The sequence below is a fragment of the Pseudomonas sp. MYb118 genome (assembly GCF_040947875.1).
In the GTDB taxonomy this organism is placed as follows: domain Bacteria; phylum Pseudomonadota; class Gammaproteobacteria; order Pseudomonadales; family Pseudomonadaceae; genus Aquipseudomonas.
The window spans coordinates 2,904,459-2,961,390 of the sequence record NZ_JBFRXN010000002.1 but is presented as its reverse complement, the minus strand read 5'-3'; the positions used below and the strand labels follow the sequence as shown (position 1 = coordinate 2,961,390).

Annotated in this window: 52 protein-coding genes (2 of these 52 only partly in view); 18 read left to right on the top strand and 34 right to left on the bottom strand. The window is 61.5% G+C overall.

From position 1 onward, the window contains the following. Window positions 1-1,039, bottom strand: the 5' portion of a protein-coding gene (locus ABVN20_RS19305) for an efflux RND transporter periplasmic adaptor subunit (RefSeq protein WP_368557290.1). Its footprint begins 62 nt before the window's first position; 1,039 of the gene's 1,101 nt are visible here — the first part of the coding sequence; it begins with the start codon at window positions 1,037-1,039; its stop codon lies off the left edge, out of view. Window positions 1,040-1,133: 94 nt separating this feature from the next. Here ABVN20_RS19305 and ABVN20_RS19300 point away from each other — a divergent pair, with 94 nt between their 5' ends. Then, window positions 1,134-1,778: a TetR/AcrR family transcriptional regulator gene (locus ABVN20_RS19300; protein WP_368557289.1), complete on the top strand. Its 645-nt coding sequence runs from the start codon at window positions 1,134-1,136 to the stop codon at window positions 1,776-1,778. 78 nt (window positions 1,779-1,856) lie between these two features. Here the strand turns inward: ABVN20_RS19300 and ABVN20_RS19295 are convergent, their stop codons facing one another. After that, entirely contained in the window at window positions 1,857-2,636 is a 780-nt protein-coding gene (locus ABVN20_RS19295) for a class I SAM-dependent methyltransferase (protein ID WP_368557729.1), read from the bottom strand. Window positions 2,637-2,732: 96 nt separating this feature from the next. On the opposite strand from ABVN20_RS19295, the gene ABVN20_RS19290 reads away from it, so the two are divergent. Further along, window positions 2,733-3,353, top strand: coding sequence for an energy transducer TonB (locus ABVN20_RS19290; RefSeq protein ID WP_368557288.1), 621 nt, complete (start codon window positions 2,733-2,735; stop codon window positions 3,351-3,353). Window positions 3,354-3,356: 3 nt separating this feature from the next. On the opposite strand, the gene ABVN20_RS19285 is transcribed toward ABVN20_RS19290, so the two are convergent. The 7 genes from ABVN20_RS19285 to ppc all read right to left on the bottom strand — a co-directional run bounded on the left by ABVN20_RS19285 (window position 3,357) and on the right by ppc (window position 10,672). Further along, on the bottom strand, window positions 3,357-4,052 hold the full coding sequence (locus ABVN20_RS19285; protein WP_368557287.1) for an extensin family protein: 696 nt from the start codon (window positions 4,050-4,052) through the stop codon (window positions 3,357-3,359). Window positions 4,053-4,054: 2 nt separating this feature from the next. Then, window positions 4,055-4,876 carry an oxaloacetate decarboxylase gene (locus ABVN20_RS19280; RefSeq protein WP_368557286.1) on the bottom strand — a complete coding sequence of 274 codons (822 nt, stop codon included), beginning with the start codon at window positions 4,874-4,876 and terminating at the stop codon, window positions 4,055-4,057. 33 nt (window positions 4,877-4,909) lie between these two features. Continuing rightward, a complete protein-coding gene (locus ABVN20_RS19275; protein ID WP_368557285.1) occupies window positions 4,910-5,770 on the bottom strand; it encodes a DUF72 domain-containing protein in 861 nt (286 codons plus the stop codon). Next, window positions 5,770-6,075: a hypothetical protein gene (locus ABVN20_RS19270; protein ID WP_368557284.1), complete on the bottom strand. Its 306-nt coding sequence runs from the start codon at window positions 6,073-6,075 to the stop codon at window positions 5,770-5,772. The genes ABVN20_RS19275 and ABVN20_RS19270 overlap by 1 nt, the downstream gene beginning before the upstream one ends. A gap of 260 nt (window positions 6,076-6,335) precedes the next feature. Beyond that, window positions 6,336-7,010 (bottom strand): tRNA (adenosine(37)-N6)-threonylcarbamoyltransferase complex dimerization subunit type 1 TsaB, encoded by a 675-nt coding sequence (tsaB, locus tag ABVN20_RS19265; RefSeq protein ID WP_368557283.1) that lies wholly within the window; start codon window positions 7,008-7,010, stop codon window positions 6,336-6,338. 95 nt (window positions 7,011-7,105) lie between these two features. Further along, the gene (gene adk / locus ABVN20_RS19260) at window positions 7,106-7,753 is read right to left on the bottom strand and encodes an adenylate kinase (RefSeq protein ID WP_368557282.1); all 648 of its coding nucleotides are present in this window, start codon (window positions 7,751-7,753) and stop codon (window positions 7,106-7,108) included. 288 nt (window positions 7,754-8,041) lie between these two features. Then, window positions 8,042-10,672 (bottom strand): phosphoenolpyruvate carboxylase, encoded by a 2,631-nt coding sequence (gene ppc / locus ABVN20_RS19255; protein ID WP_368557281.1) that lies wholly within the window; start codon window positions 10,670-10,672, stop codon window positions 8,042-8,044. A gap of 213 nt (window positions 10,673-10,885) precedes the next feature. On the opposite strand from ppc, the gene ABVN20_RS19250 reads away from it, so the two are divergent. The 3 genes from ABVN20_RS19250 to ABVN20_RS19240 all read left to right on the top strand — a co-directional run bounded on the left by ABVN20_RS19250 (window position 10,886) and on the right by ABVN20_RS19240 (window position 12,823). Then, window positions 10,886-11,230, top strand: a complete 345-nt coding sequence (locus ABVN20_RS19250; protein ID WP_368557280.1) for a pilin assembly protein — start codon at window positions 10,886-10,888, stop codon at window positions 11,228-11,230. A 338-nt stretch (window positions 11,231-11,568) separates the two neighbouring features. After that, window positions 11,569-11,982 carry a DUF4398 domain-containing protein gene (locus ABVN20_RS19245; RefSeq protein WP_368557279.1) on the top strand — a complete coding sequence of 138 codons (414 nt, stop codon included), beginning with the start codon at window positions 11,569-11,571 and terminating at the stop codon, window positions 11,980-11,982. A 46-nt stretch (window positions 11,983-12,028) separates the two neighbouring features. Next, window positions 12,029-12,823: an OmpA family protein gene (locus tag ABVN20_RS19240; RefSeq protein WP_368557278.1), complete on the top strand. Its 795-nt coding sequence runs from the start codon at window positions 12,029-12,031 to the stop codon at window positions 12,821-12,823. Between the two features lie 138 nt (window positions 12,824-12,961). Here the strand turns inward: ABVN20_RS19240 and ABVN20_RS19235 are convergent, their stop codons facing one another. The 15 genes from ABVN20_RS19235 to ABVN20_RS19165 form a co-directional block, all read right to left on the bottom strand. After that, window positions 12,962-13,291, bottom strand: a complete 330-nt coding sequence (locus ABVN20_RS19235) for a hypothetical protein (protein ID WP_368557277.1) — start codon at window positions 13,289-13,291, stop codon at window positions 12,962-12,964. After that, entirely contained in the window at window positions 13,288-14,202 is a 915-nt protein-coding gene (locus ABVN20_RS19230) for an alpha/beta hydrolase (protein WP_368557276.1), read from the bottom strand. The genes ABVN20_RS19235 and ABVN20_RS19230 overlap by 4 nt, the downstream gene beginning before the upstream one ends. A gap of 163 nt (window positions 14,203-14,365) precedes the next feature. Further along, window positions 14,366-15,643: a flavohemoglobin expression-modulating QEGLA motif protein gene (locus ABVN20_RS19225; protein WP_368557275.1), complete on the bottom strand. Its 1,278-nt coding sequence runs from the start codon at window positions 15,641-15,643 to the stop codon at window positions 14,366-14,368. Window positions 15,644-15,678: 35 nt separating this feature from the next. Next, window positions 15,679-16,233, bottom strand: coding sequence for a hypothetical protein (locus tag ABVN20_RS19220; RefSeq protein WP_368557274.1), 555 nt, complete (start codon window positions 16,231-16,233; stop codon window positions 15,679-15,681). A 143-nt stretch (window positions 16,234-16,376) separates the two neighbouring features. Continuing rightward, window positions 16,377-17,081, bottom strand: coding sequence for a TetR/AcrR family transcriptional regulator (locus ABVN20_RS19215; RefSeq protein WP_368557273.1), 705 nt, complete (start codon window positions 17,079-17,081; stop codon window positions 16,377-16,379). Between the two features lie 113 nt (window positions 17,082-17,194). Continuing rightward, entirely contained in the window at window positions 17,195-18,697 is a 1,503-nt protein-coding gene (gene lysS, locus ABVN20_RS19210; protein WP_368557272.1) for a lysine--tRNA ligase, read from the bottom strand. 109 nt (window positions 18,698-18,806) lie between these two features. After that, window positions 18,807-19,902, bottom strand: a protein-coding gene (gene prfB / locus ABVN20_RS19205; RefSeq protein ID WP_368557271.1) for a peptide chain release factor 2 whose coding sequence is annotated in 2 segments (ribosomal slippage) — window positions 18,807-19,829 and window positions 19,831-19,902 — 1,095 coding nt in all. Because the reading frame shifts where the segments join, the coding sequence is not laid out codon by codon here. A 211-nt stretch (window positions 19,903-20,113) separates the two neighbouring features. Next, the gene (locus tag ABVN20_RS19200) at window positions 20,114-21,118 is read right to left on the bottom strand and encodes a diguanylate cyclase (RefSeq protein WP_368557270.1); all 1,005 of its coding nucleotides are present in this window, start codon (window positions 21,116-21,118) and stop codon (window positions 20,114-20,116) included. A 45-nt stretch (window positions 21,119-21,163) separates the two neighbouring features. After that, window positions 21,164-22,174, bottom strand: a complete 1,011-nt coding sequence (locus ABVN20_RS19195) for a chemotaxis response regulator protein-glutamate methylesterase (RefSeq protein WP_368557269.1) — start codon at window positions 22,172-22,174, stop codon at window positions 21,164-21,166. Beyond that, window positions 22,171-24,465 carry a hybrid sensor histidine kinase/response regulator gene (locus ABVN20_RS19190; protein ID WP_368557268.1) on the bottom strand — a complete coding sequence of 765 codons (2,295 nt, stop codon included), beginning with the start codon at window positions 24,463-24,465 and terminating at the stop codon, window positions 22,171-22,173. The genes ABVN20_RS19195 and ABVN20_RS19190 overlap by 4 nt, the downstream gene beginning before the upstream one ends. Further along, complete coding sequence (locus ABVN20_RS19185) at window positions 24,462-25,145, bottom strand: chemotaxis protein CheW (RefSeq protein WP_368557267.1); 684 nt, start codon at window positions 25,143-25,145, stop codon at window positions 24,462-24,464. The genes ABVN20_RS19190 and ABVN20_RS19185 overlap by 4 nt, the downstream gene beginning before the upstream one ends. Next, window positions 25,142-26,410, bottom strand: coding sequence for a CheR family methyltransferase (locus ABVN20_RS19180; protein ID WP_368557266.1), 1,269 nt, complete (start codon window positions 26,408-26,410; stop codon window positions 25,142-25,144). Before ABVN20_RS19180 ends, ABVN20_RS19185 begins: the two co-directional genes overlap by 4 nt. After that, window positions 26,407-26,943, bottom strand: coding sequence for a chemotaxis protein CheW (locus ABVN20_RS19175; protein WP_368557265.1), 537 nt, complete (start codon window positions 26,941-26,943; stop codon window positions 26,407-26,409). The genes ABVN20_RS19180 and ABVN20_RS19175 overlap by 4 nt, the downstream gene beginning before the upstream one ends. Then, entirely contained in the window at window positions 26,943-28,565 is a 1,623-nt protein-coding gene (locus ABVN20_RS19170) for a methyl-accepting chemotaxis protein (protein ID WP_368557264.1), read from the bottom strand. The genes ABVN20_RS19175 and ABVN20_RS19170 overlap by 1 nt, the downstream gene beginning before the upstream one ends. Before the next feature lie 113 nt (window positions 28,566-28,678). Further along, window positions 28,679-29,362: a tellurite resistance TerB family protein gene (locus ABVN20_RS19165; protein ID WP_368557263.1), complete on the bottom strand. Its 684-nt coding sequence runs from the start codon at window positions 29,360-29,362 to the stop codon at window positions 28,679-28,681. A 1,518-nt stretch (window positions 29,363-30,880) separates the two neighbouring features. Here ABVN20_RS19165 and ABVN20_RS19160 point away from each other — a divergent pair. From ABVN20_RS19160 to ABVN20_RS19125, 8 genes are all read left to right on the top strand, one after another. Further along, window positions 30,881-31,795, top strand: a complete 915-nt coding sequence (locus ABVN20_RS19160; RefSeq protein ID WP_368557262.1) for a LysR family transcriptional regulator — start codon at window positions 30,881-30,883, stop codon at window positions 31,793-31,795. A 102-nt stretch (window positions 31,796-31,897) separates the two neighbouring features. Continuing rightward, on the top strand, window positions 31,898-33,385 hold the full coding sequence (locus ABVN20_RS19155) for a gamma-aminobutyraldehyde dehydrogenase (RefSeq protein WP_368557261.1): 1,488 nt from the start codon (window positions 31,898-31,900) through the stop codon (window positions 33,383-33,385). Window positions 33,386-33,476: 91 nt separating this feature from the next. Continuing rightward, window positions 33,477-34,628: a putative ABC transporter substrate-binding protein YdcS gene (ydcS, locus tag ABVN20_RS19150; RefSeq protein WP_368557260.1), complete on the top strand. Its 1,152-nt coding sequence runs from the start codon at window positions 33,477-33,479 to the stop codon at window positions 34,626-34,628. A gap of 105 nt (window positions 34,629-34,733) precedes the next feature. Beyond that, the gene (locus tag ABVN20_RS19145; protein WP_368557259.1) at window positions 34,734-35,768 is read left to right on the top strand and encodes an ABC transporter ATP-binding protein; all 1,035 of its coding nucleotides are present in this window, start codon (window positions 34,734-34,736) and stop codon (window positions 35,766-35,768) included. Between the two features lies 1 nt (window position 35,769). Next, window positions 35,770-36,717: an ABC transporter permease gene (locus ABVN20_RS19140; RefSeq protein ID WP_368557258.1), complete on the top strand. Its 948-nt coding sequence runs from the start codon at window positions 35,770-35,772 to the stop codon at window positions 36,715-36,717. Then, window positions 36,707-37,516: an ABC transporter permease gene (locus tag ABVN20_RS19135; protein ID WP_368557257.1), complete on the top strand. Its 810-nt coding sequence runs from the start codon at window positions 36,707-36,709 to the stop codon at window positions 37,514-37,516. Before ABVN20_RS19140 ends, ABVN20_RS19135 begins: the two co-directional genes overlap by 11 nt. Window positions 37,517-37,646: 130 nt before the next feature. Continuing rightward, window positions 37,647-39,071, top strand: coding sequence for a gamma-aminobutyraldehyde dehydrogenase (locus ABVN20_RS19130; RefSeq protein WP_368557256.1), 1,425 nt, complete (start codon window positions 37,647-37,649; stop codon window positions 39,069-39,071). 225 nt (window positions 39,072-39,296) lie between these two features. Further along, window positions 39,297-40,781: an APC family permease gene (locus tag ABVN20_RS19125; RefSeq protein ID WP_368557255.1), complete on the top strand. Its 1,485-nt coding sequence runs from the start codon at window positions 39,297-39,299 to the stop codon at window positions 40,779-40,781. 55 nt (window positions 40,782-40,836) lie between these two features. Here ABVN20_RS19125 and ABVN20_RS19120 read toward each other — a convergent pair whose 3' ends face one another. Then, window positions 40,837-41,238: a type II toxin-antitoxin system VapC family toxin gene (locus ABVN20_RS19120; RefSeq protein WP_368557254.1), complete on the bottom strand. Its 402-nt coding sequence runs from the start codon at window positions 41,236-41,238 to the stop codon at window positions 40,837-40,839. Further along, complete coding sequence (locus ABVN20_RS19115; RefSeq protein ID WP_368557253.1) at window positions 41,238-41,483, bottom strand: AbrB/MazE/SpoVT family DNA-binding domain-containing protein; 246 nt, start codon at window positions 41,481-41,483, stop codon at window positions 41,238-41,240. The genes ABVN20_RS19120 and ABVN20_RS19115 overlap by 1 nt, the downstream gene beginning before the upstream one ends. Before the next feature lie 459 nt (window positions 41,484-41,942). Between ABVN20_RS19115 and ABVN20_RS19110 the strand changes: the two genes are divergently transcribed. Further along, the gene (locus ABVN20_RS19110) at window positions 41,943-42,146 is read left to right on the top strand and encodes a hypothetical protein (protein ID WP_368557252.1); all 204 of its coding nucleotides are present in this window, start codon (window positions 41,943-41,945) and stop codon (window positions 42,144-42,146) included. A gap of 9 nt (window positions 42,147-42,155) precedes the next feature. On the opposite strand, the gene ABVN20_RS19105 is transcribed toward ABVN20_RS19110, so the two are convergent. Further along, window positions 42,156-42,341: a hypothetical protein gene (locus tag ABVN20_RS19105; protein ID WP_017340256.1), complete on the bottom strand. Its 186-nt coding sequence runs from the start codon at window positions 42,339-42,341 to the stop codon at window positions 42,156-42,158. A 415-nt stretch (window positions 42,342-42,756) separates the two neighbouring features. Here ABVN20_RS19105 and ABVN20_RS19100 point away from each other — a divergent pair, with 415 nt between their 5' ends. Together ABVN20_RS19100 and ABVN20_RS19095 are read left to right on the top strand one after the other, a co-directional pair. Further along, window positions 42,757-44,382 (top strand): glucan biosynthesis protein D, encoded by a 1,626-nt coding sequence (locus tag ABVN20_RS19100; protein WP_368557251.1) that lies wholly within the window; start codon window positions 42,757-42,759, stop codon window positions 44,380-44,382. Between the two features lie 239 nt (window positions 44,383-44,621). Beyond that, entirely contained in the window at window positions 44,622-47,738 is a 3,117-nt protein-coding gene (locus ABVN20_RS19095; protein WP_368557728.1) for a transglycosylase domain-containing protein, read from the top strand. A gap of 3 nt (window positions 47,739-47,741) precedes the next feature. Here the strand turns inward: ABVN20_RS19095 and ABVN20_RS19090 are convergent, their stop codons facing one another. The 6 genes from ABVN20_RS19090 to ABVN20_RS19065 form a co-directional block, all read right to left on the bottom strand. Next, on the bottom strand, window positions 47,742-48,995 hold the full coding sequence (locus ABVN20_RS19090) for a hypothetical protein (RefSeq protein ID WP_368557250.1): 1,254 nt from the start codon (window positions 48,993-48,995) through the stop codon (window positions 47,742-47,744). A 54-nt stretch (window positions 48,996-49,049) separates the two neighbouring features. Next, window positions 49,050-50,297 carry a hypothetical protein gene (locus ABVN20_RS19085; protein WP_368557249.1) on the bottom strand — a complete coding sequence of 416 codons (1,248 nt, stop codon included), beginning with the start codon at window positions 50,295-50,297 and terminating at the stop codon, window positions 49,050-49,052. A gap of 50 nt (window positions 50,298-50,347) precedes the next feature. Beyond that, window positions 50,348-50,836 (bottom strand): CS1 type fimbrial major subunit, encoded by a 489-nt coding sequence (locus ABVN20_RS19080; protein ID WP_368557248.1) that lies wholly within the window; start codon window positions 50,834-50,836, stop codon window positions 50,348-50,350. Between the two features lie 4 nt (window positions 50,837-50,840). Then, entirely contained in the window at window positions 50,841-51,581 is a 741-nt protein-coding gene (locus ABVN20_RS19075; RefSeq protein ID WP_368557247.1) for a molecular chaperone, read from the bottom strand. Window positions 51,582-51,630: 49 nt separating this feature from the next. Continuing rightward, a complete protein-coding gene (locus ABVN20_RS19070) occupies window positions 51,631-54,153 on the bottom strand; it encodes a TcfC E-set like domain-containing protein (RefSeq protein ID WP_368557246.1) in 2,523 nt (840 codons plus the stop codon). Window positions 54,154-54,270: 117 nt separating this feature from the next. Further along, entirely contained in the window at window positions 54,271-54,774 is a 504-nt protein-coding gene (locus ABVN20_RS19065) for a CS1 type fimbrial major subunit (RefSeq protein WP_368557245.1), read from the bottom strand. 350 nt (window positions 54,775-55,124) lie between these two features. Here ABVN20_RS19065 and ABVN20_RS19060 point away from each other — a divergent pair, with 350 nt between their 5' ends. Together ABVN20_RS19060 and ABVN20_RS19055 are read left to right on the top strand one after the other, a co-directional pair. Further along, entirely contained in the window at window positions 55,125-55,694 is a 570-nt protein-coding gene (locus tag ABVN20_RS19060; RefSeq protein WP_368557244.1) for a PadR family transcriptional regulator, read from the top strand. Further along, entirely contained in the window at window positions 55,691-56,473 is a 783-nt protein-coding gene (locus ABVN20_RS19055; protein WP_368557243.1) for a siderophore-interacting protein, read from the top strand. Before ABVN20_RS19060 ends, ABVN20_RS19055 begins: the two co-directional genes overlap by 4 nt. 133 nt (window positions 56,474-56,606) lie before the next feature. Here the strand turns inward: ABVN20_RS19055 and ABVN20_RS19050 are convergent, their stop codons facing one another. Continuing rightward, window positions 56,607-56,932, bottom strand: the 3' portion of a protein-coding gene (locus tag ABVN20_RS19050) for a Pr6Pr family membrane protein (protein ID WP_368557242.1). 307 nt of this gene lie beyond the right edge of the window; 326 of the gene's 633 nt are visible here — the last part of the coding sequence; its start codon lies off the right edge, out of view — the gene reads right to left on this strand; it ends in the stop codon at window positions 56,607-56,609.

Sequence of the window (56,932 nt, the reverse complement as noted above, 5' to 3'; positions counted from 1 at the left end):
CGTCGTGCAGCACATGGACGCCGGCCGCCACCACCCAATCACTGGCGCTCAAGCCCTCGAGCACCGGCACGCTTTTCTCGCCAAAGGCACCGACCCGGACCGCGACTTTTTTCAAGGTGTTGTTGGCGCCCAGCACCCACACGTAGGTGGCACCATTTTCGGCAGTGAGTGCCGACAACGGCACCGACAGCGCGACCACATCGGCGGTCTGGATGAACACCCGGGCACTCTGGCCAAGCTCCGCCGGGACCTTGCCGGCGGTAAAGGCGATACGCGCGGCGAAGGTTCGGGACTTCGGATCGGCCGCCGGTGACAGTTCACGGATGCGGCCGCTGAAACGTTGATCGGGCTGGGTCCAGAGTTCCACTGCCACCGGTTGGCCGACTTTGTAGCGTCCGAAATTCTGTTCCGGCAGGCTGATCAGCACTTCGCGTTCGCCATCGGTGGCGAGGGTGAATACCGTCTGGCCGGCGGCGACCACCTGGCCGACTTCCACCGAACGTTTGGCCACCACGCCATCCTGGGGCGCACGCAGCACTGCGTAACTGGCCTGGTTATTGGAGACGTTGAACTCGGCCTTGATCTGCTTGAGCCGCGCTTCGCCGGAACGGTAGAGGTTCTCGGCGTTGTCGTATTGCGAGCGGCTGACCAACTGGCGGTCCATGAGGGTTTTGTAACGATCGCGCTCGGCCCGCACCATGTTCAGGTTGGCTTCCGCTGCCGCCACTTGGGCACGGGTCGCTTCCAGTTGCAGGCGAACGTCCTGGGGATCGAGTTCCGCCAGCGGTTGATCGGCCTTGACCCGCTGCCCTTCCTCGACCAGTCGTCGGCTGACTTTGCCGCCAATGCGGAAGGCCAACTCCGGCTCGTAGCGTGCGCGAACTTCACCGGGATAACTCTCCAGCGCCTGCGCCGAAGGCTCTGGCTGAACCACCATGGCCGGCCTGACGGTGACCTGCGGCGCCTCTTCATGCCCACACGCCGACAATAAAAACGCCAGGCTGACTGGCAATGCGAGGGACGCGGCATAGCGGAACATGGTGATTGACCTTTCGCTAATGGTGCTTGGAATAATTATACTGGCCAGTATGTTATTAATAGCAAACTCACCAGTCCAGTAATAAAAGCGAATAATGTCGAACAATCCCTCAGCATCCAATGGTCCGGGCCGCCCCAAGGATCTGGCCAAGCGCCAGGCCATCCTCGATGCGGCGAAAACCCTGTTTCTGAGCAATGGATATGCGAACACCAGCATGGACGCTGTCGCCGCCGAAGCGGGCGTGTCGAAATTGACCGTCTACAGCCATTTCAACGACAAGGAGACGCTGTTCTCTGCCGCCGTGGTGGCCAAGTGCGAAGAGCAATTGCCGCCGCTGTTTTTCGAGTTGCCGGACGGCATCGCCGTGGATTCGGTGCTGTTGAACATCGCCCGCGGCTTTCATCACCTGATCAACAGCAACGAGTCGGTGAACCTGCACCGCCTGATGATGACGCTGGGCAGCCAGGACCCGAAGCTCTCGCAGATCTTCTTCGAGGCCGGCCCCGAGCGCATGCTGCTGGGCATGGAGCGCCTGCTGGGCAAGGTGGATCAGAGCGGCGCGCTGAGTATCGACAAACCGCGCAATGCGGCCGAGCACTTCTTTTGCCTGCTCAAGGGCGCGGGGAATTTTCGCCTGCTGTATGGCTGCGGCGAGCCGCTGACCGGGGAGGCGGCAGAGGCGCATGTGCGCGAGGTGGTGGGGTTGTTTATGCGGGCTTATCGGCCGGTGGCGACCTGAAGATCAATCGCGAGCAGGCTCGCTCCCACACCGATCTCCTGTGGGAGCGAGCCTGCTCGCGATGGCAGCACCTCGGTCTCAAGCCTTGAGGGCCTTCCTGGGATAAATGTCATAGCGACTGGATTTACCATCCAGCGCATGGCTCGGTTTCGGCCCGGCAATGCACGGCGCCTTGCGCGGGCGCTTGACCACCACCCGGTGGCTGGCCAGGGCCAATGCCGCTTCGAGCAAGGCCGGGGCATCGGGGTCATCGCCCACCAGCGGGCGGAACAGGCGCATTTCCTTTTTCACCAACGCGGTTTTCTCACGGTGGGGGAACATCGGGTCGAGGTAGATCACCTGCGGCGGCTCGCCTTCCCAGTTGCGCATGAGGTCGATCGAGTTGCCCTTGAGCAGATTCATGCGCGCCACGATGGGCGCCACGTCGAAATCCTCTGCCGCGCGTGCCAGGCCATCTTCCAGCAAGGCACCGATCAACGGCTGGCGCTCGATCAGGCTCATTTCACAGCCCAGGCTCGCCAGCACGAACGCGTCCTTGCCCAGCCCGGCCGTCGCATCCAGCACCCGCGGACGCACGCCCTGGGCGATGCCCACCGCCTTGGCGATCATCTGCCCGGTGCCGCCGCCGAACAAACGACGATGGGCCGCGCCACCCTCGACGAAATCCACGCGGACCGGCCCCGGCGCATCCGCCCCCAGTTGTTGCAACTGCAACCCCTGCTCGCCGACTTGCAAGGCAAATTCACCGTCGTTCACCTGCAAGGGCAGGCCCAGGCGCTCGGCCCATTGCGCCGCCTGTGGCTCGAATGCCGTGTCCAGGGCTTCGACATGGATGCGGCACGCCGCCGGTTGTTCAATCATGGGAAAACACGCTCAAAAAATTAATGATCGGCAAAATCGGCCGATAACAACACTAACGAGCATTTTGCCAGAGCCGGGCCTCTTCAGAAAAAAATGTCAAACATCCAACCCACATCGATAGGTTACATCTCGCCCTACGGCGATTTTGGCCTGCGAAATTCCCAGGCACTGAGCGGCGTCAGTCACCTGTGGCAAGATTTTTTTGCCCAGGCCCTGGCCGAGCAGTCGGGCGATGTGGTGCCGGCGTCCCTGGATTTCCCACCGGTCGATCTGGAAAGCCCTGAAGAACCCACGATTGGCAGCGAGCTGCTGGCGCACATCATTTCCCAGCGTGAATGCGACGTGAAGGAAACCGAGGTCAAGCCACCCGAGCCGCTGTTCCTGCCGATTGCCGAGTTCGAAATGGACCTGGCCGACAAACCGTTCCCACCGTTCCCGGCGGACGAAATCGTCGCTCAGCAAAAGCAACAGGACTTCGAAAGCGGCTGGGTGCGCCCCATCGTGCTGACCAACGGCCAGGCTCTGCCGGAGCCAGGCGCCGCGCCGCAACCGCGTCCGCTGCACCTGCCGATTGCCGAGTTCGAACTGGACCTGCTCGATAAGCCGTTCCCGCCGTACCCACCTGAAGAGCTGGCGGAGCAACAGAAAAACTTCGATTTCGACATTGGCTGGGCACGCCCGATCGTCCTGCAGAACCTGCGCATCGCCGCCTAAACCTCAGCGACACACCCACCACGGCCCGACATCCAGATGAAAGTGATTGCGATGGGCGGCGTTGTAGTCGGGGCTCAGCACCACACTGAACAGATCACAGGCGCCATCGCGGACCTCACGTAGAAAACGTGCGTCCCGATTGTCCCTGGGCCAATCCTTGAGCACGTTGATCGCCCGGCCATCGGCCAGGCGAAAACCGGCGATATCCAGCGCATTGGCCGAGGCATGTTGACTGAGCCGGCCGTTCTCGCGCCCGTAGACATTACGACAGGCAAAACTGCCAAGGTGATCGACCCGTGTCACCGCTTGCCCGTAGACCGACTGCGCCACGGGTTGCAAGGCGTGGCGCTCGAACAGGGCAAACGACACGGCCAGCCGGCAACTGGCGAGAAAGCTGCTGCTCAGCGCCACATTGCCGCCCTGCACGCGCCAGGCATCGGCCAGCGGGCATTTGGCGTCCGGGCTGTCGGCCTGAGGCGTGACGCGCAGGCCGGAAGTGCCCAGCGCCTGCTCGCACAACTGCGGGTCGTCACGCAAACGCATCAGCTTGTAGCGGGTCAGCAGGTTCGGTGCAGCCCTGACGTCCAGCGGCGCCCACGGATTCCACTGTGGTGGCAGCGCGATCCAGCCCCGCCAGACACCCACCGCCGCCGCGCCGACCATCAGTGTCAGCAGCAACAGCACCCGCAGGATGCGCATCGTCAGCCTTTGAACAGTTGATTGGCCTGCACGTAGGGCATGGACCGCGAGGTGAAGGTGAACGTACCCGAGGTCTTGATCTCTTCTGCGGCTCGATAGAATTCACCCAGCGCCGCCAAGGCCAGTGCCGAACCCACGCTGACACGCCGCACGCCCATTTCACTGAGTTGCCCGACCGTCAGTTTCAGCCCACCGGACATCAACACATTCACCGGTTTCGGCGCCACCGCGCGCACCACCGCCAAGACTTCATCGGCGTTGCGCAGGCCCGGCGCATACAACACATCCGCACCGGCTTCAGAGAAGGCCTGCAAGCGGCGAATGGTGTCATCGAGATCGGGATTGCCGTGCAGGTAATTTTCCGCGCGGGCGGTCAACATGAACGCAAAGGGCAGACTGCGAGCCGCCGCCACTGCCGCTTCGATCCGGGCGACCGCGTGGTCGAAACAATAGATCGGCGTGCCTTCACGGCCGGTGGCGTCTTCGATCGAACCACCGACAGCGCCGGCGGCGGCCGCCTGCAAAATGCTCTGCGCACATTCGCCCGGATCGTCGGCAAAACCATTCTCCAGGTCGACGGCCACCGGCAGATCGGTCGCGGCGACGATTGCCCGGACGTTCTCCAGCGTTTCTTGCAGCGTCAGCCCGCCATCGGGACGCGCCCGGGAAAAGGCATAGCCGGCACTGGTGGTCGCCAGCGCTTCAAAACCGAGGCTGGCGAGCATTTTCGCCGATCCTGCGTCCCACGGATTGGGAATGACAAAGGCCTCGTTGCGTTCGTGCAACGCTTTGAACGCCTGGGCTCGAAGGGTTTGCGCATCCATTGGCAGGCTCCTGGAAAGGGGGACGAACCCGCCTCAGAGCAAGCCAAGTTGTTCGGCGGCGGGTTCTCTGTATAGCTCAGGCAGCGGCGGCAGGCCAGGCAAACGCAGCATCAGTTGTGCGTGAAAACGTTGCGCCAGCCTGGCGGCGAGCACGTTGTCCGAGGTGTGCAGGAAGATATACGGCGTGCGCCCCTCTTCGATCCACAGGGCAATTTTCTCGACCCAGGGCACCAGGAACGGGTCGTTGGCCTGCAACTGCGGATGACCGATGAAGCGCACCTGCGGCCACTGGGTGAAGGCCGCCGGGCGCGGCGGTACTCGGGGTTTCTTCGACTGCGCGTGCAGCACCGCGGGATCGGTCGAAGTGCAACTGAACAGGGCGCGCGGGTCGAGGCAGATCCGCTCGACGCCGCGGTCCAGCAGCAGTCGGTTGAGGCGGCGTTCGGCATCGCCCTTGGCGAAGAACTCGTCGTGACGCACTTCGATGGCCAGCGGCCGGTCCACCGCGTCGATAAACGCCGCCAGTTCCGGCAGGCGCTGTGGCGTGAAGCTTTTCGACAGTTGCAGCCACAGCGGTGACACCCGCTCGCCCAAAGGGCTGAGCAGTTGCAGGAATGTTTCAGTGGCGGTCAACTGATCGCGCAGGTCACCACCGTGGCTGATGTCGCCGGGGAACTTGGCCGTGAAGCGAAAATGTCCGGGCATGGTCTCGGCCCAACGCTGCACGGTACTGGCAGCCGGACTCGCGTAGAAGGTCGTGTTGCCTTCCACGGCATTGAAGACTTGCGAATAGAGATCGAGAAACTCTGCGGGTTTGGAATCCTGGGGATAGAGGTAATCGCGCCAGGCGTTTTCACTCCAGGACGGGCAGCCTATGAAGTAAGGCAGCCGCATCAGATGTACAGGTCGAGACCCAACACATCCGCATCCCAATCGACGAAACCTGCGGTGCTGAGGTAGCTGGCCAGGGCCATCGCCACGCTTTTGCTCATGGCGCGGTGGTAGATCATGTCCTGCTGACGGGCCGGCAGATTGCTCAGGCGTTGCGCGGAGGCCTTGGCAGCGCGAGCGGCCAATTGCTCCTCGGAGGGAATCTCCAGTTCGCCTTCGATCTCGACGGATTCACCCTCGACCAAACGCCCTTTGCGAGGCTTGCGCTTGATGGGGTACGAAGGAGTGGAGAGGCCGTCTATGCGCATAATGTCATGCTCGGTATCAATGATGGCAGTCTAGTGGCACTTGCTGTGCTTCGCAAACTGCTGAGTGATAACTAGAACACAGAAACGACAAAAGGTTTAAAACTAAGGTTATAAAACGACGATTGGCGGGGATTGCCATTAGATTGCTATCGCGGGCAAGCCCGCTCCTACAGGGTCAGCGTCGTGAGCGAATTCTGTGCACGCCGCAAAACCTGTAGGAACGAGCTTGCTCGCGATAGGGGGCCCACGGTCTGGCAGAATTACCGCGCCTTCGGCGTCGCCACCTTGTCCCGCAGATAAACCGGCTGCGCCTCATCCGCCACGATTGATTCCCCGCGCGCCCAGGCGAATCGCGCCAGGGTCAGCAAGTCTTCGGCGTGGGGCAACATGCCGGCGTCCTGGCCGATCAGGTTCACGCCGATGCGCTCGCCATAACCCCAACCGGTGCCGGCACCAAACCAGTCACCTGTGGCATCGGCCGGCAGCGCCGCCACTTCCGGCGGCAATACCGCTTCGGCGCCGAACAGGCGCATCTCCCCCGCCGTCTCGCGGTAGCAACCCCAATACACCTCGTCCATGCGTGCATCGATGGCCGCAGCGACCTGGCTGACGCCGTGTTCGCGATAGGCACGCTGCGCCAGCACTGCCAGGTTCGACACCGGCAGCACCGGGCGATCAAGGGCGAACGCCAGCCCCTGCACCACACCGATGGCAATCCGCACGCCGGTGAAGGCGCCCGGCCCACGGCCGAACGCAATGGCGTCCACCGCCTGCAAGGTGGTGCCGGCGTCTGCGAGCAGTTGCTGGATCATCGGCAAAAGCTTCTGTGCATGCAGGCGCGGGATCACCTCGTAATGGCTTGTCACTTTGCCGTCGTGCAGCAAGGCAACGGAGCAAGCTTCAGTCGCGGTGTCCAGGGCCAGCAAGGTGCTCATTGATGTATCCGTAAAAGAGAGTCAGAAAAAAGTGCGCCAGTATAAACAACTACGGCCCGCAAGCGGGCCGTGGATGATGCAACCGGTCAGACTTTTCAGCTCAGGGCTGCAAGCACCTTGGCGGTGATCGCTTCGACCGAACCGACGCCTTCGATGTGGCTGTACTTCGGCTTGCCATTGGCAGCGGAGAGGTTCTGGTAGAACGCCACCAGCGGCTTGGTCTGCGAATGGTAGACCGACAGGCGATGACGCACGGTTTCTTCAGTGTCGTCCTTGCGCTGTACCAGCTCTTCACCGGTCACGTCGTCCTTGCCAGCCACTTTCGGCGGGTTGTAGACGATGTGGTAAACGCGGCCGCTGGCCTCGTGTACACGGCGACCGGCAATACGCTGGACGATCTCTTCGTCTTCGACGGCGATTTCAACGACCGCGTCCAGCTCGACACCGGCCGTTACCAGGGCTTCTGCCTGTGGAATGGTGCGCGGGAAGCCGTCGAACAGGAAACCCTTGGCGCAGTCGGCCTGGGCGATACGGTCCTTGACCAGTGCAATGATCAGGTCGTCAGAGACCAGGCCGCCGGCGTCCATGATGCTCTTGGCCTTGATGCCAAGCTCGGTGCCAGCCTTGACCGCCGCACGCAGCATGTCGCCGGTGGAGATTTGCGGAATGCCGAATTTTTCGGTGATGAACTTAGCCTGAGTACCTTTACCGGCCCCGGGAGCTCCCAGCAGAATGACGCGCATCGATGTGCTCCTCAATTTTTTTATGTAGAAACGACAGATTCGCCTCGTGGGGCCAATCTCAAAAAAAGGGTCGTGACCGCCCAAACGGCCAAAGGCTGATCAAGATACACAGCAGGCTGCGACCACACAAGCCGCCAAAAGTCGGAGAAACCGCCGCTTCCTGCGTCCTTTTGGCGCGGTTCCCCAAGTCGCAACCCCATCATTAACTGTCGCCTGGCCGCATTTTTCCGCCAGCCCGACAGCGGCATCCGACGCCTGCGCCGGATGCCTGCCCCCACGGCAAAGACTTTAGCCGGTATTGCGCAAACCGGCGGCAATCCCCGCCACAGACACCAGCAGCGCCTGCTCCACCGGGCTGTCCTGCGCCACTTCCTGGCGTCGCGAACGCGCCAGCAGTTCGGCCTGTAATAGATGAAGGGGATCGAGGTAGGTGTTACGCAAGCGGATGAATTCCAGGGTGTCTGGGCTATGTGCCAGTAGCTGCGACTGACCGGTCAATCCAAGAACCACCGAGCACGCCTGCGACAATAGGTCGCGTAAGTGCGCACCCAATGGCAACAGGTCCGGTTCGACCAGTCGTTCGTCATAGGAGCGGGCAATGTCGGCGTCAGCCTTGGCCAGCACCATCTCGAGCATGTCGATGCGGGTACGGAAGAACGGCCACTGCTCGCGCATCTGCCCCAGCAGTTCGCCTTCGCCACGCGCCAGTGCGTTGCTCAACGCCGCTTCCCAACCGAGCCAGGCCGGCAGCATCAGGCGGGTCTGGGTCCAGCCGAAGATCCACGGAATCGCCCGCAGGCTTTCGATCCCGCCGGCACGACGCTTGGCCGGACGACTGCCGAGCGGCAGGCGCCCCAGTTCCTGTTCCGGAGTGGACTGACGGAAGTACTCGACGAACTGCGGATTTTCCCGCACCACGGCGCGGTAAGCACTGACACCATCGGCGGCCAATTCATCCATCAGGTGACGCCAGGCCGGCTCCGGCGGTGGCGGCGGCAACAGAGTCGCCTCGAGCACCGCGGCGAGGTACAGGTTGAGATTCTGTTCGGCGATGTCCGGCAGGCCGAATTTGAATCGAATCATTTCACCCTGCTCGGTGGTACGGAAACGCCCGGCCACCGAACCCGGTGGCTGCGACAGAATGGCCGCGTGAGCCGGGCCACCGCCACGGCCCACGGTGCCGCCGCGGCCGTGGAACAGCAGCAGCTCCACTTGTTGTTCGCGGCAGATGTCGACCAGACGCTCCTGCGCCCGATACTGCGCCCAGGCCGCGGCAGTGGTGCCTGCGTCCTTGGCCGAATCGGAATAGCCGATCATCACTTCCTGCGGCCCTTGCAGGCGGGCGCGATACCCCGGCAGCAGCAACAGCTTTTCGATCACCGGGCCGGCATTGTCGAGGTCGGCGAGGGTCTCGAACAGCGGCACCACGCGCATCGGCCGCAGTACGCCGGCCTCCTTGAGCAGCAATTGCACGGCCAGCACATCGGAAGCCGCGCCGGCCATGGAGATCACGTAGGAACCCAGCGAAGCCCCCGGTGCGGCAGCGACTTCCCGGCAGGTGGCGAGCACTTCGGCGGTGTCGGCCGACGGTTTGAAATGCGCTGGCAGCAAGGGCCGACGATTACTCAACTCGCGCATCAGGAAGGCAATGCGCTCTTCCTCGCTCCAGTCCTCATACCGACCCAGGCCCAGGTAGTCGGTGATTTCGGTCATCGCCGCCGAATGTCGCGACGAGTCCTGGCGCACATCCAGGCGCACCAGGAACAAGCCGAAGGTTACCGCCCGCCGCAGGCAATCGAGCAACGGGCCATCGGCGATCACGCCCATGCCGCACTCGTGCAGCGACTGGTAGCAGAGCTCCAGCGGTTCGAGCAGGTCGCGGTTGTTCTGCAGCACGTCGGCGGGTGCCGGCGTCTCGCTGCTCAAGGCGGCATGCGCCCAGTTGCGGGTAGCGCGCAGGCGCTCGCGCAACTGTTTGAGCACCGCACGATACGGTTCGGCGCTGTCGCCGGCCTTGGCCCTGAGTGCGTCGCTGGCCTGTTGCATCGACAGTTCGGCGGCGAGGTGGTCGATGTCGCGCACGTAGAGATCAGCCGCCATCCAGCGCGCCAGCAGCAACACTTCGCGGGTCACGGCGGCGGTGACGTTGGGGTTGCCGTCCCGGTCGCCGCCCATCCACGAGGCGAAGCGGATCGGCGCGGCTTCCAACGGCAGGCGCAGGCCGGTGGCGTCTTGCAGGGCTTGGTCGGCCTTGCGCAGGTAGTTCGGGATGGCGTGCCACAACGAATGCTCGATCACCGCGAAGCCCCATTTGGCTTCGTCCACCGGTGTCGGGCGGGTGCGGCGGATTTCTTCGGTGTGCCAGGCTTCGGCGATCAGGCGCTGCAACCTGGCCTGAATCTGCGCGCGCTCGGCGCTGGTCAGGTCGCGGTGGTCCTGGGCGGCAAGCTGCGCGGCGATGGCGTCGTATTTCTGGATCAGCGTGCGGCGCGCCACTTCGGTCGGGTGCGCGGTGAGGACCAGTTCGATTTCCAGTCGTCCCAGCTGGCGGGCCAGGGATTCGGTGCTGTGGCCCTTGGCAAGCAAACTCGCCAGCAGCTCGGGCAACACCCGTGCTTCGAAGGGCGCCGGTTGCGACTCTTCGCGGCGATGAATCAGCTGATATTGCTCAGCGATGTTGGCCAGGTTGAGGAACTGGTTGAACGCCCGCGCGACCGGCAGCAATTCGTCTTCGCTCAACTGGTTGAGGCTGGCACTCAATTGCTCGTCCATCGAGCCGCGACGGTCAGCCTTGGCGTCTTTGCGGATCTGCTCGATCTTGTCGAGAAACCCGTCCCCGTACTGTTCACGAATGGTATTGCCCAACAGTTCACCCAGCAGGTGAACGTCCTCGCGCAAGCGTGCATCAATATCAGTCATCAGCCGTTCTCCAGCGAAAGATCCAGGGGTCTTGGAATGAGCTGCCATTTGCACCAAGAGTGCCGCCGCAAAGCGCTTCTTACAAGCAGACGACGAAGGGTCATTAAACTCATGGCGCAGAAGCTAGTCTGAAGAGTAAGCCGTACGACGGCTTATACCGGTCACGACCGGACACTTACCGACCTGCTTTTGCAGGCGTGCAATGAGGTAATTATGAGAATCCGTGAGCTTGCCCAGCATTGGGAAGAAACCGGTAAAGGCAACCTGACCGACACCGGTTACTCGATTCACCTGGATGTCGAAGCCGCCGCACGGTTGGCGGCGATCGTCGACATGTATCCCAAACGGCATCCCGAAGAATTGCTCGGCGAACTGATCGGCGCCGCCCTCGAGGAACTGGAAAAGAGCTTTCCTTACGTCAAGGGTTCGACCGTGGTCGCCACTGACGAAGAAGGCGATCCGCTGTATGAGGACGTTGGTCCGACGCCACGTTTTCTCGCCCTTTCACGTCGCCATCTGCATGACCTGGCGTCGGGTGGTGACAAGCAGAAGCATTGATTTTTTCAACTCTCCCGGACCTGTAGGAGCAGCCGGTCGACGCTCGATTGCTCGCGATAGCGGTAGATCAGCGACAAATGAATAGGCTGACCCACCGCATCGCGAGCAAGCTCGCTCCTACAGGGGTCTGCATACCCCGCCACACCGCCAAAGTTCCCGTTTTCAAGCCTTGTCCGTTCGGTCAAAGTTTTTTTGGGCAACAGGCCATCTTCTCTGAACTTTTAAAAAATGCCTTCGGTCACACCCAGTAACCACACCTGGGATGTCCGTTTTTGAAACACGCTGTGATCACGGCTCCGTTCCCAGGATGGATTTTCAGTTGTTCAGGAGTTTTTCCAATGGAGTTGAAGACCATGAAGATCAGCACTGCCAAGTCCTCATCGAACCACCTGCGCAGCCTCAAACTGGCTGCCCTGGCCCTCGGCGGCAGCCTGGTTCTGGCCGGTTGCGCCGGTAACCCGCCCACCGAGCAATATGCCGTGACCGAGTCAGCCGTGAACAATGCGGTCAGCGCCGGCGGCACCGAGTTCGCCGCGGTGGAAATGAAAGCCGCCCAGGACAAGCTCAAACAAGCCGAAATCGCCATGCACGACAAGAAGTACGACCAGGCCCGGATGCTCGCCGAGCAAGCCGAATGGGATGCTCGTGTCGCCGAACGCAAGGCCCAGGCCGTCAAGGCTGAACAGGCGGTGAAGGACTCTCAGAAAGGGGTTCAGGAACTGCGTCAGGAAAGCCAGCGCACCGTGCAGTAAGCGCCGCCGCGACGTATTTCTTACTCGACTTAAAAGGACGAAACCCATGCGCAATCAATTGATGATCCCTGCCCTGCTGGCCGCCAGCGTTGCCCTCGCCGCGTGCTCCACGCCGCCCAATGCCAACCTGGAACAGGCCCGCACCAACTACAGCGGCCTGCAAGCCGATCCACAGGCGAGCAAAGTCGCGGCACTGGAAACCAAGGACGCCAGCGATTACCTGGACAAGGCCGACAAGGCTTATCTGGACAAGGAAGACGAGCACAAGGTTGATCAGTTGGCCTACCTGACCAATCAGCGTGTTGAAGTGGCGAAGCAGACCATCGCCCTGCGCACCGCTGAAGCCAATCTGAAAAACGCCGCGGCCCAACGCGCCCAGGCGCGCCTGGATGCCCGCGACCAGCAGATCAAACAGCTGCAGGACAGCCTCAACGCCAAGCAGACCGATCGCGGCACGCTGGTGACGTTCGGTGATGTGCTGTTCGCCACCGACCGCGCCGACCTCAAGTCCAGCGGCCTGGTGAACATCAACAAGCTGGCGCAGTACCTTCAGGAAAACCCTGATCGCAAGGTGATCGTCGAAGGCTACACCGACAGCACCGGTACGGCGTCGCATAACCAGTCGCTGTCCGAGCGTCGTGCCGGTTCCGTGCGCACCGCGCTGGTGAAAATGGGCGTTGACCCGGCGCGCATCGTCGCCCAGGGCTACGGCAAGGAATACCCGGTGGCGGAGAACTCCTCGGCTTCCGGCCGGGCGATGAATCGTCGGGTGGAAGTGACCATCTCCAACGATAACCAGCCGGTGATGCCGCGTTCGGCCGTGAGTGCCAACACTCAGTAATACGCCGTAACGCAAAAACCCTGTGGGAGCGAGCCTGCTCGCGATAGCGGTCGGACAGTCAACTAATCGGTTGAACGTTCTGGCCCTATCGCGAGCAGGCTCGCTCCCACAGTGGTATGGGGTTGGTCCGAACTCGAATTACGGCTCCAGCTTCTGCGGCGTTTCCTGGCCCATGCAGCGCACGGCCTGTTTCTTGTTGTTGACCAGTACGCCGGTCAGGCCTTTCTGTTCGGTGTCGAACATCACCAGCACGCCATCAATGCACTGCGCCACTTGCGCGGCCGGTTGCAGCGAAATCTTGTAGTCCTCGCCCGGCACTGTCTTGAGCATGGTGAAGTCGTTGAGCAGCAACGCATCCTCCGGCTTGGCGAAGTGCAGGTAGCCGTACCACCACAGCGCCCCGACGGTGCCGAGGATGGTGCAGATACCGGTGATGATCAGCGGGATGGCGTTACGTTCTTCACTCATTGCGGGCTCTCTGGTGGTTCATCTTTTGAATGTTCGGGGGCCGGGTAGTTGGGGATTTCCCCCAGGCGGCGCAGACCGTCGAAGTGCTGCGGGTCGTCCAGGTAACGCAGCATGACCTTGCGCCATACCGGATCGGCGAAGGTCTGCACGTGCCCACCACGGGTCAGTTGCAGCACGCGCGGCGGCGGCGCAGCTTGATACAGTCGGATGCCGTTGGAAAGGGGCACGATCGGATCGTCGATGCTGTGGTAGATCAGCTTGGGCACGCCATCGAGCTGCGCCATGGAGTGAATGGCGCTGTCGCCGTCGGGCACCAGCCACGACAATGGCACCTGGAACGTCCAGGTCAGCCATGAATGGCTCAAGGCAAACTGGCCGACACTGCGGTAACTGGCCGGCACGCCGTCGAGGACAAACGCCTTGAGCTGCTTTTGCCGCTCGGGGTGCTGGACCAGGTAATGCACGGCCATCGACCCGCCCAGGCTCTGGCCAAGCAGGACCAGTGGCTTGCCCTGGACTTCCGGCGTCTGGTCGAGCCATTTGAACGCGGCGTCGATGTCCTGATAAATCGCCGGCAGACTGGGCTCACCTTCAGATAATCCATAACCGCGATAGTCGATCAGCAGCACCTGATAACCCTCCTCCGGCAACCAGTAGCTGCCACCCAGGTGCATCGGCAGGTTGCCGCCGTTGCCATGCAGGTGCAACACCGTGCCCTTGACCTCGACTCCTTTTTTCGCCGGCAACCACCAGCCATGCAGCCTGACGCCATCGGCGGTGGTCAGGGTGACGTCGCGGTATTCCAGATGGGCTTTTTCCGGGGTGAACAACTGGCCGGGCTCGGGGTAGAACAGCAGCGAGCTGCAACCGCCGAGGGTCAGGAGAAGGCAGAGGATGCCGAGGATTCTCATCCGTTGAAACCTCGCAAATTTTGGCTGGAAGACGATCCATTGTGGGAGCGAGCCTGCTCGCGATGGCGGAGTATCAGGCACACGGATGTCGAATGTTAAGCAGCTATCGCGAGCAGGCTCGCTCCCACAGGTTCAAATCACACAGGTTGAGACATCACCGGGTTTACAGGATGTTGGAGTAATCCGCCTCGATCCGGTCCAGGCTCAGGTGGTTGAGGAAGTTGGAGAAGCACATCCACGCCGACAACGCGTTCATGTCGCGGAACTGTTCCGGCAGGTATTTGGGCGGCACCACCAGGCCTTCATCGACCAGTTGGCGCAAGGTGCGCATGTCTTCCAGGGTGGTCTTGCCGCAGAACAGCAGCGGCACCTGTTCGAGCTTGCCCTTGCGCACGGCCAACTGAATATAGTTGTAAACCATGATGAAGCCCTTGAGGTAGGACAAGTCTTTGGTGAATGGCAGGCCCGTCGGCACCGAGCCACGGAACACCCGGCTGGCATTGCCGTAGCTTTCCGCCATTTCGAAGCCCTGTTCACGGAAGAACTCGAACACCTGCAGGAAGTCCGCGCCCTCCTCGACCATGTGAATGGCGCGGGTGCGGTTGGTCAGCTTGCGCAGGCGGCTCGGGTAGGAGGCGAAGGTGATGATTTCCATGAGGATCGCCAGGCCTTCCTGGGTCACCGTCGACGAGGGCGGGCCCTTGGACAGGAACGTGCAGATCGGCTGGTTCAGCCCGTTGAGCGTGGTGCCCACGTGCACCAGCCCTTCGTGAACTTCCAGGGCGCGCACGTCACGCTCGTTGAACATGGCGTCGGTGCGGATCTTGATGTAGTCGGCGCCCGCCGCCGCGTCCGCGACAATGCCGTCGGACTCGAACACCCGAATGGTTTCCTCGGCCTCGCCGAACACGCGGCTCAAGCGCGTTTGCAGCAGGTCCACGGCGTCCTTGGCGGTGAGGATTTTCGGTTCGTCCTTGAGATCGCCACGGCCGTCGATGTTGTTCAGGTAATCGGAAAGCATCAGGCCCAGGTCAGACAGCGTCGGGTCACCGGCGTGGAACGCATCGGACGCCGCGCCGTACAGTTCCTGGGAAATCAGGCCGAAGTCCTCGGTGCCGCGCGCTTCGAGCATGCGCACCACCATGCGGTATTCCTTGCACATGCGGCGCATGATCTGGCCCACCGGGTTGAACTGCCCCAGTTGCCGGGTGATGTCGCGCTCGATGTTCTGGAACTCCAGCTTCACTTTGCTGGAATCGAAAGACAGCGGCCGGTTGAGGTAGTAATCGCGGTCCACCGCCGGCATTTCCTTGCCCTTGGCCTTGAGGAAACCCTTGCGGATGTTCTCGTCCCACTTCACCGCATCGAGGACGCGAATCGGCGTCTGTGCCAGGACTATGCGATCGGACAAAACGCGGATCGTCTGCTGGTAATCGTCCACCCGAAACTCCTGTAGAAAACCGTTCTGTACTGGGTTTATTTGGCTTTGGCCTGACGCTGGTAGCGCACTGCCTCGACGAACACATCGGTATTGGCCGGATCGTCGAGGTAGGCGAAGACCTGTTGCATGCCGCTGTCGATCAACACGCCGTCGCCATCGTCGGTCTGGAATCCTTCGCCGCTGAGGGCTTTCTGCCCCAGGGCCTGCTTGATCTGCTCGAGGTCGAGGTTGTAGACCACCAGTTCATGTTTGTCGGTAATTTCGAAACCGGCAATGGTGAAGTGCCCGCCGAACTGCGCCGGCACCTTCGCCGACAGATACCAGCGGCTGCCGTGACGCGAAACCGTGAAGGGATAGGCTTCGCGCTCCTTGGGCCGGGCCTGGAAGTAGCTCACCGCCTGATAGCGATTGTCGCCGATGCGCGTCAGTTCCAGGCTCATCGGCTCACCCCAGGCGTTGGTGCTGGTCCATTTGCCGAGCAATCCCTTGGGCGCGGGGTCGTTCGCCGGCAATGGCTCCTTGAAGGTCACCAGGCAACCGCTGAGCAACAGCACCGACAAGGCAATCACGACCACACGCCAGGCTTTCATTCGATACTCCATTGTGGAATGTATGCCTCTCTCCTCTCCCCTGTAGGAGCGAGCTTGCTCGCGATGCGTTTTTTCAGCCACACATCAATCGCCTGACACACCGCCTCGCGAGCAAGCTCGCTCCTACACCTACAGGGTAGGAGTTAAACCGAAGCCAGCACCAAATGCATATAACGCGTGAGTATGCCGAGCATTTCGGTTTCGGCATCCGGCTCGGCTTCGTTGAGCAGGCCCTGATATTCCATCCGTCCGATAATCGCCGTCAACACTTTGGCATCCTGCAGCGGTTCACGCGAGCCCAATACCTGGAACAACTGACACGAGCCCTGCAACAGAATCTGCTGATGGGAACGCACAAGCTCTGCCAGACGCGGGTTGAGCAGCGCCTCCTGGCGGAACGCCTGCTCGGCCATCAGGTGCTCGCGGCGGTTGATCAACTGGCGATGAACATAGTCGGCCATCAATCGCGCAATGTCGTCCGCCAACTGCGAGCGCGACTCCGGGCTGCCGTCGCCGCTGATCACCATCTCGCGCAACAAACCTTCGTTGTTCACCCACAGCTTGGCCATGAATGCCGCGCTGCGCTCTACATATTGGGCGAAGGTATCGGTGAGCAGGTCATCAATGTCCTTGAAATAGTAAGTGGTGGCCGACAGCGGCACACCGGCCTCGGCGGCGACCGCACGGTGACGCACGGCCCGCACACCCTCGCGCACGACAATGCGCATGGCCGCATCGAGAATGTCCTGGCGCCGCTGCTCGCTGCCCTGGCGGCTGGCCTTGCGCCCCTGATACTGGACACTTTCAGCGACCGCCGTGGCGATATCCGCTGCACCTTCTTGAGCCATTGCGCCATTCACAACCTGGATTCCTCTCTACTGCAAAAGTAACCATTTGATACGTTTGTACCAGACAGGCAATAAAAAGCCGCCCAATTCAGGCGGCTTTTTAGTTGAAACATTTACGCTTGTGGCCGCATGTGCGGGAACAGGATCACGTCGCGGATCGACGGGGAGTTGGTCAGCAGCATCACCAGGCGGTCGATGCCGATGCCCTCACCGGCCGTTGGCGGCATGCCGTACTCCAGCGCGCGAACGAAGTCGGCGTCGTAGTGCATGGCTTCGTCGTCGCCGGCGTCCTTGTCGGCCACCTGCGCCATGAAACGCTCGGCCTGGTCTTCCGCGTCGTTCAACTCGGAGTAGGCGTTGGCGATTTCACGACCACCGATGAACAGCTCGAAACGGTCGGTGACGTTCGGGTTGTCGTCGTTGCGACGGGCCAGCGGCGACACTTCGAACGGGTACTGGGTAATGAAGTGCGGCTGCTCCAGCTTGTGCTCGACCAGCTCTTCGAAAATCATCACCTGCAACTTGCCCAGGCCTTCGAAGCCCAGCACCTTGGCGCCGGCTTTCTTGGCAATGGCACGGGCCTTGTCGATGTCGTTCAGGTCATCGGCGGTCAGCTCAGGGTTGTACTTGAGGATCGAGTCGAACACCGACAGGCGTGCGAACGGCTCGCCGAAGTGGAACACCTTGTCGCCGTACGGCACGTCGGTGCTGCCCAGCACCAGCTGCGCCAGCTCGCGGAACAGTTCTTCGGTCAGGTCCATGTTGTCTTCGTAGTCGGCGTAGGCCTGGTAGAACTCCAACATGGTGAATTCAGGGTTGTGACGAGTCGAAACGCCTTCGTTACGGAAGTTGCGGTTGATCTCGAACACTTTCTCGAAGCCGCCAACCACCAGGCGCTTGAGGTACAGCTCAGGCGCGATACGCAGGAACATTTCCATGTCCAGCGCGTTGTGGTGGGTTTCGAACGGCTTGGCCGCCGCGCCGCCCGGGATGGTCTGCAGCATCGGCGTCTCGACTTCGAGGAAGTCGCGCTTCATCAGGAAGCTGCGGATGTGGGCAATGACTTGCGAACGCACGCGGAAGGTCTGGCGCACGTCTTCGTTGACGATCAGGTCAACGTAACGCTGGCGGTAGCGCTGTTCGGTGTCGGTCAGGCCGTGGTGCTTGTCCGGCAGTGGGCGCAGGGACTTGGTCAGCAGGCGCACGCTGGTCATTTCCACGTACAGGTCGCCCTTGCCGGAACGGGCCAGGGTGCCTTCGGCGGCAATGATGTCGCCCATGTCCCAGGTTTTCACCGCGGCCAGGGTTTCTTCGGACAGGGTCTTGCGGTTGACGTAGACCTGGATGCGACCGGTCATGTCCTGGATCACCATGAACGAGCCACGGTTGAGCATGATGCGACCGGCAACCTTGACCGGGATTGCAGCCTCTGCCAGCTCTTCCTTGGTCTTGTCCGCGTACTGTTTCTGCAAGGCATCGCAGTAGTTTTCGCGGCGGAAGTCGTTCGGGAAGGCGTTGCCCTTGGCGCGCTCGGCAGCCAGCTTTTCCTTGCGCAGGGCGATCAGGGAGTTTTCTTCCTGTTGCAGGGCTTGCGGGTCGAGTTCTAGGTCGCTCATGTCTTTAAAAATTCCATCACAGGTTCGTTGTCCCCGGCCTTCGGCGCGGGGATCGCGGGCAAGCCCGCTCCTACATAAGGAGCGGGGTGTCAGCCGATCTTGTCTTGCTTTACAGCCCGGACTTCAGGCTGGCTTCCAGGTATTCGTCGATGTCGCCGTCGAGCACCTTGTCGCAGTCGCTGCGTTCGATGTTAGTGCGCAGATCCTTGATCCGCGAGGCATCGAGAACGTAGGAGCGGATCTGGTGACCCCAGCCGATATCCGACTTGCTGTCTTCCAGGGCCTGGGAGGCCGCGTTGCGTTTCTGCATTTCCTGCTCGTACAACCGGGCCCGCAGCATTTTCATGGCGGTGTCCTTGTTGGCGTGCTGGGAACGTTCGTTCTGGCAGCTGACCACGGTGTTGGTCGGTACGTGGGTGATACGTACGGCCGAGTCGGTGGTGTTTACGTGCTGACCACCGGCACCGGAGGAACGGTAGGTGTCGATGCGCAGGTCCGCCGGGTTGATCTCGATTTCCACCTTGTCGTCGATCTCTGGCGAGACGAATACCGCGGAGAACGAGGTGTGGCGACGGTTGCCGGAGTCGAACGGGCTCTTGCGCACCAGGCGGTGCACGCCGATCTCGGTGCGCAGCCAGCCGAAGGCGTACTCGCCCTTGATGTGCACGGTGGCACCCTTGATCCCGGCGACTTCACCGGCCGACAGTTCCATGATGGTGGCGTCGAAGCCGCGTTTGTCGGCCCAGCGCAGGTACATGCGCAGCAGGATGTTGGCCCAGTCCTGGGCTTCGGTGCCGCCGGAACCGGCCTGGATGTCCAGGTAGGCGTTGTTCGGGTCCATCTCGCCGCTGAACATGCGACGGAATTCCAGCTTGGCCAGGTTCTCTTCCAGGCGGGCCAGTTCGGCGATCACGTCATCGACGGCGCCTTCGTCGTTTTCTTCGACGGCCATGTCCAGCAGGTCGCGGCAATCGGCCAGGCCACCGGACAATTCGTCCAGGGTCTCGACGATCTGCGCCAGCGCAGAACGCTCACGGCCCAGTTCCTGGGCGTATTCAGGCTTGTTCCAGACACTCGGATCTTCAAGCTCGCGGTTGACCTCGGTCAGACGCTCATGCTTTTGATCGTAGTCAAAGATACCCCCGAATGGTTTCGGAGCGCTCGGACAAGTCCTTGATAGTGTTCAGGATCGGGTTGATTTCCATGGCGGGCAGCACTCGTAGGCGAACTTTTGAAAGCCGGCGAGTATAACGCCAAACGACTGCCAGCGGCAGTCCGCTTGGTCGAAAACGCCCTCCCCTGTAGGAGCGAGCTTGCTCGCGATGAACGTCAACGATGACGCGGGCGGTCTGACACACCGCGGCGTTCTGGCGTTCATCGCGAGCAAGCTCGCTCCTACACCTACAGGTCAGGGGTTCAGGCGATGCCTACCTGGTTGCGGCCATTGTGCTTGGCCTGGTACAGCCCCTTGTCGGCCGCCGAGATCAGTTGCCGGCAATCGCTGCCAGGCTGCGGGGTCATGGTCGACAGGCCGACGCTGATGGTCAGGCTGGAGCCTTCGGTGGGTGCGATGTGCGGGATTTTCAGCGCGGCCACGGTCTGGCGCAGTTTTTCCGCCACCAGGCGGGCACCGCCCGGCGAAGTGTTGGGCAGCACCAGGGCAAATTCTTCGCCGCCGTAGCGGGCCGGCAGGTCCGACGGTCGGGCGCTGGCGTCGCGGATGGCGTTGGCGACCTTGCGCAGCGCTTCATCACCTTCCAGATGGCCGAAGCTGTCGTTGTAGGTCTTGAAGTAGTCCACGTCGATCATCAGCAGCGACAACTGGCTCTGGTCACGCAATGAGCGGCGCCATTCCAGTTCCAGGTATTCATCGAAGTGACGGCGGTTCGACAGGCCGGTCAGGCCGTCGGAGTTCATCAGGCGTTGCAGCACCAGGTTGGTGTCGAGCAACTGCTGCTGGCTGACCCGCAAGGCACGGTAGGCGGCATCGCGCTGCAACAGGGTCAGGTAAGAACGCGAGTGATAGCGGATGCGCGCCACCAGTTCGATGTTGTCCGGCAGCTTGACCAGGTAATCATTGGCGCCGGCGGCAAATGCCGCACTTTTGACCAGCGGATCTTCCTTGGTCGAGAGCACGATGATCGGAATGTCCTTGGTCGCCGGGTGATTGCGGTATTCACGCACCAGGCTCAAGCCATCCAGGCCGGGCATGACCAGATCCTGGAGAATCACCGTCGGCTTGATGCGCACCGCCTGGGCGATCGCCTGATGCGGGTCGGCGCAGAAGTGGAAGTCGATGTTCTCTTCATTCGACAACCCGCGACGCACGGCTTCGCCGATCATGGCCTGATCGTCCACCAGCAGGACCATCGCCGCCTTATCTTCGTCGACCTTGATGTCTTCGATCTGTAACTCATTCATGTGTGGTCACCTGATCATCCGGATCATCATTGCAGCGAAACGTAGTCATTTGGCGAAAATCTCCAGCAATCTTGGCGCTATCTTGTCCAGCGCGCGAATCTCTGTGGCGGCGTCGATGGCCGCTGCCGCTTTCGGCATGCCATACACTGCGCTGCTTTGTTGGTCCTGAGCGATGGTCAGGTAACCCTGTTGACGCATGAGTTTAAGCCCCTGCGCGCCGTCTCGCCCCATGCCGGTCAATAAAACCCCGACGGCATCGCCATTCCAGTAACTGGCCACGCTTTCGAAAAACACGTCGATCGAGGGCCGATAGATTTCGTTGACCGGTTCGGCGGTATACGCCAGCGTGCCGTTCTTCAGCAAGCGAATATGGTGATTGGTGCCCGCCAGCAGTACCGCGCCGGGCTGGGGCGGTTCGCCCTCGCGAGCCAGGCGCACGTTCAGGCCGCTGGCGCTGCTGAGCCATTCGGCCATGCCGGCGGCGAAGACCTGATCCACGTGCTGCACCAGCACGATGGCGACCGGAAAATCCCTTGGCAGCCCCTTGAGCAGCACTTCCAGCGCCGCCGGCCCGCCCGCGGACGAGCCAATGGCAATCAGGCGCTGGCGCGAAGCGCTGCCACGCAGCGGGCTGGGGGCCTGGCGCTCGCGGTTTGCGCGGTCGCCGATCAGCCAGCCGATGTTCATGATCTTGCGCAGCAGGGGTGCGGCCGCTTCATGGGGGTTGCCCGCACCGAGCGCGGGGGTGTCCACCACATCCAGGGCGCCATGACCCATGGCCTCGAACACCCGGTGTACGTTCTGCTGGCGGTCGACGGTCACGATAACGATGGCGCACGGCGACTCGGCCATGATCCGCCGCGTCGCCTCGACACCGTCCATGACCGGCATGATCAGATCCATCAGGATCAGGTCCGGGGTATTTTCGGCACAGCGCTGCACGGCCTCGGCGCCGTTGGCCGCCACCCACACCACCTCATGCGTCGGATCGAAAGCCAACGCGCGACGCAATGCCTCGACCGCCATGGGCATATCGTTGACGATTGCGATCCTCATGCCCTCGCTCCTCCGATGAGCTCAACCACTGCATCAAGCAGGGCATCATCATGAAAACTGGCTTTGGCTAGATAATAGTCGGCTCCGGCGTCCAGTCCACGACGACGATCTTCTTCGCGATCCTTGTACGACACCACCATGACCGGCAGCGATTGCAAACGGTTGTCCCGGCGCAACAGGGACACCAGTTCGATGCCGTCCATGCGCGGCATGTCGATGTCGGTGATCAGCAGGTCGAACGCCTCCGAACGCAAGGCGTTCCAGCCATCCATGCCGTCGACCGCCACGGCCACGTCGTAACCGCGATTGATCAGCAACTTGCGCTGCAGCTCGCGCACCGTCAGCGAATCGTCGACCACCAGGATCCGTTTGCGCGCGGCGTCGGCCGTCTGGCTGCCCTGGCGGGCGATCCGCTCCAGGCGCCCGGCATTGAGCAGCTTGTCCACTGAACGCAGCATGTCCTCGACGTCGACGATCAACACCACCGAACCGTCGTCGAGCAAGGCGCCGGCGGAAATGTCCTGGACCTTGCCCAACCGTTCGTCGAGCGGCAGGACCACCAGGGTGCGCTCGCCGATGAACCGCTCGACCGCGACGCCGTAGACCGCGTCGCGCTCGCGGATCACCACGACCTTGAGGGTTTGCTGATTGTTCTGGCTGGCCGGGCGCTGGAGCAATTGGCTCGCCGCCACCAGGCCGACATGCCGACCCTCATGCCAGAAGTGCTGGCGGCCTTCGACCTGCACAATGTCGGTGGGCTCCAGGTCGCACATGCGCTCGATGTGCGCCAGCGGAAACGCATAGGCCTCATCGCCCACCTCCACCACCAGGCTGCGCACCACCGACAGGGTCAGCGGCACTTCCAGGTGAAAGCGGCTGCCCTCGCCCGCCGTCTGCTCCAGCACCACCGCGCCGCGCAACTGGCGGACCATGTGCTGGACCGCGTCCAGGCCAACGCCGCGCCCGGACACTTCGGTGACCTTGTCGCGCAGGCTGAAGCCGGGCAGGAACAGGAACGTCAGCAGTTCCTCTTCGCTCAACTGCGCGGCAGTTTCCGCTGGCGACAATTGGCGCTCGATGACACTGCGGCGGACCTTTTCCAGATCGACACCATTACCGTCGTCGCTGAGCTCCAGTACCAGCAAACCGGCCTGGTGGGAGGCACGCAGACGGATCAGGCCTTCTTCGGGCTTGCCCGCCAGCAGGCGTTGCTCCGGGGTTTCGATGCCGTGATCGACGGCGTTGCGCAACAGGTGCGTCAGCGGCGCCTCGAGTTTTTCCAGCACGTCCCGGTCGACTTGGGTTTTCTCGCCCTCGATCTCCAGCCGTACTTGCTTGCCCAGGCTGCGCCCAAGGTCACGAACCATGCGCGCCTGGCCACTCAACACATCGGCGAACGGTCGCATGCGGCAGGCCAGTGCGGTGTCGTACAGCACCTGGGCCCGTTGACTGGCCTGCCAGGCAAACTCGTCCAGCTCGGCGTTCTTTTCCACCAGCAATTGCTGGGATTCGGCCAACAGGCGACGGGCGTCCTCAAGCGCTTCCTGGGCCTCCAGGCTCAGGGCCTGGTCCTTGAGGTGCACGTTGAGATTTTCCAGGGCGCGCAGGCCGTTGTTCTGGATGCGCTTGACCCGTTGCATGGTCGCCAGGTGCGGCTTGAGGCGCAGGGTTTCCACCAGGGATTTGCTCGACAGGTCGAGCAGGCTGTTCAGGCGTTCGGCCGTGACCCGCAGGACCCGCTCGCCGTTTTCCGTGGTGCGTTTGGTTTTGCGGGGCGCCACCACCGGCTCGACCGGCGCAGCAACAACCGGCTCGACCGGCGGCGCAGCGGGCTCGACGACGGGAGGCGGCGGCTCGGTAACGGGCGGCGCAGGCGGCGTGCTGACAGGCGCGGCGGGCGCCAGCGGATCGAGCAAGCGCGCCATCAGCGCCACGTAACCTTCGATATCCGCCGGCGTCGGTGCGTGGTTCGGTGTGGCAATGCGCATCAGCAGGTCGGTGCCCTGCAACAAGGCGTCAATGTGCTCGGGGCGCAGGTACAGGCGTCCCTCCTGGGCGCTGACCAGGCAATCTTCCATCACATGAGCCACGCTGACGCCGGCATCGACGCCGACAATACGCGCCGCACCCTTGAGCGAGTGGGCCGCGCGCATGCACGACTCGAGTTGATCGGCCTGGGTCGGATCGCGCTCGAGCGCCAGCAGCCCGGCGCTCAGCACCTGGGTCTGGGCCTCGGCTTCGAGGCTGAACAGCTCCAGCAAAGAGGCGTCGCGCATTTGCTCGGGGGTCATGTCAGGCTCCGGGTCACGGCAGACAGCAGCTGTTCTTCATCCAGCCAACGCAGGCTGCGACCTTTGAATTGCAACACGCCTCGCGTGTATTTGGCGTTGGCATGGGCGCCGGATCGGGAGGCCGCATCGAGGGTGCGCTCGTCGATGGCATGGATGCCGTCGACTTCGTCCACCGGCACCACCACCGGCCCGCCGTGGGCGGCGATGATCAGCATGCGTGGCATCACCCGTGCGCCGCTGGCCACGTTGTTCGTGCCATCCAGGCCCAGCAGCTCGATCAGCGACAGGCAGGCCACCAGCGCACCGCGCACGTTCGCCACGCCGAGCAAGGCTCGCGAGCGCTGGTGCGGCAACGAATGGATGGTTTGCAGCGGTGCCACTTCCACCAGGCTGCGGGTCGCCAGGCCCAGCCATTCCTCGCCGAGGCGGAACATCAGCAACGAGCGGGTCCTGACCTCGCTCTCGAGTGCGACGCTGACCTGTCCGCGGTCTTCCTGCTGCAACGCGTAGCGATCCAGCAGGCGCGTGGCAGCCGCCGAATACACCGAGCAATTGCGGCAGTGAATATGTTCGACCAGCAGCGGGCAGGACTTGTCGCCATGGATACCGATACGGTTCCAGCAATCGTCGATGGCCTGGGCATCTTCATGGGTCAGGCTGAAGCCGTCGGTGGCATTCATCGTTTGCGCTCACTGTCTGCGCGCTCGCTGCGCGCGGCGCGGTCCTGCAATCGTCGGGCACCCGCCGTGTCCCCCTGGGATTGCAGCAAGGCCGCCAGGTGCATCAACGCTTCGGAATGTTGCGGGTCGAGGTACAACGCCTTGCGGTAAAAACCCTGGGCTTCGAGGGCACTGCCGGCCACATCGCTGAGCAGCCCCAGCCAGTAGAACACCTGCGCCACCGGCTCATGGCTGCGCAGATAATGCTCGCACGCCGCGCGGGCTTCGGCCGCTTTGCCCTCGTTGGCCAGGGCGGCGATGTTGGCCAACAAGGTCGCTGCGTCCGGGTTGGTCGCCCTGGTCGTGACCGGCAACGGCGTCACTGTCGCGAAAGGCCGATTGCGCACCGGTGGTGGTGGCGCCACGGTGCGCCGTACCGGCAGCGCGGTCGGCACGAACACCGGCGCAGGCGCATGCTCCGGTTCCGGAGCCTGGTGCCGACTGAACGCGAACGACTGGGGAATACCGATCGAACGCATGCCGAACCGCCCAAGCAGGCTACCCTCCGCCGGGCCGATGAACAGTACGCCATCGACATGGGTCAGGCGCTTGAGCACTTCGAAAACCTGTTGCTGAGTAGGCTGATCGAAATAGATCAGCAGGTTGCGGCAGAACACAAAGTCGTAGGGCGCTTCATTGGCCAGCAATGCCGGATCCAGCAGATTGCCGACCTGCAAGTGCACCTGTTCCTGTACCCGTTCCTCCAGGCGATAGCCGTCGCCTTCGGCGAGGAAGTGCCGGTCGCGATACGCCAGGTCCTGGCCGCGAAAGGAATTCTTGCCATACACCCCGCGCCGGGCCTTTTCCACAGACAGCGGGCTGACGTCCATGCCTTCGACCTTGAACTGATGCGGCTTGAGTCCGGCATCGAGCAAGGCCATGGCGATGGAGTAAGGCTCTTCGCCAGTGGAGCACGGCAGGCTGAGTATGCGCAGGGCGCGCAGGTTGTTGATTTCGCCCAGGCGCCTGGCGGCCAGTTTGGCCAGGGTGGCGAAGGATTCCGGGTAACGGAAAAACCAGGTTTCGGGCACGATCACCGCTTCGATCAGCGCCTGTTGCTCTTCCCGCGAGTTTTGCAACGTCTGCCAGTATTCGTCGGCCGTCTCGGCGCGGGACGCACTGCTGCGCTGGCGCACCGCGCGCTCGATGATCGCCGGCCCGACCGACGCGACGTCGAGGCCGATACGCTCCTTGAGAAAATCGAAAAACCGTTGATCGCTGTTCATGAGCCTTCCTCAAGCAGCGCCGGGTCCAGCGGCGGCGACGGAAACAGCAACGCACGAACCCGCTCATCCAATAGATCGGCGACACGCACCCACTGCAACAAGCCCTGGGCATCTTCACGTACAGGCCCAAGCCAGGGCGCCTGGCGGTTATCCAGGCCGTAAGGCTGAAAATCCGCCGGGTTGCAGCGCAAGGTATCGGTGGCCTGCTCGAGAATCAGCCCGAGCCAGCGTGCTTCGGCGCCGTCGTGGGCTCGATAGTTGACCAGCACCAGTCGGGTACTGGTTCGCGCCTGGGCCGCCACACCGAACGCCAGGGCACTGAGGTCGATCACCGGCACCACGGCGCCGCGATAGGCAAACACCCCGGCGACCCACTCCGGTGCCTGCGCGACAGGCTTCAACGGCAGGCGCGGCAGCACCTCGGCGATCTCGCTCGCTTGCAGGGCATACCGTTCGCTGCCGATGCGAAATACCAGGAACAACGCCTGCGTCGCCGCTTTCACGGCGGAGCGTTTGGCCGTGAGTTCGTTCATCAGACTTTGAATCGCGACACGCCGCTGCGCAGCCCGACGGCCACCTGGCTCAGTTCGTCGATGGCGGAGCTGGCCTGACGCAGGGATTCGACCGTCTGGCTGCTGGCATCACCCAACTGCACCAGCGCGTGGTTGATCTGCTCGGCACCGGTGGCCTGTGCCTGCATGCCTTCATTGACCATCAGCACCCGAGGCGCGAGCGCCTGCACCTGGTGGATAATCTGCGACAGTTGCTCACCGACCTGCTGCACCTCGAACATGCCACGGCGCACTTCTTCGGAGAACTTGTCCATGCCCATGACCCCGGCCGAGACCGCCGACTGGATCTCGCGCACCATCTGTTCGATGTCGTAGGTGGCCACGGCGGTCTGGTCGGCCAGGCGACGCACTTCGGTGGCGACCACGGCAAAACCGCGGCCGTATTCACCGGCTTTTTCCGCTTCGATCGCGGCGTTGAGCGACAACAGGTTGGTCTGGTCGGCGACCTTGACGATGGTGACGACCACCTGATTGATGTTGCCGGCCTTCTCGTTGAGGATCGCCAGTTTGGCGTTCACCAGATCCGCGGCGCCCATCACCGAATGCATGGTCTCTTCCATCCGCGCCAGGCCCTGCTGCCCGGAACCTGCGGCCACCGAGGCCTGATCGGCCGCCGTGGAGACTTCGGTCATGGTACGCACCAGATCACGCGAAGTGGCGGCGATTTCCCGGGACGTGGCGCCGATTTCGGTGGTCGTGGCCGCGGTTTCCGTGGCGGTGGCCTGCTGCTGCTTGGAAGTCGCGGCGATTTCGGTCACCGACGTGGTGACCTGCACCGACGAGCGTTGGGCCTGGGACACCAGTGACGTGAGTTCGGCCATCATGTCGTTGAAGCCGGTTTCCACCGCGCCGAATTCGTCCTTGCGTTCCAGGTTCAGGCGACCGCTGAGGTCGCCGGTGCGCATGATTTCGAGAATCTCGACGATGCGATTCATCGGCGCCATGATCGCGCGCATCAGCAACAGGCCACATAGAGCCGCGGCCAGTACCGCGACCAGCAGGGAGATGCCCATGATGAGTTTCGCGGTGGCCACGGCGGCATCAATGTTCGCCATGTCTTGATCGGCGACAGCCTTGTTTTGCCGCAGGATGTCATTGAGCTTCATGCGCCCGGCCTTCCACGCCGGCGTCAGCTGTTCGTTGAACAACCTGATGGCGTCGGCTTCCTGATTACGCCTGCGCAAGTCGATCACGCCGTCCAGGATTTTGCCGTAATCGGCATGCAGCTTTTCGAAGGCGGCGAACTCGAGCTTGTCCTCATCGGTGGTGACGGTGGCGCGATAGTCAGCCATGGCCTCTTGCACACGGGCGTCGAAGCCCTTGAACAGGGCAGTGTCTTCCGAGCTGAAACCCTGGGCCTCCTTGAGCCCCAGCATTTCCTGGATCTGCAGATAACTGTCGACCCAGGCACCGCGAATCACCGAGCTGTAATACACGCCTGGCAGAGCGTCATCACGCACACTGGCGTCGCTGGCCTCGATCTTCAACAACCGTGAATACGAGACGACGACCATCAGCAGCATGATGGCGATAATTACCGCAAAGCTCGCCAAGATGCGTTGGCGCAACGTCCAGTTCTTCACAGTCAGTCCTCGGGGCCAGTTAAATGCTGGGGGAGTATAGCCGAGGGCGGTGTGTCATTTATAAGACAGTTGCACAGCGTGTCTCATCCTGGCGATCAAAGCCCAGGCGAGCGCTACAGAGTGGCCTGGCGGACCTGGTTTTCCAGCTCGACCTTCAACCCCGGCGCCAGCTTCAACTGGCGGGCGAGCTCTTCCAGATAGGACTTTTCCATGAAGCTCTCCTCGTCCACCATCATGACGCTGGCGACGTACATTTCGGCGGCCATTTCCGGAGTGCTGGCGATGCGCGCCACGCCGGCGGGGTCAAGGGGCTTGTTCAATTCGGCGTGCAGCCAGTGGTGCAGCTCGCGGTCGTTGTCCAGCTTGGTGAACTCGCCTTCGATCAGTGCCCTTTCACGCTCATCGACGTGGCCGTCCGCCTTGGCGGCAGCCACCAGCGCCGTGAGAATCGCCTGGCTGTGCTGTTCGGCCTGAGCCGCTGGCAAGCGGTCCACGGTTTGCGGCTCGCGCGCGGGCGCCGTCCCCTGTTGCGCCTGCCAGTTGCCATAGGCCTTGTAGGCAATCACGCCCAAGGCGGCGAGACCACCATAGATGGCGACTTTGCCGCCGACCTTGCGCACCTTTTTATTGCCGAGCAGGAGCCCCATCGCCCCCGCCGCCAATGCGCCACCGCCGGCCCCCGAAAGCATGCTGCCCAATGCACCACCGGACGCCTTGCCCTGCGTGGCCCCGGCTTTTTTCTGCAACAGGTCCTGGCCGGACCGGAGCAATTGGTCGAGCAATCCGCGGGTATTCATGTGTTTCGCCTCCACTGAGTAACGCAAGAAGGTTTCAAGACTAGATCGAAACGACCTGTTTCCGGTGGGTGGGAGTGCTTCCAGATGTTGCCTGCGTTGGGCACTGTAGGAGCGGGCTTGCTCCGGGCGGCGTTCCGACGATGGCGGCCTCAAGGTGCACATATCCATTGCTGCGGTAAAGGCCGCTTTGGGTTCCGCCTTTACGGCGGGTGACTTTGGGGCTCTGTAGGAGCGAGCTTGCTCGCGATGGCGGCCTTACAGGCGTACATATCCATTTCTGCGGTAACGGCCGCATTTGGTTCCGCCCTTACGGCGGGTGACTTTGGGGCTCTGTAGGAGCGAGCTTGCTCGCGATGACGGCCTTACAGGCGTACATATCCATTTCTGCGATAACGGCCGCTTTTGGTTCCGCCTTTACGGCGGGTTACTTTGTCGCTCTGTAGGAGCGAGCTTGCTCGCGATGGCGGCCTTACAGGCGTACATATCCATTTCTGCGATAACGGCCGCTTTTGGTTCCGCCTTTACGGCGGGTTACTTTGTCGCGCCAAAGTAACCAAAACGCCTGGCCCCTGACGTACGGCCCTTCGCTGGCGCTCAGGGTTCCCTCGCTCCGGTCCTGCTCCGTGGGCCCGCCGCCATCGGCCATCCTTGGCCGAGGGCGGCTAACCCGGCATCCATGCCGGGTTGCCCACTGCGCAGAACCTCCACTCGGCCTTACGACGGGGCAATCTGCGGCGCCTGTGGGATCGTGGTTCTGTTTCTGTTTCTGTTTTTGTGGGAGCGAGCCTGCTCGCGATGGACGTTGGGGCACCGCGGGGTATCAGGCTGCCCGCGTTATCGTTGACCACCATCGCGAGTGAACTCGCTCCTACAGGTACGGTGGGGTTCCTGTGGGAGCGGGCTTGCCCGCGATGGCGGCCTTCCGGTGTACATATCCATTTCTGCGGTTGCGGCGGCTTAAGGTTCCGCCCTTACGGCGGGTGACTTTGTCGCCTACGCGGCCCGGCGCAAAGTCACCAAAACGCCTGGCCCCTGACGTACGGCCCTTCGCTGACGCTCCGGGATCCCTCGCTCCGGTCCTGCTCCGTGGGCCCGCCGCCATCGGCCATCCTTGGCCGAGGGCGGCTAACCCGGCATCCATGCCGGGTTGCCCACTGCGCAGAACCTCCACTCGGCCTTCCGACGGGGCAATCTGCGGCGCCTGTGGGATCGTGGCTCTGTTTCTGTTTTTGTTTTTGTGGGAGCGAGCCTGCTCGCGATGGTCTTTAACGATGACGTGGGCTGTCTGAATGCTTGCGGTGTCTGGGCTGCCATCGCGAGTGAACTCGCTCCTACAGGTACGGTGGGGTTCCTGTGGGAGCGGGCTTGCTCGCGATGGTCGTTAACGATGATGCGGGCTATCGGGTGTCCTCGGTGTCTGGGCCGCCATCGCGAGCAAGCTCGCTCCTACAGGGGGTATCTAGTAAAACGATATACACTCGGGTGAATCTATAAAAACTGCCCACCGGGTGCCTGTTTATGATGACCTTGCGTCAGATCCGCCATTTTATCGCTGTGGCCGAGACCGGTTCGATTTCGGCCGCCGCGCAGACTGCGTTTATTTCTCAATCGACTCTGACTCTGGCGATCCAGCAACTGGAGCAGGAGATCGGTGTCGGTCTGTTCAATCGTCACGCCAAGGGCATGACCCTGACGCATCAGGGGCACCAGTTTTTGCGTCAGGCGCATCTGATTTTGGCCACGGTGGATAACGCCAAACGCAGTCTGCAGCAAAGCACCGATCAGGTGGCGGGGCAGTTGATCGTCGGGGTGACCAGTCTTGTGGCCGGTTATTATCTGGCGGACCTGCTCACCCGCTTTCAGCGCGCCTACCCCAACGTGGAAATCCGTGTGATGGAGGATGAGCGGCCGTATATCGAGCATTTGCTGGTCAGCGGCGAGATCGACGTCGGCGTGTTGATCCTGTCCAACCTCGAGGATCGCCACGCCCTGCAGACCGAAGTGCTGACTCACTCGCCCCATCGCCTGTGGCTGCCGGCCCAGCATCCGCTGCTGGAGCACGACAGCATCAACCTGGCGGATGTCGCCCGCGAGCCATTGATTCAACTGAACGTCGATGAAATGGACCGCAACGCCCAGCGCATGTGGTCGGCGGCCTCGCTGCAACCGCGCGTCACCCTGAAAACCGCCTCGACCGAAGCGGTGCGTAGCCTGGTGGCCGCCGGTCTTGGCGTTTCGATCCAGCCGGACATGACCTACCGCCCCTGGTCGCTGGAGGGCGACATCATCGAGGCGCGTCCTATCGCTGATCTGAGCCAGACCCTCGACGTGGGCCTGGCCTGGCGCCGCGGCACTGCGCGCCCGGCGCTGGTGGACCCGTTCCTGACCGTCGCCCGTGAACAACCCCACGGTCCACGCAAGCCATCTATTTAATCGAACGCCACCTTCAGTATTTAGTATTTGTCGACCTCGGGTCCGGGCACTAGTCTTGATTCATCCAGATAAGACGGCCCGCCCCCAGTCACAGGGAGCAACATGGCCACACAAGAAAAGAGATCGCGAAAAATGGCTGGCGCGCAGACCCCGTTGTTCACCGCGTTGTTGATCGATGGCGAACTGGTCGCAGGTCAGGGTTTTGTCGAACCCATCCTCAACCCGGCCACGGGTGAGGTTCTCACGCACATCGCCGAGGCCAGCACCGAACAGGTCGAAGCGGCCATCCTCGCCGCCAATCGCGCCTTTGCCAGTTGGTCACGGACCACCCCGCAGCAACGCTCCAACCTGCTGCTGGAGATCGCCAACGCCGTGGAAAAGCAGGCCGACCTGCTCGCCCGCCTCGAATCGCTCAATTGCGGCAAGCCTCTGCACCTGGCCCGTCAGGACGACCTGAGCGCCACCGTTGACGTGTTCCGCTTCTTCGCCGGCGCCGTACGCTGCCAGACCGGGCAGCTCAGCGGCGAATACATGCCCGGCTACACCAGCATGGTGCGCCGCGACCCCATTGGCGTGGTGGCCTCCATCGCGCCGTGGAACTACCCGATCATGATGGCCGCGTGGAAAATCGCCCCGGCACTGGCTGCCGGCAACACCCTGGTGTTCAAGCCGTCCGAGCACACGCCGCTGTCGATCCTGGCCCTGGCCCCCGCACTGGCCGAAATCCTGCCACCTGGAGTGATCAACATCATCTGCGGGGGCGGCGAAGGGGTCGGCAGCCATCTGGTCAGCCACCCGAAAATCCGCATGGTGTCGCTGACCGGCGATATCGTCACCGGCCAGAAAATCCTCCAGGCCGCGGCCAAGACCCTCAAGCGCACGCACCTGGAACTCGGTGGCAAGGCGCCGGTGATCGTCTGCAACGATGCCGATATCCAGGCCGTGGTCGAAGGCGTGCGCAGCTACGGCTACTACAACGCCGGCCAGGACTGCACGGCGGCGTGCCGCATCTATGCGCAGGCGGGCATCCATGATCGCCTGGTGGCCGAACTCGGTGCCGCAGTCAGCAGCCTGCGTTTTGCCGGCAAGCGCGACGCCGACAACGAGATCGGTCCCTTGATCAGCACCCGCCAGCGCGACCGCGTGGCCAGCTTCGTCGAGCGCGCCCTTGGCCAGCCGCACATCGAGCGGGTCACCGGGGCCGCGGTGCATTCCGGGGCCGGCTTCTATTACCAGCCGACCCTGCTGGCCGGCTGCAAGCAAGGCGATGAAATCGTCCAGCGCGAGGTGTTCGGCCCGGTGGTGACCGTGACCCGTTTCGATGCCTTGGAACAGGCCGTGGACTGGGCCAACGATTCGGAATACGGCCTGGCGTCGTCGGTCTGGACGCAGAACCTGGACAAGGCCATGCAGGTCGCCGCGCGTTTGCAGTACGGCTGCACCTGGATCAACAGCCATTTCATGCTGGTCAGCGAGATGCCCCACGGCGGCTTGAAACGCTCGGGCTACGGCAAGGACCTGTCCAGCGACTCGCTTCAGGACTACAGCGTGGTGCGGCACATCATGGCCCGCCACGGAGAGCATTTATAAAAAGCGCACTACGCTGACAACTAGCCGTAAAGGCATGGCTGCACCACGTTCAACACTGCCCCGACCATAATTTAAAGAAGAGGGAAACCCAATGTTCGTGCACAAGACCGCACTGCTCAGTGCAATCACTACCGCGTTGCTGGCCAGTGTCGGCGTCCAGGCCGCCGAGCCGTTGAAGGCCGTTGGCGCGGGCGAAGGCCAACTGGATATCGTGGCGTGGCCGGGCTACATCGAACGTGGCGAAAGCGACAAGGCCTACGACTGGGTGACCGGGTTCGAGAAGGAAACCGGTTGCAAGGTCAATGTGAAAACCGCCGCCACTTCCGATGAAATGGTCAGCCTGATGGCCAAGGGTGGCTACGACCTGGTGACCGCCTCCGGCGATGCCTCGCTGCGGCTGATCGTCGGCAAGCGCGTGCAGCCGATCAACACTTCGCTGATCCCGAACTGGAAGAACCTCGACCCGCGCCTCAAGGATGCGCCGTGGTACGTGGTCAACAAACAGACCTACGGCACCCCGTATCAATGGGGCCCGAACGTGCTGATGTACAACACCAATGTGTTCAAGACCGCGCCCGACACCTGGGGTGTGCTGTTCAACGCCGAGAACCTGCCGGACGGCAAGCCGAACAAGGGCCGCGTGCAGGCCTATGACGGCCCGATCTACATCGCCGACGCGGCGCTGTACCTGAAGACCGCCAAGCCGGAACTGGGCATCCAGAACCCCTACGAGCTGACCGAAGCGCAGTACAAGGCCGTGCTCGACCTGTTGCGCGCCCAGCAGCCGCTGATCCACCGCTACTGGCACGACACCACCGTGCAAATGAGCGACTTCAAGAACGAGGGCGTGGTCGCGTCCGGTGCCTGGCCGTATCAGGTCAACGGCCTGGTCAACGAGAAGCAGCCGATCGCCTCGACCATCCCGAAAGAAGGCGCCACCGGTTGGGCCGACACCACCATGCTGCACACCGATGCCAAGCACCCCAACTGCGCCTACAAGTGGATGGACTGGTCGCTGCAACCGAAAGTCCAGGGCGACGTAGCCGCCTGGTTCGGTTCGTTGCCCGCCGTGCCGGCGGCGTGCAAGGAGAGCGAACTGCTCGGCGCCGAGGGCTGCAAGACCAACGGTTTCGACCAGTTCGACAAGATCGCCTTCTGGAAAACCCCACAGGCTGAAGGCGGCAAGTTCGTACCGTACAGCCGCTGGACCCAGGACTACATCGCGATCATGGGCGGTCGTTAAACCCTATCGCGAGCAGGCTCGCTCCCACAAAAAGCACACATGACCTGTGGGAGCGAGCCTGCTCGCGATGTTTTCAAGATTTCAGCTTTTCCGGAGCACCGCACCATGACGCTTGCAGTCCAATTCACCAACGTTTCCCGTCTATTCGGCGAAGTGAAGGCCGTAGACCGGGTTTCCATCGACATCCAGGACGGCGAGTTCTTTTCCATGCTGGGCCCTTCCGGGTCGGGCAAAACCACCTGTCTGCGCCTGATCGCCGGTTTCGAACAACCGAGCGCCGGCTCGATCCGCATCCACGGCGAAGAAGCCGCCGGGCTGCCGCCGTATGAACGTGACGTCAACACCGTTTTCCAGGATTACGCCCTGTTCCCGCACATGAACGTGCTGGACAACGTCGCCTATGGCCTGAAAGTCAAAGGCGTGGGCAAGAGCGAACGCAACAGCCGCGCCGAAGAAGCTCTGTCGATGGTCGCCCTGGGCGGCTACGGCCAGCGCAAGCCGGTGCAACTGTCCGGCGGCCAGCGCCAGCGTGTGGCCCTGGCCCGCGCCCTGGTCAATCGCCCGCGGGTGCTGCTGCTCGATGAGCCGCTGGGGGCACTGGACCTCAAGCTGCGCGAGCAAATGCAGAGCGAGCTGAAAAAGCTGCAACGCCAGCTCGGCATCACCTTCATTTTTGTCACCCACGACCAGACCGAAGCGCTGTCGATGTCCGACCGCGTGGCGGTGTTCAACAAGGGTCGCATCGAACAGGTCGACACCCCGCGCAACCTCTACATGAAACCGGCCACCACCTTTGTCGCCGAGTTCGTCGGCACCTCCAACGTGATTCGTGGCGAGCTGGCCCAGCAGCTCAGCGGCAACCCGCAGCCGTTTTCGATTCGCCCCGAACACGTACGGTTTGCCGAAGGCCCGTTGGCCAGCCATGAAATCGAAGTCAGCGGTTTGCTCCACGACATCCAGTACCAGGGCAGCGCCACCCGCTATGAATTGAAGCTGGAAAACGGCCAGACCCTGAACATCAGCCAGGCCAACAATCAGTGGCTGGACGTCAGTGCCCAGCACCAGACCGGGCAACGCATCAGCGCGCGCTGGGCACGCGAAGCGATGATCGCGCTGCACGACACCGCAGGCGGGGTGTGAGATGAACAGCGTGGCAATCGCTCAAACCCCGGCCCATGGCTCGGCGTTGCGCAGGTTTTCCAACCTGCTGTACCGGCGACCGAACTTTTACCTGTCGTTGCTGCTGGTGCCGCCGCTGCTGTGGTTCGGCGCGATCTACCTCGGTTCGCTGCTGGTGCTGTTGTGGCAAGGGTTCTACACCTTCGACGACTTCACCATGGCGGTCACCCCGGACCTGACCCTGGCGAACCTGGCGGCGCTGTTCCAGCCGTCGAACTTCGACATCATCCTGCGCACCCTGAGCATGGCCATCGTGGTGTCGATCGCCAGCGCCATCGTCGCGTTCCCGATCGCCTACTACATGGCGCGCTACACCACCGGCAAGACCAAGGCGTTTTTCTACATCGCGGTGATGATGCCGATGTGGGCCAGCTACATCGTCAAGGCTTATGCGTGGACGTTGCTGCTGGCCAAGGGCGGCGTGGCGCAATGGTTCGTGCAGCACCTGGGCCTGGAGCCGCTGTTGCAGTTCGTGCTGGGCATTCCCGGCGTGGGCGGCAGCACCCTGTCGACCTCGCATCTGGGGCGCTTCATGGTGTTCGTCTACATCTGGCTGCCGTTCATGATCCTGCCGATCCAGGCGTCGCTGGAACGCTTGCCGCCGTCGTTGCTGCAGGCCTCAGCCGACCTCGGCGCCAAGCCGCGCCAGACCTTCATGCAGGTGATCCTGCCGCTGTCGGTGCCGGGCATCGCTGCAGGTTCCATCTTCACCTTTTCCCTGACTCTGGGCGACTTCATCGTGCCGCAACTGGTGGGCCCACCCGGCTATTTCGTCGGCAGCATGGTGTATGCCCAGCAAGGTGCGATCGGCAACATGCCGATGGCCGCCGCCTTCACCTTGGTGCCGATCGTGCTGATCGCCATCTACCTGACCATCGTCAAACGACTGGGGGCCTTCGATGCACTCTGACAAAGCTTCCATGGGCCTCAGGATCGCGGCCTGGGGCGGGTTGGTGTTCCTGCACTTCCCGATCCTGATCATCTTCCTCTACGCCTTCAACACCGAAGACGCCGCGTTCAGCTTTCCACCCAAGGGTTTCACCCTGAAGTGGATCGGCATCGCCTTCTCCCGTCCGGACGTGCTGGAAGCCATCAAGCTGTCGCTGCAGATCGCCGCCATTGCGACCCTGATCGCCATGGTGCTCGGCACCCTCGCATCGGCCGCGCTGTATCGTCGGGACTTCTTCGGCAAGCAGGGCATCTCGCTGATGCTGATCCTGCCGATTGCGCTGCCGGGGATCATCACCGGGATCGCCCTGCTGGCGACCTTCAAGTCGCTGGGGATCGAGCCGGGGATGTTCACGATCATCGTCGGCCACGCGACCTTCTGCGTGGTGATCGTCTACAACAACGTCATCGCCCGCCTGCGCCGCACGTCGCACAGCCTGATCGAAGCGTCGATGGACCTGGGCGCCGACGGCTGGCAGACCTTCCGCTACATCATCCTGCCCAACCTCGGCTCGGCGTTGCTGGCCGGCGGCATGTTGGCGTTTGCGCTGTCGTTCGACGAAATCATCGTCACAACTTTCACTGCCGGCCATGAACGCACCCTGCCGCTGTGGCTGCTCAACCAGCTCAGCCGACCACGGGATGTGCCGGTGACCAACGTCGTGGCGATGCTGGTGATGATGGTGACCATGCTGCCGATTCTCGGCGCCTATTACCTGACCCGCGGTGGTGAAAGCGTGGCGGGGAGTGGTGGCAAATAAGTTAGTAACAGACAACGACTATCCCCTGTGGGAGCGAGCCTGCTCGCGATGCTTTTGGCGATTCCGAGAACGCCATCGCGAGCAGGCTCGCTCCCACAAAAAACAAGAACAGATTCAAGAGGATGAGCCCATGCAAACCCAACTCCTGATCAACGGCCAACTGCTCGACGGCGAAGGCCCGGCCCAGCCGGTATTCAACCCGGCGCTGGGCCGGGTGCTGGTGGAAATCAACGAAGCCAGCGAAGCTCAGGTCGACGCCGCCGTGCGCGCCGCCGATGCGGCGTTCGACAGCTGGTCGCAGACGCCACCCAAGGACCGTTCGCTGCTGTTGCTCAAGCTCGCCGATGCCATCGAAGCCCACGGCGAAGAACTGGCCAAGCTGGAATCGGACAACTGCGGCAAGCCCTACAGTGCCGCGCTCAACGATGAGATCCCGGCGATTGCCGACGTGTTCCGCTTCTTCGCCGGCGCCAGCCGTTGCATGAGCGGTTCGGCTGGCGGTGAGTATCTGCCGGGCCACACTTCGATGATTCGCCGCGACCCGGTGGGCGTGATCGCCTCCATCGCGCCGTGGAACTACCCGCTGATGATGGTCGCGTGGAAAATCGCCCCGGCCCTCGCCGCCGGCAACACCGTCGTGCTCAAGCCATCTGAGCAGACCCCGCTGACCGCCCTGCGCCTGGCGCAACTGGCGTCAGAGATTTTCCCGGCCGGTGTGCTCAACCTGGTATTCGGTCGTGGGCCGAGCGTCGGCAGCCCGCTGGTCACCCACCCGAAAGTGCGCATGGTGTCGTTGACCGGCTCGATTGCCACCGGTTCGAACATCATTTCCAGCACCGCCGACAGCGTCAAGCGCATGCACATGGAACTGGGCGGCAAGGCGCCGGTGATCATCTTCGACGACGCCGACATCGACGCTGCCGTGGAAGGCATCCGTACCTTCGGCTTCTACAACGCCGGGCAGGACTGCACCGCGGCCTGCCGCATCTACGCACAGGCCGGCATCTACGAAAAATTCGTCGAGAAACTCGGCGCGGCGGTCAGCAGTATCAAGTACGGCCTGCAGGATGATCCTTCGACCGAGCTGGGCCCGCTGATCACCGCACAACACCGCGACCGCGTCACCGGGTTCGTCGAACGCGCGGTGGCGCAGCCGCACATCCGCCTGATCACCGGCGGCAAGGCGGTGGAAGGCAATGGTTTCTTCTTCGAACCCACAGTGCTGGCCGATGCCCAGCAGGATGATGAAATCGTTCGCCGCGAGGTGTTCGGCCCGGTGGTGTCGGTGACCCGATTCACCGATGAAGCGCAGGTGCTGGCTTGGGCCAACGACTCCGACTACGGCCTGGCTTCGTCGGTCTGGACCGCCGACGTCGGCCGCGCCCATCGCCTGTCTTCGCGTTTGCAATACGGCTGCACCTGGGTGAACACCCACTTCATGCTGGTCAGCGAAATGCCCCATGGCGGTCAGAAACTGTCCGGGTATGGCAAGGACATGTCGATGTATGGGCTGGAGGACTACACCGTCGTTCGGCATGTGATGTTCAAGCACTGAAAAACCATCGCGGGCAAGCCCGCTCCTACAGGGGGATCGCATTGAACCTGTAGGAGCGAGCTTGCTCGCGATGATGTCCCCTCGGTTTCAAGGCAGAAACCGGCATTAGGCTCCACCAGGCTCCAAAGCCACAAAAACAATAACCACCGATCCTGGCGGCTGCCCCACGGCCCCGCCACGGGTTCGGCCATCCGAAATCTGCCGATTTTCCGGAGCTAACACACCATGAGTGCACAACCTGAATTCTCCGCAAGCGCTGCCGACAGCGATGCCGAGCAACTTCGCCAGTTGGGTTACACCTCCAACTTCAATCGCAGCATGAGCCTGTGGGAAAACTTCGCCCTGGGCTTCACCTATCTCTCTCCGGTCGTAGGGGTTTATACCCTGTTCGGCCTGTGCCTCGCGGCAGGCGGGCCACCGATGTTCTGGGCCTACCTGCTGGTCGGTTGCGGCCAGTTGCTGGTGTGCCTGATCTTCGGTGAAGTGGTCTCGCAGTTCCCGATTTCCGGCGGTGTCTACCCCTGGGCACGCCGCCTGGTGGGCAAGCGCTGGGCGTGGATGGTCGGCTGGATCTACTCCATCGCCCTGTGCGTGACCATCGCCGCCGTCGCGGTCGGCGCCGGCCCCTACCTGGCAGCGATGCTGTGCTTCGAGCCGAGCAACAACACCAACATCGTCATCGCCCTGGTGCTGACGCTGTTCGCCACCCTGGTCAACCTCAGCGGCACCAAGACGCTGGCGCGCATCGCCATGTTCGGCTTTCTCTGCGAGCTGATCGGCGCGGTGATCGTCGGCGTGTACCTGCTGATCTTCGAGCGTCATCAGTCGCTCACCGTGCTGTTCAACACCTTCGACATCAGCGTCAACGGCTCGTACCTGCCAGCGTTCCTCACCGCGTCCCTGGCGGGGATGTTCCTGTACTACGGCTTCGAGGCCTGCGGCGATGTCGCCGAGGAAACCCCAAACCCGAGCAAGAAGATCCCGGTGGCCATGCGCATGACCATCTACATCGGCGGCATCGCCGCGATGTTCGCCTGCCTGGCGCTGATCCTCGCCGTGCCGGACATGCAGGCGGTGATCGACGGCACCGACAAGGACCCGGTCGGCACCATCCTGGGTAACGCCTTCGGCCCGGTCGGCTCGAAAATGGTCATGGGCGTGGTGATGATTTCCTTCATCTCCTGCGTCATCAGCCTGCAAGCGGCGGCGAGTCGCCTGCTGTACTCCTACGCCCGCGATGAAATGGTCATCGGCAGCCGGGTGCTGAAAAAGATCTCGCCCAACACCCAGGTGCCCGTGGCCGCGCTGTTCGTCTCCGGCGTACTGCCGGCGCTGATCATCATCCTCGGCTTCTTCCTGCAGGACGCCGTCGCCACCATCGTCAGCTTCGCCGCCATCGGCATCTACCTGGCGTTCCAGATGATCGTCCTCGCCGCCCTCTACGCCCGCCTCAAGGGCTGGAAACCCAGCGGCAAGTTCACCCTCGGTGCCTGGGGCTGGCTGGTCAACATCGGCGCCCTGGCCTACGGCATCGGCGCCATCATCAACATGGCCTGGCCCCGCACCCCGGACGCCGAGTGGTATATCAACTACGCCATGGTGCTGAGCACGGCCATCGTGATCGGCCTGGGGTTGCTGTACATGTGGATCGGCAAGCCGTACGACCACGGGACCGCGCCTGCGGGGGATGCGTGGAAGGTAGGTCGGTAAAGGAGTTTGCCCCGGGACCCAGCCAGGTTCCGGGGCAATTGGCAGGATGTGTAGTTCACACCGGATTAATTAATCTGACTGAAGGAAAATAATTCCGATAACGCTTGGCATCTCGCGTCAACAGCGGCAATTTTTTCACGGCCGCATGTGCGCCAATGAAAAAATCGGCAAGCACATTGTGTTTGCCGCCGCCCCCTCTGCGGTAGCGTATGAACGCTTTGCCCGCCAGGAACAATGCCGGGCGTGGAAGTTCCAGCATCGCCAAACCAAGCTCACTCACAACTTCATCCAAAGCTTCGAATGTTGAAAACGTGTGAGAGAGTTCGGCGTAAATGATTGGGTTGATAGCGAGCTCATGCACCTGAGATTGGGCTCTGAGTTGCTGGATAGACCAGTCAGCCCAAACCGGATCATCCTCAAGCACATCAATCAGCACATTCGTATCAACCAAAACCATCAATCATCCCCTCGAAGCAAGGCCATCAGATCATCGGTTCGCCATTTGATATCAGCTTTGCCTCGCACAGCATCGAATCGATCCGGCTTGCTCGTCTTACCCGCTATGAGGTTGGCGCCATGCAACACAACCTCACCATGCTCATTTACAGTGAATTCAATGGATGAGCCTGGTGTGAGATGCAGGGCATCGCGAATGGGCTTAGGAATAGTCACCTGGCCTTTACTGGTCATAGTGGTCGACATTTCAAACTCCGAAAGTATTACTCACAAACGAAAGGTAATACCTGCTGGGCGCGTTCGCAATTGCCATTGATCGCACGGCTCCTGTGCACAATAGATAACTGAAAAAACAGGCCTCAGGACACTTGCTTTTGCAATGCGTGCAAAAACAGGGAATTCCTACAGATACAACCTGCGTGAGTAACCCAATCGTCCTACATCAGGCGTCACCAACGCAGACTTGGCACCCAGAGCACCAGAGCGATAGGTTTTCATCGTTGCAGGGGCGGTGGGTTTCTGCCGTTTCTGCACTGGCGTCTGCGGGGATAAATCCAATGACCGAACCTGGCTGAGTGATTCAAGGGTCGCAGCCTTGCCCTATCGCCGACGCATATGACAAAAATCCAGCCGACAAAAAGGGGCGACTTTACAGTCCGCCCCTATTTGCGATCACTAGCCCTCCTGAACGAGCGATCTGCTGGCATGTACACACCACGCCTTCCGAATCTGAAAGTTATTGAAATCATTCCAGCTGATTGCGCTTTCGCACAAAGTTACCTACGGCAGGCCATCGTTGAAAAGAATGTAGCAACTCGCTATCAATCCATCCTCGAAGGCATTGCCGACGCGCAAGCCGGAAACCTGGCGGACCTGGCTGCCGTAAAAGCCAAATGGCTTTCACGGTAACCAGCGCCTTCAAAACCGCGAAACACTCCTCATCGCATCCACCAGATACCGCATCGCGATGCGGTCGCTCTCCGACAGTTCGCGATAGCGTTCCACCAGCTTCAGTTCCTCGGAATTCAGGCGGCGCCTTCGCCGCCCGATGCCCAGGCAAGGGAAGATTCCCAACATTTCGGTGATGCCTTGTACTTTCGACATGGACGATGTCCTTCTCTTAACGTCAAAGAAAATTGCAATTACTGCATCGCCCTTCCCTGTTTCAGCCGCCTCCTTGTGCCAACTGAATCCCACCGGCCTGAGGGCAGAAACCGGTCATGCCCATAGAATAGAAACTATCCGGGCGCTGAGAAGTGGTTTTTAGAGTAATTAGTCGAAAAAAGCAGAAATGCCCTATAAATCAGAAGTTTCTGTGGGAAACGTTTACCGGAAATGTCTTGTTTCATTGCGACGCCATCGCCCTGACATCAAGCAATTTTGCTCTGATAGCGAACCGTTTAAGCTATTTGGTATCTGTTCCAAGTACGTTGCGTTTGGCCGAAGGCATGTCCGAACTCCATTTTTGATCCAGCACGTGCCAGGAACGGCACGGGATTGCTCACGACAGGTTGTATTTATGCACCGCAGGAATTTGCTCAAAGCGTCCATGGCCATCGCTGCCTACACCGGTCTGTCTGCCTCCGGCCTGCTCGCCGCACGGGCCTGGGCGGGTAATACCACGGCCGATGGCGAGGCCCAGGCCTTCGATTTCGATTGGCTGAAAACCCAGGCCAGGCAACTGGCCGGCAAGGGCTATCAGGACACCAAGCAGGTGTTGCCGCCGACCCTGGCGACCATGACCCCGCAAAACTTCAACGCCATCCGCTACGACGCCAATCATTCCCTGTGGAAGGATCTGAAAGGCCAGCTCGATGTGCAGTTTTTCCACGTGGGCATGGGCTTCAAGCAGCCGGTGCGCATGTACAGCGTCGATCCCAAGACGCGTCAGGCGCGGGAGGTGCATTTCCGCCCTTCGCTGTTCAACTATGAAAACACTTCGGTCGACACCCAGCAGCTCAAGGGCGACCTGGGTTTTTCCGGCTTCAAGCTGTTCAAGGCCCCTGAGCTGGACCGCCACGACGTGGTGTCCTTCCTCGGCGCCAGTTACTTCCGTGCGGTCGACGCCACTGGCCAATATGGCCTGTCGGCGCGCGGGCTGGCGGTGGATACCTACGCGAAAAAGCCTGAGGAATTCCCCGACTTCACCAAGTTCTGGTTCGAAACCCCGGACGCCAACAGCACCCGGTTCGTGGTGTACGCCCTGCTCGACTCGCCGAGCGCGACCGGCGCCTACCGCTTCGATATCGACTGCCAGGCCGAGCGCGTGGTGATGGAAGTCGACGCCCACATCAACGCCCGCACCGCCATTGACCAGTTGGGCATCGCACCGATGACCAGCATGTTCAGCTGCGGCACCCACGAACGGCGCATGTGCGACACCATTCACCCGCAAATCCATGACTCCGATCGCCTGGCCATGTGGCGCGGCAACGGCGAGTGGATCTGCCGCCCGCTGAACAACCCGGCGACCCTGCAATTCAACGCCTTTGCCGACACCGACCCGAAAGGTTTCGGCCTGGTGCAGACCGATCACGAGTTCGCCAGCTACCAGGACACCGTGGACTGGTACAGCCGTCGCCCGAGCCTGTGGGTAGAACCTACGACGGCGTGGGGCGAAGGCTCTGTCGATCTGCTGGAAATTCCTACGACCGGCGAGACCATGGACAACATCGTCGCCTTCTGGACCCCGAAAAAGCCGGTCGCGGCTGGCGACTCGCTCAATTACGGCTACAAGCTGTACTGGAGCGCACTGCCGCCGGTCGGTACGCCGTTGGCGCGGGTACACGCCACCCGTTCCGGTATGGGCGGTTTCACCGAAGGCTGGGCACCGGGCGAGCACTACCCGGAAGTCTGGGCACGGCGCTTTGCCGTGGACTTCACCGGTGGCGGCCTGGAACGCCTGCCGGACGGCACCGGCATCGAACCCGTGGTGACCTGCTCCAATGGTCAGGTCAAGGATTTCAGCGTGCTGGTGCTCGATGACATCAAGGGCTACCGGATCCTGTTCGACTGGTACCCGACCAACGACAGCGTCGACCCGGTGGAGCTGCGCCTGTTCATCCGCACCAATGAGCGGACCTTGAGCGAGACCTGGTTGTATCAGTACTTCCCGCCGGCGCCGGACAAGCGCAAGTACACCTGACAGAAGCCGCAATATCCTGTGGGAGCGAGCCTGCTCGCGATTGTGTCAGGCGACTCATAGTCGCCTGAACACCCGCCATCGCGAGCAGGCTCGCTCCCACAAGGGCCAGAAGCGCTCCCCACCTGATCAGTCAGTCACAAATCCTCATCCCCCCGCACGCCACAATTTCTTCGCCATCGCCAACCACCGACTAAGCTTCAGACAAGTCCGATCAATCTGCGTGAATGGATCAATCGACTATGGGCGCGCTGTGGCAAACCGATTCGAGTAAAAATGTGGTTCCGACTGAACGTGTGGATGAAGCGCCTGTACCTGAAAAACCCCGTCGCAGCCGTACCCGACACGGGTGGAAGGCGTTTTTTTTGTTGCTGCTGATTATCCTGATCGCGCTAGGGCTGGCGGCCGTCAGGGAAATGCGCACGTCGAAGTTTCAATCCCGCGAAGCCAGCAAATTTGCCGCGACCCTGACCTATGAACTGCAACCCGGCCCCAGCGACGCCATCCGTTATCCCGGCGCCGGGCCTTTCGATATGCGCCTGGGCTACAGCGCCCTGGGTGAGTTCCTGCCGCGATTGATCAAGCGCGATTACGTGATTTCCGCCCAGACCCGCTTTTCCCAGGCCTTGATGGACTACAGCGACAGGGGGCTGTTCGTCCCGTATCAGGAGAAAATCCAGGCCGGTTTGTTGATCACTGACTGCCGGGCGGCGCCGCTGTTCCAGTACAAATACCCGCAGCAACTCTATTCGAGCTTCGACGCCATTCCGCCGGTGGTGGTCAACAGCCTGCTGTTCATCGAAAACCGCTTCCTGCTCGACCCGAGCCTGCCCAGGGCCAACCCCGCCGTGGACTGGCCACGATTCGGCATGGCCGCCTGGTCACAGGTGGCAAAAATGCTGCACATGCCCGGACAGTCGGCCGGTGGCAGTACCCTGGCGACCCAACTCGAGAAATACCGACACTCCCCCGACGGGTTGACGGTCTCGGGCGGAGAAAAGATCCGGCAGATGATTTCCGCCAGCATCCGCGCCTATCAGGCCGGGCCGGAAACACTCGAGGCCCGCCAGAACGTGGTGCGCGACTACCTCAACAGCGTGCCCTTGTCCGCCGTACCGGGCCATGGCGAGGTGCATGGCATGGCTGAAGGCTTGCGGGTCTGGTACGGCGCTGACTTCAACCAGGCCAACGAACGGCTCGCCAGCCCCGATACCGATCCGAAAACCATGGCGGAAAAAGGCCTGGCCCTGCGGGAAATGCTCTCATTGATGATCGCCCAGCGCCGCCCTTCCCACTATCTGACCAAGGGCCGGGATGAGCTGGCCGCCCTCACCGACAGCCATATTCGCCTGCTCGCGCAGAACAACGTGATTGATCCACAGTTCGCGGCGGCCGCGCTGGCCAGCAAAGTGACCTATCGCGACTGGCAGACCCAGCCGACCATTCAACCGATCGAAACCAACAAAGGCATCAGCGTGGCGCGCAGCCGCCTGGGCGGGCTGCTCAATCGCCCGCTGTATGACCTCGATCGCCTCGATCTATCGGCCACCAGCACGCTGCAGGGCGACTTGCAGGCGCAGACCACCGAATACCTCAAGCATCTGGCCGACCCGGCCTTCGCCGCGCAAATCGGCCTGATGGGCGAGCGCCTGCTCACTCCCACCAGCACCGCACAGGTGCGCTACAGCTTTACCCTGTTCGAGCTGACCCCGGATGGCTCACGGGTGCGCATCCAGACGGACAGCACCGATCAGCCATTCGACATCAACGAAGGCAGCAAGCTGGAACTGGGCTCCACCGCCAAAATGCGCGTGCTCACCACCTACCTGCAAATCATCGCCGAGCTGCACGATAAGTACGGCGGGATGAGCGTTGCCGACCTGAAAAAACTCGAAGTGCCGGAACAGGACCGCCTGAGCCGCTGGGCCGTGGATTACCTGATCCAGAACAAGGACCGCAACCTGTCGGCGATGCTCGGTGCCGCGCTGGATCGCAAGTACTCCGCCAGCCCCGGCGAGGCCTTTTTCACCGGTGGCGGGCTGCATGTGTTCAACAACTTCCGCAAGGAAGACAACGGCCGCAACCCGACCCTGCGCGATGCCCTGCGCGAATCCATCAACCTGCCGTTCATTCGCCTGATGCGCGACCTGGTGCGCTACACCACCTACTCCGGCCCCAACAGCAGCGCCGAGTTGCTCAAGGATGACCGCGACCCGCGTCGCCAGGAATACCTGGCCTCGTTCGCCGACCGTGAAGGCACCTCGTTCCTGTTGCGGTTCTGGAAAAAGTACAAGAACAAGGACACCCAGGAGCGCCTCGAAACTTTCCTCGATGGCATGCGCCCGACACCGATTCGCATGGCAGCAGTGCATCGTTACCTGCTGCCACAGGCCAGCCAGGAAAGTTTCAACAGCTTCGTGCGCTCGCACCTCACGGGGGCCAAGCTCACCGAAAAACTGACCGACGATCGCCTGCAACGGCTGTATGAAAACTACAGCCCCGGCATCTACGACCTGCCGGATCAGGGCTTTATCGCCAAGGTCCATCCGCTGGACCTGTGGCTGATGGGCTACCTGCTCAATCACCCGGATGCCAAGTGGAGCGAGATCGTCAAAGCCAGCCAGTTCGAGCGTCAGGAAGTCTACAGCTGGCTGTTCAAGAGCCGGCACAAGGGCGCGCGGGACAACCGCATCCGCACCATGCTGGAGATCGAGGCCTTCCTCGACATTCACCAGCGCTGGCAGAAAGTCGGCTACCCGTTCGACCACCTGGTGCCGTCACTGGCCACCGCCATCGGCAGTTCCGGCGACCGCCCCGCGGCGCTGGCCGAGCTGATCGGCACCATCCTCAACGACGGCGTGCGCATGCCGACGCTGCGCATCGACAGCCTGCACTTCGCCGCGAACACGCCCTATGAAACCAAGCTGATCAACGATCCGGATGTCGGCAAACGGGTGATGCCATCGGAAGTCGCCACCGCCATGCGCGAGGCCTTGTCGCAGGTGGTGGACGCCGGTACGGCCAAACGGGTGTCCGGCACGTTCATGACCCATGACGGAAAATCCATGGCGATGGGCGGCAAAACCGGGACCGGGGACAACCGCATCGAGTCCTTCGGTTCAGGGGGGCGGATTATCAGCTCGAAATCGGTCAACCGCACGGCGACCTTCGTGTTCTACATCGGCGACAGCCATTTCGGCACCCTGACCGCGTTCGTCCCCGGCCGGAGCGCGGAAGCCTTCAAGTTCACTTCCGCGCTGCCGGTTCAGGTACTCAAGGGCATGGCGCCCATCCTCAACGCCTATTTGCAGCCGGGTGCCCACACCCAGTGCCTGCCGCTACAGGTTTCACAACGTTGAGCGTCAGACCTGTGAGTCCCAGACCACGGTGACGTTGCCGGAGTAGGTTTTGCCCTCGCCGGTCAACATCTGCTCAACCTGCTCCCGCGCGATTTCGAAGTGCAGCGTCGCCGGTTTTCGATCGACGTAATAAGTCGGCTGGATCAGCTGGGTACCACTGCCATCGACGAACAGGGGGCGGCGAACGACCGCTTGCTGATTGGCGTCCACCAGGCCGTTGGGCAAGGTGATGCTGACTTTCAACGGCACACGATGGTCGGATTTCGGCTCCCACAATGCGCAGGTGTTGCCACCTGTGGAGTGCTCACATTCCAGGTTCATCTTGAAGCGACTGGACGACGAGATGTTGAAGGTCTGGTCACGGAACAATCGCTCCGGCTTGCGCCCATGGTTCAGCCAGGCCTGCCATCCGCCCTGGGGCACCAGCTCGACACGATGCCCACCCGGTGGAATTTTTACATCGAGCGAATGCTGCACATCGAGGGTGAAGTTGAAGGTGAGCTGGGTATCCCGAGGGATCATCACGTCGCCGAAATCGAAGTCCCCCATGGGGCCCATGCTGTAATTGATGGAACCGACGTACTGCCCGGTCGACATCTGCAGTGGCCTGGGGGTCTTGATGGCATAGGCGTACTCGATGTTGCTGTACCAGAACTTCGGAATGTCCGTGCCGGGGGTGCGATGACAGACGCCGGCATTTTCAGGAACGATCCAGAAAAATAACGCGTAAGACACCCCAGCCGCGATGTAGTCGATACTTCTGCATGGGCTGGGTGCCTGCTTCCATTGGCTTTGCCAGTTAACATTCGGCAAATTCCAGGCACTGACTCCCGGTGGACGATCCAGATTCCAGCGATGCCCAATGCCGGCAATGCGCACTTGTACCGTTTCCACTTCGCCCGTTTCGCGATGGGTCACCTGCAGGTCGCGCCACTCCGAGGGTACTTTCCACATGGCCCCTTGCCGAGGATCCTGATGATTGGCCAGGATCGGCCCATTGGAATCGGCCCAGAAGTTGTCACTGCGAATACTGAAAATACCGAGCGCCAGGCAGAGCGGAATGGCTGACGCATGCCACTCGCACACGCCGCTCTGCGGTGTCGTGTTGACGAATTCGTTCTTCATGGGATTCGCCGGGTCCGGAACAAACTTCGCGGTAATTTCCTGTGTCAGCGCGCTGGCGTGGCTGGTCATCAACAACAGCGAAGCGCTGAGCAAATGGCGAAGCCAACGTGGCTGGTTCTTCGTGTTATTCATACATGTTCCATGGGGCCGCGCCTGCGGCCGGGTCTTTTCAACAATCACGACGGCTCATACCTCGGAATCCCAGACCACCGTGACCTGTCCGGAATAGTTTTTTCCGGCGCCGTCGAGCATCTGCTCGACCTGTTCACGGGCAATCTCGAAATGCAGTTGCCCTGGTTTGCGGTCGACGTAAAAACCGGGCTGGAACAACTCGGTACCGCTGCCGTCAAGCAACAAGGGGCGACGATTGACCGGGTTACTGTTCGCGTCGGTCAAACCGCTGGGCAAGCTGACACTCACGTTGAGCGGCACCGAATGCCCGGACGTGGTCTCGCGTACCGCACAGGTGTTCGCCTCCAGGTACTGGCACTCGAGGTTCATCTTGAACCGCGAGGACGCCGACACATTGAAGGTCTGGTCGCGAAACAGCCGCGTCGGTTTGCGTCCCTGGTTCAGCCAGGCCTGCCAGCCACCCTGGGGAAGCAATTCCACCTGATGGCCGCCGGGGGGGATCTCGACTTTGAGCGTGTGCTCGACGTTCAGGACCATGTTGAAGGTGAGTTGTGTGTCAGTGGGGATCATCACGTCCCCAAAGTCGAAATCCTGGGTAGGACCGACCGAATAGTTAATCGACCCCGTGTACTGCCCACTCGACATGGCCAGGGGATTGGGGGTTTTCAACTCGTAGGCGTATTCGAAGTTCACATAATCCAGATCACTGATATCGGTGATGGCCTTGAGGCTGCATGCCCCGGCGTCTTCGGGCACTATCCAGAACCACAGGACGTAGGAGTTGGGAGCAACTGCTGAAAACCACGTCGGCAAACAAGGGCTGGGCGCGTCCTCCCACACACGGTATGGATATCCCCAGGCGTAGGTGTTTGGTGTTGCCGAAGACTTGATATCAAAGCGATTGCCAATACCGGCGATGCGCATTTGTACGATCTGACGCTCTCCCGTTGTGGTATGCGTGACTTCGACGTCGCGAAAGTCGGACGGCACCTTGAAGGTCGCCCCTTGTCGCTCACTTTGGTGACCGGCAAGAATGTCCGCGTTGTTAGAAAAGAGAATGTCCCGCGTGCGGATGCTGAAGATCCCCAGCTCCTTGCATCGCTCGGGAATATGCCCAGGACAAATCCCACTCTCCTGCGTCGTATTGACGAATTTGTTGTTCAACGGATTCGACGGATCCGGCCGGAATACTGCCGAGATCTCCTGCACCGCCGCATGGGCCAGTGAAACGGACCCGCCCCCCACCAACATGCCTGCCAGCAACCCTTTAATGCCCTTTTGAACCCGATTGATCACGCTCACGTTTACCTCTATCTGATCGAACTTGCAGTGCCGCGAATGACAGGCCGGCATCAGGGGACGATGGCCTCGAACAGCATGTGGACGCTGCCGTAGTAATCACCGGGTCGGTAACCACCCGCCGGTTTCACGGCGACTATTTCCAGGGTGGCCCGCTTGCCGGCTCGACCATCCGCTTCGCTGATCACTTCTTCGGCATTGAGGGTCAGCCGCTTGTCGTTGAAGGTGACGAGCAGAGGAATGTCATCGGTGTCCCGGCCGTTGTTCAGGAACGGTTCGTAGGACAGGCGCGCGGAAATCGCGCCGTTTTCATTTTTGGTATCGAACTGTTTGCGCAGGCCGCTCAGCTCGGAGGTGATCGGGTCCCAGTTGAGCCGTTGTTCCTGATGAATCCAGCCGGGGTCGCTGGGAATCACGTGAAAGGCGGCCGAGGGAATGGTCACCGAAACGTCGAAGGTTTCGCTGATTCTCAGGGCGAACGCGCCGGTACTGACCAGGCTCAGCACCATCACGGAAGTTGCCGTTTTAATCGCTTTAATCATGGTTTTAGCCCTTTGTTTCGAGCTTCTTCGTCGCTGAACCTTCGATCAGGCTGAATCGGTATTCGCGACCCGCCTGCTTGTCGAACTGGAACGTGCGACCGGCCAGGATGTGATGTTTGGTGGTGGGCTGGCAGTCGTTTTCGTTGCTCGCCGAACAATCCTTGAACTCGTCGAGGACCACGACCGTGTTGCCATCGTTGCGAATGCTGTACTTGCCTGCTGTGTCGCTGATCACACTGTCAAAGCGGGTCTGGGTGGGGCGGACAAAGAAGATCGTGCCGTATCCGGCCAGTACGTTGATCCCCGCCGACAGACCTTTTTTGTAGTCCTCACGCTCTTCCGCGGACACCGCGAATTCATCTTCCTTTTCAGGAACCACCGGAACGAATCGCACCCGGAAGTAGCGCTCCTTATCCCGGGCGCCAACGTACAGCAGCCGCGTGCCCTGCATGCCATTGGCCGGCACGATCAGGCGTGCCGGGCTGGCCATCAGGCCGTCACGGGCGCTGGCGTCGGCCTGGTTGACCAGGGGGATTTCCTCGGTCGTGCCATCTGCGTTGTAGATGATTTCGAGGATATTGATACGCACGAACGCGGTGCTGTCGCCGCCGTTGAAGACCCGTTTCAGGTAGGTACTTTTATCCGCATCGAGGTAGTCGAAGACCACACCGACGTTGATTTGCGGCCCCGCCAGCACGATCTGCGGCAGCAGGGTAAAGCCAATAATTGCCAACAAGCGTTTCATCATGTTCAACCTGATAAATGAAGTTATCGAATAGTGTCCGGCCAACGGTTCAACCCGCGCTTTCGCTGTTGTAAGTGGCCTCCGCCAGGGTGTCGGGCGAGCAGCGCAGATCGCCGATCATCAGCACGTTGTCTTCATTGCGGGCATTGGCGGTATCGAGGCGGAACTGGCACAGCAACTGATTGCCCTGACGCACTTCCAGCGTCGGCGACCCTGCCTGCATTTCCATCGAGAAGAAGCCGTCGACTTCGCTCACGCCGCGGCTGGCGTGGTTGATCACGTGGTGCCCCTTGAGCGGCCGGCCCTGGGGATCGATCAGGCGTCCCAGAACGGTGAGGGTTTTGTTGACGGTGATCTTGCGGTAGCCCACGCCGCCCTTGTTCAGGTGATAACGGCTGCGCGCCGGCTGGATGCTCGCGGCCGGAGGGTGGTTGCCCTCGAAGTCGAAGCTGACCACGCTGTTCTTGTAAGCGGTGATCGGGATGAAGTTGCGCCCTGTACGCAGCTTGGCGCTGCCACCGGTCGAGTCGTCGGCGCGCAGGGCGATGTCTGCGATATCCGATTCGACGTCGACAATCATCCCCGCACCGGTGCCACGGTGCTGGCTGGTCATGACGATTTTCTCGCCGCCGACCGCCACGGTGCTGTCCAGGTTCAAGCCGCCGGTGAATTTGTCATTGTAGGAAGAACGCTGGAGGAACAGATCGCCATTGACCGCGTCGTTGGCGAAATTGGCGGTACTGGAAAGGCCCACGCCGTAGGTGTCGGCCAGGGCGGTGGCCGATACGCTTTGCAGCACGTGATCCTGCAAGTCCTTGCGGTAGTTGAGCGAGGCGTTGGTGTCGCGGTCACCGTCGCGGGAAGTGCGCGTACCGACGCTACCCGACCAGTATTCCCCAGGACCGCCCAGCGCCAGGCTGACGCTCAGGTCGATGCCGCGGTTGCGGCGGTCACCGCTGCTGTAACTGCCTGGCCGGTCGAACACCGAGAAGCGCCAACTGGCATCGCTGCCGAACAACGAACCACGTTGCGTCCAGCCCATGTCCACACTGGTGCCATCGACATTGCCGGTGCTGTGCGAGACCCGTGCGTTGAGCGAACTTTTACTGCTGATCCGATGGTTGACCGACATCGACGAATTGCTCGTCTGGCCAATAAACACGTTGCGCTGGCGCACCCGCGTGCCATCCGGCAGGGTTTCATAGGTACGTGTGGTGTCGAGCCAGCTGCGGTTATGGGTGAGGAACACGCTGCCTATGCCATAACTGTACATGGCTTGCAGGTCGAGCCCGGTGCCGTGGTCCTCGGTTTGATACACGTTGGCGAACAGGTTGGTGTTGTTGGCCACCGTCCAGTCGACCGAGGTGCCATATTGCATCGTGTCCCGGACCTGCCGTCCCGACACGCCCAGAATGACCCGTGGGTGCAGCAGGTAGTTGAAGGCGGCACCGGCGGTCATGTCGCCGGATTTCTGCTCGTCCCAGTTGCTGAGCAGTTTGCTTTCCTGGCCGGCGAACAGGTTGTAGCGAAAGCGGCTGTCGCGGTTGTGCCAATTGGTCGGTTTGTAGACCAGCTCCTGGGTGGTGGAGGTGATCTGCCCGTCTTCGATCAGGCGTATTTCCACTTCATAGATGCCGCCCGGCAAAGGGCGGGTATCCAGCGTCTGCAAACCCGCATCCACCGCTTGAGTGTTGATCAACATGCCGTTGCGGATAATCTCCACCGAGGCCTGGCGGTTGGCCGTGACATAGATCGGATAGATGCTCGGCTTGGGACTGTTGATCACCAGGCTGTCGGAGCTGCCATACATCAGGCCGGCCGCCGTGTCGGGGCTCGCGCCGAATGTGCGGATCTGACGGGTCAGGCCTTCGGAATTGGGGGTGAAATAACCCAGGCGCAGAAAACTGCCTTCCAGTTCGCGCTGGCTGTAAAGCTCGTGGACCGCGTGGTAGAGCTTGTCGTCCGGCCCACCCATGCGGGCCAGTTGCAGGTTCAGGCTCTGGGTCCAATTGCCCAGGCTGCTGCTGGCTTCCAGGCCGAACCGCCCACCGGTGTCCTGCTTCTGGCCACCGTTGAGGTTCAGTTGATTGCGCACAATCAGGCCACTGCTGCCGCCTTCGGGCAGTTCGTAATAGTTTTTTTCCTGGGCACTGCGCTCGGCATTGGACGTGGCAATCGAGAGCAAGGAATTTTGCAGGTTGTAATGCGTGGCCAGCATCTGTTCCGGGCAACTGCCCGCACAGGCGCCCAGAGCGACACCTTGCTTGAAGTAAGTGGCCCAGACTTCCCGTTCACTGGCCGAAAACTTGCTGTCGGCCACATCAGAGAATTCGAGCAGGGTGACGCGATCATCGCGGGATAACACGATCATTGCTTCACCCAGAAGTTGTTGATCAAGTTCCACACGAACAGCCAACGGCACATCGAAGAAGTGCTCTTCGAAGTCCGCCGGCAAGCCTTCGGCCTGAGCCAGTAGACTGCGAGGTGTCGTGCCATTGTTAGTTGGCGCAGCCACTGCACTTGCGCAAAAAATAAGAGCGAGCGCAGTCGCGATGGGAGTCATCGGGAACATGAACGGAATACTCGGAATTTTAACAGTCGATACAGTCAACATGAGGTCGGCAGGCGATGACCCGCCGACCCTTTACAAGCGCCTGATCAACGTGTGCTGATCAGGCGGCATTGGATATCAACGAGGCGGCAGTACGGCGTCGAAGCGCATTGCAACTACACCGGTGTAATCACCGGCCTTGTAACCACCAGTAGCCGGTTTGGTCGGTGCGATGTCCAGGTAGACGCGTTTGCCTGGGGTGGACTCCGTCTCACTCACAACCTCCACCGGTGCAGTGTTGGTCAGCGTGACGCCGTTGAATTTCACCACCAGAGGGATCTTGTCGGCGACCACACCGTTGGACAGATACGCCTCATTTTCAAGCATCGCTGCGATCGAGCCGTTGCTGTTCTTGGTATCGAACTGAGCACGCAGACTGCTCAACTGATCGCCGATCGGATCGTAGTGCAGAACCTGGTCCTTGGTGATCAAATCCGGATCGACTGGCTGCACATGAAATACGCTGGTGGGTACTTTGGCGACCAGATTGATGGAATGACGTGCTTCACCTTCGGCAAATGCCATGGAAGAAGTCAAAGCCAGGATGGCCGCCGGAGTAGCGATTGCAACTTTTTTAAACATCACTAATACCTGTTTATTAGAAATAGACTGATTAAAAGCCTGATCAACTAATGGTTATTCGCATGCAGCGAAATAGATCAACTTTCAACGCCGCGAATGTTCAGCTATTGAAGCTGAAATGTATGTAGGAAAATTCACCAACGAATGTAGTAATAGGAACTAATTGAACTGATGAAATAAGGAACAGAGGCATATCCTCTTATCGTCACAGTATTTGTACTACACGTTTTTCAGCAGTTTTGCGCCGTGTGCACCGCTCATCGCCAACGGCGCACGCCTCGGGGGAAAAGCCTTGCCACGTATTAAGATATATCTTACGTTGTATCTAAATACGACGAAGAGATAGAGCAATGAGAGACCGTCATTCCCCCCATCGCGAGCATGGCGGTGACGGCTTCGAAAAACGCCCAGGCCGCGAACGCGGCGGTCGCGGGCCACGGGTGTTCGCCCCCGGCGATCTAAAGCTGTTGCTGCTGGCCCTGATCGCCGAGCAGCCCTGTCACGGCTATGACCTGATCCGCCAGATCGAAGGCATGTTCGACGGGGCCTACAGCCCAAGCCCCGGCGTGATCTACCCGACGCTGACGTTCCTGGAAGAGAGCGAAATGATCCAGGGCGATGCCGAGGGCGGAAAAAAACGTTACAGCGTGACCGACGCCGGACGTCTGTCTTTAAGCGAGCAGGCGATCGCGCTCGAAGGCGTGCGCACGCGCATTGATGTCAGCAAACGTTCGTTGCGTGGCCATGATCGGCCGCCCGAGATCCACGAAGCGGTGCACAACGTGCGCCACGCCTTGCAATTGCATCACGGGCGCTGGAGCCCCGAAGAAATCCTGCGGGTTGCCGCGTTGCTCAACGACACCGCCAAAGCCATCGTCGACGGCCCTGCCGTTGCGTCCGTACCGGAGAAGTCCGAATGACTGAAGTGATTGAACAATCCATTCACCGTGTCATGCACGAAATCAAACGCCGGCGCCTGCAAGTCCTGCGCGTGGTGGACCTGACGCCGCGCATGCGCCGCATCACCCTGGGCGGCCCGGAACTGGCCGGCTTCATCAGCCTGGGCACTGATGACCACGTCAAATTGCTGTTCCCGCAGAACGCCGCGGAACAGGCGGCGCTGGAAACCCTGGTGCTGGGCGCCAGGGACAACGGCCCGATGCCCGCGATGCGCGACTACACACCGCGGCGCTACGACCTGGACAGCCTGGAACTGGACATCGACTTCGTCCTGCACGGCGACGGCCCTGCCTCGACCTGGGCAGAACAGGCCCAGCCGGGTCAGTTCCTGCACATCGGCGGGCCACGGGGTTCGATGATCGTGCCGGACATGTTCGACAGCTATCTGCTGATCGGCGACGAAACCGCCCTGCCCGCCATCGCCCGTCGCCTCGAAGGCCTGGCCCCCAACCGGCGGGCGCTGGTGGTGGTCGAAGTCGAGAACGGTGCGGAACAACAGGCGCTGCACAGCCCGGCGCAGGTCAATGTGATCTGGGTGTTGCGCGAGGGTGGCAAGGACAACCTGCTGACCACCGTCAAGCAACTGCAAGTGCCCGGCGGCAGCCTGTACACCTGGGTCGCCACCGAGAGCAAGGTGTCACGGCAGATTCGCCGGGTGCTGCTGGATGAGCATGGGGTGGACGATCAGTTCCTGAAGGCTGTGGGTTATTGGCGGCTGGATGATTCTGAAGAGGAGTGACAGATCCGAGGGCCTCATCGCGAGCAGGCTCGCTCCCACAATGGAAGGTCAGTGATCACAAGATTTGTGAACAACCACGATCTTCTGTGGGAGCGAGCCTGCTCGCGATAACTATCGACCAGCCACTACAAACTCAACCCTGCCGCCCCCGCCACCGATCCACCCCAATCACCCCCAACGCCACCACCAGAAACCCCACCAGCAATCCCCCCGCATTGAGAAACACCTGTGGATAACCCAGGCTGTCGACATCAATGAACGGATACGGATAAACCGCCAGCAGATGCCCGCGCAGCAGCGCGTAGGCGAAGTACACCAACGGGTAGATCACCCACAACGCCATGTGGCGCAAACGCAACGTGCCCTTGGGCACGCACAGCCACCACCAGGCCAGGTACACCAGGGGCATGACGTCGTGCAGCAGCTCGTCAGCGATCCACTGCCAACCCTCGGGATGCC

What these genes read in the sequence shown, in the direction of transcription:
- ABVN20_RS19105 (WP_017340256.1), bottom strand. Translation starts at nt 42,341, where the DNA reads ATGTCGAAAGTACAAGGCATCACCGAAATGTTGGGAATCTTCCCTTGC.
- lysS (WP_368557272.1), bottom strand. Translation starts at nt 18,697, where the DNA reads ATGAGCGACCTAGAACTCGACCCGCAAGCCCTGCAACAGGAAGAAAAC.
- ABVN20_RS19200 (WP_368557270.1), bottom strand. Translation starts at nt 21,118, where the DNA reads ATGAATGAGTTACAGATCGAAGACATCAAGGTCGACGAAGATAAGGCG.
- tsaB (WP_368557283.1), bottom strand. Translation starts at nt 7,010, where the DNA reads ATGAGCACCTTGCTGGCCCTGGACACCGCGACTGAAGCTTGCTCCGTT.
- ABVN20_RS19285 (WP_368557287.1), bottom strand. Translation starts at nt 4,052, where the DNA reads ATGCGCATCCTGCGGGTGCTGTTGCTGCTGACACTGATGGTCGGCGCG.
- ABVN20_RS19110 (WP_368557252.1), top strand. Translation starts at nt 41,943, where the DNA reads ATGTACACACCACGCCTTCCGAATCTGAAAGTTATTGAAATCATTCCA.
- ABVN20_RS19165 (WP_368557263.1), bottom strand. Translation starts at nt 29,362, where the DNA reads ATGAATACCCGCGGATTGCTCGACCAATTGCTCCGGTCCGGCCAGGAC.
- ABVN20_RS19220 (WP_368557274.1), bottom strand. Translation starts at nt 16,233, where the DNA reads ATGAAAGCCTGGCGTGTGGTCGTGATTGCCTTGTCGGTGCTGTTGCTC.
- ABVN20_RS19235 (WP_368557277.1), bottom strand. Translation starts at nt 13,291, where the DNA reads ATGAGTGAAGAACGTAACGCCATCCCGCTGATCATCACCGGTATCTGC.
- ABVN20_RS19140 (WP_368557258.1), top strand. Translation starts at nt 35,770, where the DNA reads ATGAACAGCGTGGCAATCGCTCAAACCCCGGCCCATGGCTCGGCGTTG.
- ydcS (WP_368557260.1), top strand. Translation starts at nt 33,477, where the DNA reads ATGTTCGTGCACAAGACCGCACTGCTCAGTGCAATCACTACCGCGTTG.
- ppc (WP_368557281.1), bottom strand. Translation starts at nt 10,672, where the DNA reads ATGACTGATATTGATGCACGCTTGCGCGAGGACGTTCACCTGCTGGGT.
- ABVN20_RS19180 (WP_368557266.1), bottom strand. Translation starts at nt 26,410, where the DNA reads ATGAACAGCGATCAACGGTTTTTCGATTTTCTCAAGGAGCGTATCGGC.
- ABVN20_RS19270 (WP_368557284.1), bottom strand. Translation starts at nt 6,075, where the DNA reads ATGCGCATAGACGGCCTCTCCACTCCTTCGTACCCCATCAAGCGCAAG.
- ABVN20_RS19195 (WP_368557269.1), bottom strand. Translation starts at nt 22,174, where the DNA reads ATGAGGATCGCAATCGTCAACGATATGCCCATGGCGGTCGAGGCATTG.
- ABVN20_RS19160 (WP_368557262.1), top strand. Translation starts at nt 30,881, where the DNA reads ATGATGACCTTGCGTCAGATCCGCCATTTTATCGCTGTGGCCGAGACC.
- ABVN20_RS19060 (WP_368557244.1), top strand. Translation starts at nt 55,125, where the DNA reads ATGAGAGACCGTCATTCCCCCCATCGCGAGCATGGCGGTGACGGCTTC.
- ABVN20_RS19175 (WP_368557265.1), bottom strand. Translation starts at nt 26,943, where the DNA reads ATGAACGAACTCACGGCCAAACGCTCCGCCGTGAAAGCGGCGACGCAG.
- ABVN20_RS19275 (WP_368557285.1), bottom strand. Translation starts at nt 5,770, where the DNA reads ATGCGGCTGCCTTACTTCATAGGCTGCCCGTCCTGGAGTGAAAACGCC.
- ABVN20_RS19135 (WP_368557257.1), top strand. Translation starts at nt 36,707, where the DNA reads ATGCACTCTGACAAAGCTTCCATGGGCCTCAGGATCGCGGCCTGGGGC.
- ABVN20_RS19070 (WP_368557246.1), bottom strand. Translation starts at nt 54,153, where the DNA reads ATGTTCCCGATGACTCCCATCGCGACTGCGCTCGCTCTTATTTTTTGC.
- ABVN20_RS19125 (WP_368557255.1), top strand. Translation starts at nt 39,297, where the DNA reads ATGAGTGCACAACCTGAATTCTCCGCAAGCGCTGCCGACAGCGATGCC.
- ABVN20_RS19100 (WP_368557251.1), top strand. Translation starts at nt 42,757, where the DNA reads ATGCACCGCAGGAATTTGCTCAAAGCGTCCATGGCCATCGCTGCCTAC.
- ABVN20_RS19130 (WP_368557256.1), top strand. Translation starts at nt 37,647, where the DNA reads ATGCAAACCCAACTCCTGATCAACGGCCAACTGCTCGACGGCGAAGGC.
- ABVN20_RS19250 (WP_368557280.1), top strand. Translation starts at nt 10,886, where the DNA reads ATGAGAATCCGTGAGCTTGCCCAGCATTGGGAAGAAACCGGTAAAGGC.
- ABVN20_RS19300 (WP_368557289.1), top strand. Translation starts at nt 1,134, where the DNA reads ATGTCGAACAATCCCTCAGCATCCAATGGTCCGGGCCGCCCCAAGGAT.
- ABVN20_RS19115 (WP_368557253.1), bottom strand. Translation starts at nt 41,483, where the DNA reads ATGTCGACCACTATGACCAGTAAAGGCCAGGTGACTATTCCTAAGCCC.
- ABVN20_RS19065 (WP_368557245.1), bottom strand. Translation starts at nt 54,774, where the DNA reads ATGTTTAAAAAAGTTGCAATCGCTACTCCGGCGGCCATCCTGGCTTTG.
- ABVN20_RS19055 (WP_368557243.1), top strand. Translation starts at nt 55,691, where the DNA reads ATGACTGAAGTGATTGAACAATCCATTCACCGTGTCATGCACGAAATC.
- ABVN20_RS19190 (WP_368557268.1), bottom strand. Translation starts at nt 24,465, where the DNA reads ATGACCCCCGAGCAAATGCGCGACGCCTCTTTGCTGGAGCTGTTCAGC.
- ABVN20_RS19280 (WP_368557286.1), bottom strand. Translation starts at nt 4,876, where the DNA reads ATGGATGCGCAAACCCTTCGAGCCCAGGCGTTCAAAGCGTTGCACGAA.
- ABVN20_RS19185 (WP_368557267.1), bottom strand. Translation starts at nt 25,145, where the DNA reads ATGAATGCCACCGACGGCTTCAGCCTGACCCATGAAGATGCCCAGGCC.
- ABVN20_RS19145 (WP_368557259.1), top strand. Translation starts at nt 34,734, where the DNA reads ATGACGCTTGCAGTCCAATTCACCAACGTTTCCCGTCTATTCGGCGAA.
- ABVN20_RS19215 (WP_368557273.1), bottom strand. Translation starts at nt 17,081, where the DNA reads ATGGCTCAAGAAGGTGCAGCGGATATCGCCACGGCGGTCGCTGAAAGT.
- ABVN20_RS19290 (WP_368557288.1), top strand. Translation starts at nt 2,733, where the DNA reads ATGTCAAACATCCAACCCACATCGATAGGTTACATCTCGCCCTACGGC.
- ABVN20_RS19095 (WP_368557728.1), top strand. Translation starts at nt 44,622, where the DNA reads ATGGGCGCGCTGTGGCAAACCGATTCGAGTAAAAATGTGGTTCCGACT.
- adk (WP_368557282.1), bottom strand. Translation starts at nt 7,753, where the DNA reads ATGCGCGTCATTCTGCTGGGAGCTCCCGGGGCCGGTAAAGGTACTCAG.
- ABVN20_RS19240 (WP_368557278.1), top strand. Translation starts at nt 12,029, where the DNA reads ATGCGCAATCAATTGATGATCCCTGCCCTGCTGGCCGCCAGCGTTGCC.
- ABVN20_RS19230 (WP_368557276.1), bottom strand. Translation starts at nt 14,202, where the DNA reads ATGAGAATCCTCGGCATCCTCTGCCTTCTCCTGACCCTCGGCGGTTGC.
- ABVN20_RS19075 (WP_368557247.1), bottom strand. Translation starts at nt 51,581, where the DNA reads ATGAAACGCTTGTTGGCAATTATTGGCTTTACCCTGCTGCCGCAGATC.
- ABVN20_RS19245 (WP_368557279.1), top strand. Translation starts at nt 11,569, where the DNA reads ATGGAGTTGAAGACCATGAAGATCAGCACTGCCAAGTCCTCATCGAAC.
- ABVN20_RS19120 (WP_368557254.1), bottom strand. Translation starts at nt 41,238, where the DNA reads ATGGTTTTGGTTGATACGAATGTGCTGATTGATGTGCTTGAGGATGAT.
- ABVN20_RS19090 (WP_368557250.1), bottom strand. Translation starts at nt 48,995, where the DNA reads ATGAATAACACGAAGAACCAGCCACGTTGGCTTCGCCATTTGCTCAGC.
- ABVN20_RS19155 (WP_368557261.1), top strand. Translation starts at nt 31,898, where the DNA reads ATGGCCACACAAGAAAAGAGATCGCGAAAAATGGCTGGCGCGCAGACC.
- ABVN20_RS19080 (WP_368557248.1), bottom strand. Translation starts at nt 50,836, where the DNA reads ATGATTAAAGCGATTAAAACGGCAACTTCCGTGATGGTGCTGAGCCTG.